Below are 55,566 nucleotides of genomic sequence, written 5' to 3'. Positions count from 1 at the left end.
CCGAACGGGGGTCGACCTTCGGCCGGGAGATACGCGGCGGCTTCGCCACGTTCTTCACGATGGCCTACATCCTTGTCCTGAATCCCATCATCCTGGGAAGCGCCAAGGACAAGTTCGGCGAGTCCCTGGATCCCGTCCAACTCACCACCGCCACCGCCCTGGTGGCCGCCGTCATGACGATCATCATGGGCGTCGGCGGCAACCTGCCCCTCGCGCTCGCCGCGGGCCTCGGCCTGAACGCCGTCGTCGCCTTCCAGATCGCCCCACTGATGAGCTGGGACGACGCGATGGGCCTGATCGTGCTGGAGGGCCTGCTCATCTGCGTGCTCGTGGTCACCGGCCTGCGCGAGGCCGTCATGCACGCCATCCCGCAGCCCCTCAAGCAGGCGATCAGCGTCGGCATCGGCCTGTTCATCGCGTTCATCGGCTTCGTCGACGCCGGTTTCGTCAGCCGGATCCCCGACGCCGCCAACACCACCGTGCCCGTCCAGCTCGGCGGCTCCGGCACCCTCACCGGGTGGCCGATCCTCGTCTTCTGCCTCGGGGTGCTGCTGACCATCGGACTCCTCGCCCGCAAGGTCAAGGGCGCCATCCTCATCAGCATCGTGACGATGACGGTCCTCGCGATCGTCATCAACTCGCTCGCCGACATCGAGTCGTGGGGCCTGACCACGCCCGAGTGGCCCGACAGGATCGTCGACACCCCCGACTTCGGGCTGATCGGTCACTTCAGCCTGTTCGGCGCGTTCGGCGAGACCACCGTCATCACGGTCGTCCTGCTCGTCTTCACGCTGATCCTGTCCGACTTCTTCGACACCATGGGGACGGTCGTCGGCATCAGCGCCGAGGCGAACCTGCTGGACGACGAGGGCAAGGTGCCCAACCTGGGCCGCGTGCTGCTCATCGACGGCGCGGCGGCGGTGGCGGGCGGCGCGGCCTCGTCCTCCTCCGCGACCTCCTACATCGAGTCGGCGGCCGGCGTCGGCGAGGGCTCCCGCACCGGCTTCTCCAACCTGGTCACCGGCGGCCTGTTCGCCCTCGCCCTGTTCTTCACCCCGCTGCTCACCATCGTCCCGCTCCAGGCGGCGGCGCCCGCGCTGGTGGCGGTCGGCTTCCTGATGATGACCCAGGTCAGGAGCATCGACTGGGACAAGTACGAGATCGCCATCCCCGCGTTCCTGACGATCGCCGTCATGCCGTTCACCTACTCCATCACCAACGGCATCGGCGCGGGCTTCCTCGCCTACGTGGTGATCAAGACGGTGCTGGGCAGGGCGAAGGACATCCACTGGCTGCTGTGGGGCGCCTCGGCGCTGTTCGTGGTGTACTTCGCGATCGACCCGATCGAGCAGGTCCTCGGCGTCAGGTGAGCAGCCCGGACAAGGTGCGGGGCCGCATGGGTGTGCGGCCCCGCCCGCGTGGGCGCGATCGGCCGCGGCGGACCGCGGGCCGGTCGCGCGGCCGGCCTCAGCCCTTCAGCGCGGCTTCCATCATCGCCTTCGCGACCGGGGCGGCCAGTCCGTTGCCGCTCACCTCGGAGCGCGCCGCGTCCGACTGCTCCACCACCACCGCCACGGCGACCTTCTTGCCGCCCGCCTCGCCGTACGACGTGAACCAGGCGTACGGCGTCCTGCTGTTGTTCTCGCCGTTCTGGGCGGTACCGGTCTTGCCACCGACGGTGACCCCGTCGATCAGCGCGTTCGTCCCCGTGCCCTTCTCGACGACCGTCTGCATCGCCGACTGCAACTGCTCGGCGGTGCCGGAGCCGACGACCTGCGTGGTCGAGGTCTCGTCGTCGTAGTCCGTCAGGACGTCACCGCCGCTGTCGGTGATCTGCGCGACCATGTGCGGCGAGACCAGCCGGCCACCGTTGGCGATCGCCGCGGAGACCATGGCCATCTGGAGCGGGGTCGCGGTCACGTCGAACTGGCCGATGCCGGTCAGCGCGGTCGACGACTCGTCCATGCCGGACGGGTACACGCTCGGGTAGGCCCGCACCGGCACGTCCTGCGTCGTGTCGTTGAAACCGAACTTCTCCGCCATCGCCCTCACCTTGTCCTGCCCGAGCTGGACGGCCATGTGCGCGAAGACGTTGTTGCAGGAGTACTGCAGGGCGACCCGGATCGAGGCGTTCTCACAGGGCGCGGACGTGTTCTCGTTGCGCAGGACGGTCGTGGTGCCGGGCAGTGTGTAGGGGTCCGGGCTGTCCGTCTTCTCGTCCACCGACGCGTACAGCCCGTCCTCCAGCGCGGCCGCCGCCACCACCAGCTTGAACGTCGACCCCGGCGGCAGCGGCTGCCGCAGCGCGCGGTTGGTGAGCGGCTTGTCCGGATCCGTGGTGAGCTTCTTCCAGGCCGCCCCGGCGGTGTTGGCGTCGGTGAGCGAGGAGGGGTCGTACGACGGCGTCGACACGACCGCGAGGATCCGGCCGGTCGCCGGGTCGATCGCGACGGCCGCGCCCTTCTTCTCGCCGAGCGCGTCATAGGCCGCCTTCTGCACGGCCGGATCGATCGTCGTGATCACGTTGCCCGGGTCGGCCCGCTTGTCGGTGACCGTGTCCATCACGGTCTTCAGCCGCTGGTCCGTGCCGTTGAGCAGGTCCGCGTAGATGCCCTCCAGTTGCGTGGGGGCGTAGCTCTGCGAGGCGTAGCCGGTGACCGCCGCGTACAGCTCACCGTCCGTGTACGTGCGTCTGTACGCGAGGTCGCCGTCCGTGGTGGGCGCCGAGCCGGTGACGGCCCTGCCGGCCACGATGATGTTCCCGAGCGGCTCCGCGTACGTCTCGATCGCGTTGCGCCGGTTGTCCTTGTCGTCCGCCAGCGCCCGGCCCTCGTAGAACTGCACCCAGGTCGCCCGGATCAGCAGGGCGAACACCAGCAGCAGCGCGAAGACCGAGGCGCGCCTGATCGTCTTGTTCATGACGTCCGGAAGACGAGCGGACGGAGGGGAAACGTTCCCGTACGCCCGGTTTTCTCATCGTCCGTTCATCTACGGCCCGTCAGGCCTCCAGGAGCAGGACCACCTCGTCGATCTCCTCCCCGCGCGCGGGCGCGTACCCCGTGGCCAGTGTCGTCGCGCGGAACCCGCACTTCTCCAGCACGCGCAGCGAGCCGGCGTTGTCCGCCGCCGCCCGCGCGTACAGCGGTCGCTCCGGCACCTCGGCCAGCAGCCCGCGCAGCGCCGCCGTCGCCACGCCCCGCCCCCAGTAGGCGCGGTCCACCCAGTACGTGACCTCGCGCTCGCCGGGCTCCCCGTACACCGCCGCGTTGCCGACCACGTCGCCGTCGGCCAGGATCGTGCGGACCAGGGAGGTGGACCGTATGCGTGTCCAGTGGGCCTCGAAGGCGTCCCGGTCGGCCGGGTCCTCCGGGGTGAAGGCGGCCATGCGCAGCGCCTCCGGGTCGTTGAGCTGCCGGAAGAAGACCGGCAGGTCGCTGTCGTGCACCTCGCGGAGTACCACCTGCACCGTTCAAAGCCTCCGGGTCGCCAGGGTCAGCCGGTCGCGCGCGTCGAACAGCGCGTCCTTCACCATCTGCTCGTGCGCGGGGGTGAGTCTGGCCACCGGCACCGAGCAGCTGATCGCGTCGCGCGCGGGAGTACGGTACGGGATCGCCACGCCGAAGCAGCGCAGACCGAGCGTGTTCTCCTCACGGTCCACGGCGAAGCCCTGATCGCGGACCTGGTGCAGCTCCTCGATGAGCTTCTCGCGGTCCGTGATGGTGTGCTCGGTGAGGGCGGGCAGCGTCTCCGGGAGCAGCTTGCGGACCTGCTCGTCGGTGTAGGTGCTCAGCAGCGCCTTGCCGAGGGAGGTCGAGTGGGCCGGGAGCCGGCGGCCGACCCGGGTGAAGGGGCGCAGATAGTGCTGGGACTGGCGGGTGGCGAGATAGACGACGTTGGTGCCGTCCAGGCGGGCCAGGTGGATCGTCTCGGTGGTGTCGTCCGAGAGGCGGTCCAGCGTCGGGCGGGCGGCCGCGACCACCTCGTCGCCGTCGATGTAGGAGGTGCCGACCAGCAGGGCCCGTACGCCGATGCCGTAGCGCGTGCCGGTCGCGTCGGTCTCCACCCAGCCCAGTTCCACGAGCGTGCGCAGCAGCATGTAGAGACTGGACTTGGGATACCCGACGGCCTCCTGGACCGATGCGAGGGAGTGCATGCCGGGGCGGCCGGCGAAGTATTCGAGCAGTTCAACCGTCCGCACGGCGGACTTGACCTGCGCCCCGCCCCCCGTCTCGCCAGCCGACATCGCCCTTGACCCCTTCGTTCGACGGGAAATAGTCTCCAACAGCATATTCACCATCGGAGACGGCGTTCAGTATATCGAACGCCCCTGGTGGTGACGTAAGTACTGCGCGGCATTGCGATGCGGCATGTGGCAACAAACGTGGAGGAACCGCGGTGGCAGCAGCACCAGTCTGGAGTGTCGACCCCCGTACCGGGAAGCAGCGTGAACAGGTTGCGGTGGAGGCCACGGCCCAGGAGGTGGACTCCGTCGTCCGCGCCGCGCACGCCACGCGCGAGGCGCTCGCCGACCGCACCGTGCGCGCGGCCTTCCTGCGCACCGCCGCCGACCGTCTCGAAGGGGCCAGGGACCAGCTCGTCGAGGTCGCCGACGCGGAGACCGCGCTCGGCCCGGTCCGGCTGACCGGCGAGCTCGCCCGCACCTGCTACCAGCTGCGGGCCTTCGCCGGCATCGTCGACGAGGGCGCCTTCCTCGACGTCGTCATCAACCACCCCGACGACACCGCCACGCCGCCCGTCCCGGACCTGCGCCGCTACAAGGTGCCCCTGGGCGTCGTCGCCGTCTACTCGGCCTCCAACTTCCCCTTCGCCTTCTCCGTCGCCGGCGGTGACACCGCGAGCGCGCTGGCCGCGGGCTGCCCGGTCGTGGTCAAGGCCCACCCCGACCACCCGGGCCTGTCCGAGCTGGTCGCCCACGTCCTGCGGTCGGCCGCCGCCGAGCACGGCATCGACCAGGCCGTCGTGGGTCTCGTCCACGGCTTCGAGTCGGGCATCGAGCTGATCAAGCACCCGCTGGTCGCCGCCGCGGGCTTCACCGGGTCCATCCGGGGCGGGCGCGCCCTGTTCGACGCGGCGGCGGCCCGGCCGGTGCCGATCCCCTTCCACGGCGAGCTGGGCTCGCTGAACCCCGTCGTCGTGACCGAGGCGGCCGCCGCCGAGCGCGCCGAGGCGATCGGTGCGGGGCTCGCCGGCTCGATGACCCTGGGGGTCGGGCAGTTCTGCGTGAAGCCCGGACTCGTCCTCGTGCCGTCCGGCGCCGCCGGTGACGGGCTGGTCAAGTCGCTGACGGACGCCGTCAGCGACACCGAGGCGGGCGTGCTGCTCGACCACCGCATGCGGGACAACTTCATCGCGGGTGTCGCCGAGCGGACGCAGCTGCCGGAGGTGGAGTCCCCGGTGACGCCGGGCGCGGGCGGGGAGCACACCGTCAGCGCCGGGTTCCTCACCGTGCCGGCGGCCCGTCTGGCGGAGGAGGGCGAGTACGACCTGCTGCTGGAGGAGTGCTTCGGGCCGGTCACCGTCGTCGCCCGCTACGACTCCGAGGACCAGGTCAAGGGCGTGCTGTCACGGCTGCCGGGCAACCTCACGGCGACGGTCCAGCTCTCCGAGGAGGAGGCGGCCGGAAAGGGACGGGGCGGGGAGATCCTCGCGGACCTCACGCCGCTCGCCGGACGGGTGCTGGTGAACGGGTGGCCGACGGGTGTCGCCGTCGCCCCGGCCCAGCACCACGGCGGTCCGTACCCGGCGACCACCTCCACGTCCACCTCCGTGGGCGGCACCGCCATCGAGCGCTGGCTGCGGCCGGTGGTGTACCAGAACGCCCCCGAGGCGCTGCTGCCGCCCGAGCTGCGGGACGACAACCCGCTCGGCCTGCCCCGGCGCTTCAACAACCACCTCGAGCACTGAACACCCCCTGCCCACCCGGAGAAAGGGAACTGGGAAACTCTGAGCATGGACGTCGAACTTCCCGAACTCCCCTTCCCCCTGCGCACCTACGGGCCCGACGGCAACTGGTCCTACGAGGGCGGTGTCCTCACCGGATGGGCCGGGCCCCGGAAGGACCGGTTCGTACCGCCCACCGGGGAAGCACTGGAGCCCGCCTCCGACGCGCCCCGGCTGCTCGGGGCGCCCGAGGGGGACTTCCAGCTCATCGCCCGGGTCACGGTGGGGTTCAACGGGGCCTTCGACGCGGGGGTGCTGTACGTCCACGTCGGTGAGCGGGCGTGGGCCAAGCTCTGTCTGGAGTACTCCCCGGACGTGCCCACCGTCTGCACGGTGGTCACCCGGGGGCACTCCGACGACGCCAACTCCTTCACCGTGGACGGCAGTTCGGTCTGGCTGCGGGTGAGCCGGACCGGGCGGGCGTTCGCCTTCCACGCCTCCCGGGACGGCGAGCGCTGGACCTTCGTGCGGCTGTTCACGCTGGGCGAGGAGAAGGAGACGGGCGCGGCCCTGGTCGGGTTCCTGGCGCAGGCGCCGATGGGGGAGGGGTGCGTGGTGACGTACGACCACCTGGAGTTCCGGCCGAGCTGGCCGGACGACCTGCGCGACGGAAGCTGAGACGGTCCGGGGCCGCCGCGACCGGGGTCGCCGGACGCCCTGAGCCGCTACCACCTCGGTGGGCTCATCGCCCGGCGCGACGGACCTGACGGCGCGCGGCTGCCGGCCGGGCGACGGGCCGACACCTCCCTGCGCGGGGGCCTCGACGTCCGCCTGGACAGCCGCGCAACGCGGGAGCGGCTGCGGACCGGGCTCCGCGGCGCCCGCCGGTTCCCCGACGGAGACGGCGAATCGTTCCGAGCCGCTCCCGTTCTCCCGGGAGCGATCGCCGGTGACGACTGACGTGGAGATCCGATGGGCTGGTCGGTCGGCCACCGAGGGGCGTCGGCGGGTCGGCCGCGGTCACGGAGGTTGCGGTACTTCGCTGCTGCACCCCCACGGCAATCCGTGGAACCCGTCCACCGGCCGACGACGCCGCGGCGTCATACTGTCATTCGCCTCGCCTGGACAGGTGGGCTCTGTGGTCTGAGCCGAGGGGGAACGGGATGCCGCTGGAGTTCGGCCTGTGGCGCGTGGATGACAAGCCGGTGCGGGTCGCCACGCGGCCGATGCCTTCGGAGTCCCGGCTGGAGGAGCTCATCGAGGCCGATCCCGACATCCTGGGGCATCCGTTGCTGCTGATCGGCCGGCAGGTGCTCACGCAGTACGGCAAGGTCGTCGACCTGCTGGGCATGGACGCCGAAGGAGGCCTGCACGTTCTGGAGCTCAAGCGGGATCGCACGCCCCGTGAGGTGGTGGCTCAGGTCCTCGACTACGGTTCCTGGGTACAGGAGCTCACCAACGAGCAGATACGCGACATCTACACCTCCTACGCCCGCGCCAGAGGGCGGGCGGAGGAGCTGGACGAGGCGTTCGCCCTGCGGTTCGGGGGCAGTCCGCCGGAAGCCCTCAATGCCAGTCACGCTCTCACCATCGTCGCGAGTGAGGTCGACGCGGCGACGGAGCGGATCGTCACCTACCTGGCTTCCGGCTTCCAAGTGCCGGTCAACGTGCTCTTCTTCCGCTACTTCGAGGACGAGGGACGCTCCTACCTGGCCCGTACCTGGTTGATGGACGAGGTCGAGGCCGTGGTGCCGTCGGCCGGAGCCACGGGACGCGGGAAGCAGGAGCCGTGGAACGGGACGGATTGGTACGTGTCGTTCGGCGACGAGCCAGGCGGCCGGAACTGGGACGACGCCCTTCGCTACGGATTCGTGTCGGCCGGCGGCGGGGAGTGGTTCTCCCGGACGATCCGGTCCCTGCCCATCGGGGCGCGGGTGTTCACCCACATCCCCAAAGTGGGCTATGTGGGCGTCGGCACGGTCTGCGGCGAACCGCAGCCGTTCGTGGACGCCACCCTCGACATCGACGGTGAAAGCCGGCGGATGACCGATCTCCCTCTTGCGGGCACCTACCTCCGTGCCGCGGAGACAGCGGCGAAGGACGGGGAGGATCCTCGCGAGTGGATCCTCCCCGTCACCTGGGAACGTGCTGTGCCACGCGAGGAGGCACTGTGGCGCACGGGCTTCTTCGCCAACCAGAACTCCGCCTGCAAGCTCCGTGCCCGCTTCACGATCGAAGAGGTCTCCCGCCACTTCGGCATCGACCGAGGCCTCCCCGACGCCTGACCTGAAGGAGCGTCATGGCCGTCCGGTCCTACGTGCGCAACAGCCGCGACAGTTCGGGGCGGATCTGCCGGGCGAGGTAGGCGTGGCCGGCGTTCGTGGGGTGCACACCGTCGCTTCCGATGAACCGGTGAGCGGATCCGGTGAACCACCCACGGCGCACCGCGGAGACGTACGGCATGCCGAGTTTCTTCGCCGCGGCCGAGACCGCCTCGTCGATCGGGTGTGAGCCGATCCGCTGCGGATACGAGTAGATCGGCCCGATGACCAGGATGCGCGCGTGGGGTAGCCCGGCCCGAAGACGGCGCAGCGTGTCCGTCGCGGCGGCCTGGGTCCTCTTCCGGCCGCCGTCGTTGCGGGAGCCCTCGACGACGACCACGTCGGGCTTCGCCGCAACGGCCTCCTCGACCCGCTGTGGGTAAGGCCGTCCGCCCTTCTGCCGGCCGCCGGTGGTGTAGCCGGTGCCACCGCTTCCGTCGAGACGGAGCGTCAGTCCCAGCTGCTTGGCGACCAGCGAGGGCCAGCCGTACGGTCCCTTACCGCCCTGGGCGGCGCCGCCGGCGATGCTGTCACCCAGGACGTACAGGCTCGACCGTGGGGCGGCGGCGTGGGCTGGAATGGTGGCGCACGTGGCCACGAGGGCGCAGAGCAGGCTCACCAGCATCATGGCGCGGCATGTCGGCCGGACCGCATATGTGACCATGTGTCAGAAGCTAATGCCCCTGCCGGAGGCGTCGCCACAGGGACTGCTCCGAATGCCGCACCGTCGAGCGCCAACCGCCTCCGCGCCGACCGCGTGCGTGAGGACATCCGCGGCCGCGAAGCCGGACTCGCGCTCGCAGCCCGGCGAGGCCGAGGGCGCGGGCGGTCCCGCGAGCGCGGAGCCAGGGGCGGACGGCCGGCGGCCACCCGGCCGGGTGGCCCCGCCCGCCCGTGATCGCGGCCGCCCCCGGCGGGCCCGTGATCACGGTGGCGGGGAATGAACCGAGCTGCTTGAACGTTCACCCACCCGGTGGAGGAAACCTCCACCCGGAGGGCGTCGCCGTACCCGGACATCCGCTGGCCCGGACATCCGCGTACCCGGACGACTCCGCACCCGTACGACCCGGAGAGAGCCGAGACATGCGCGTCGAGATCTGGAGCGACATCGCCTGCCCCTGGTGCTACGTGGGCAAGGCCCGCTTCGAGAAGGCGCTCGAGGCCTTCCCGCACCGCGACGAGGTCGAGGTGGTGCACCGCTCCTTCGAGCTGGACCCGGGACGCGCCAAGGACGACGTCCAGCCCGTGATCACCATGCTGACCAGGAAGTATGGCATGAGCGAGGCCCAGGCTCAGGCCGGCGAGGAGAACCTCGGCGCGCAGGCCGCCGCCGAGGGCCTCGACTACCGCACCCGCGACCGTGACCACGGCAGCACCTTCGACATGCACCGGCTGCTGCACTTCGCCAAGGAGCGGGGCCGGCAGGACGCGCTGCTCCAGATCCTGTACCGGGCGAACTTCGCCGAGGAGCGCTCCGTCTTCACCGAGGGCGACGAGCGGCTCGTGGAGCTGGCCGTTCAGGCCGGTCTCGACGCCGGCGCCGCCCGCGAGGTGCTCGCCGATCCGGCCGCGTACGCCGACGAGGTCCGCGCCGACGAGCGGGAGGCCGCCCAGCTCGGCGCCAACGGCGTGCCGTTCTTCGTCCTCGACCGCACGTACGGCGTCTCCGGCGCCCAGCCCGCCGAGGTCTTCGCGCAGGCGCTGACCCAGGCGTGGGGCGGGCGCTCGCCGCTGAAGCCGGTCGGCCAGGGGGACGCGGAGGTCTGCGGTCCGGACGGGTGCGCGGTCCCGCGGCACTGAGCGCTCCGGCGCGGGCGGGGACGGACGTATAAGCGTTCCTTAGAGGAACCGCGTAAGAATCCGCGATGGACTTCGACTTCTGTGGGCCGCACAGTGGATCCATGGAGACCACGGAGAGCACGGAGACCTTCGAGACCCTCGTCCGCGCCGAGTTCGCCCCGAAGACCACCTACCTCAACACCGCGAGCAACGGCCTGCTCCCGGCCCGTACCGTCGCCGCCCTGCACGAGGCGGCGGTGCTGCGGGCCGAGGGCCGGCCGCTGACCGCGCTGTACGAGGACGTGGAGGCCTGCCGGGCCGCGTACGCCCGGCTCGCCGGCGTCCCGGCCACCCGGGTGGCGGTCGGCGCCTCGGTCGCCGCGCACACGGGGGTCATCGCCGCCTCGCTGCCCGCGGGCGCCGAAGTCCTCACCGCCGAGGACGACTTCACCTCCGTCCTCAACCCCTTCCACGTCCGCGGCGACCTCAAGGTCCGCACGGTCCCGCTGGAGCGGATCGCCGAGTCCGTCCGTCCCGGCACGGCGCTCGTCGCGGTCAGCGCCGCCCAGTCCGCGGACGGGCGGATCGCCGACCTGTCCGCCCTGCGGGAGGCGGCCCGGACGCACGGGGCGCGCACCTACGTCGACTTCTCCCAGGCCGCCGGCTGGCTGCCGATGGACGCCGACGCCGACGACTTCACCGCCTCCGTCTCCTTCAAGTGGCTGCTCGGCCCGCACGGCACCGCCTTCCTCGTGGTCCCGGAGGACTTCGGGGGGCTGACACCGGTGCTCGCGGGCTGGGTCGCCGCCGAGACGCCGTGGGACAGCTGCTACGGGCCGGTGGCCGAACTCGCCCACTCGGCCCGGCGGTTCGACCTCACCCACGCCCTGTTCACCTTCGCGGGGCTGCGCCGCTCCCTCGACCTGATCGAGGAACTCGGCGTCGACGCCGTCCACGCCCACGACCTGGCCCTCGCCGACCGGTTCCGGGCCGGGCTCGCGGCACTCGGCCACGAGCCCGTGCCCGCCCCCGGCTCGGCGATCGTCTCCGTGCCCGGACTCGGCCACCGGCAGCCCGAGCTGGGCGAGGCGGACATCCAGGTCTCCAACCGCGCGGGCAACCTGCGCGCGGCCTTCCACCTGTACAACACGCCCGCGGACGTGGACCGCCTGCTGGACGTGCTGTCGGGCTGAAGCGTCAGCGCACCGGGGTGAAGTCCCTCGCTCCGATGAACTCCGGCCGCCGCACCGGAGCCGCGAACGGCTCGACCGCCGCGTTCTCCACGCTGTTGAACACGATGAAGACGTTGCTGCGCGGGAACGGCGTGATGTTGTCGCCGGACCCGTGCATGCAGTTGCAGTCGAACCAGGTCGCCGAACCGGCCCGGCCCGTGAACAGCTTGATGCCGTGCGCGGAGGCCATCTCGGTCAGCGCCTCGTCGGAGGGCGTGCCCGCGTCCTGCATCTGCAGCGACTTCTTGTAGTTGTCCTTGGGCGTGGCGCCGGCGCAGCCGAGGAACGTCTTGTGCGAGCCCGGCATGATCATGAGCGCGCCGTTGGTGTCGTAGTTCTCGGTCAGCGCGATCGAGACGGACACCGTCCGCATCCGGGGCAGCCCGTCCTCGGCGTGCCAGGTCTCGAAGTCGGAGTGCCAGTAGAAGCCGGAGGCGCCGAAGCCCGGCTTGACGTTGATCCGCGACTGGTGGACGTACACGTCCGAGCCGAGGATCTGCCGGGCCCGGCCGACGACCCGCTCGTCGCGCACCAGGTTCGCGAACACCTCGCTGATCCGGTGCACCTCGAAGACGGACCGGATCTCCCGGGACTTCGGCTCGACGATGGACCGCTCGTCGGCGCGGATCGCCGGGTCGGTCACCAGCCGGTCCAGCTCCTGCCGGTAGACGGCGACCTCGTCGTCCGTGAGGAGCTGGTCGACGGTGGCGAAGCCGTCGCGCTCGAACGACTGGAGGTGCAGCGGCTCGAACGGGCCGGGCGCGTCGGGGGCGCCCCAGACGACCGGGTCCTGGCGGGGGACGGTCACCTCGGTGGCGCCGCGGCTGGGGTACAGGTCGGTGACAGTGGTGTCGGTGACAGTGGCCATGCGGATGTCACACCTCCTCGGGCTCGGTGAGCAGCGGGTAGACGCCGTTCTCGTCGTGGTCCTCCCGTCCCGTCACGGGCGGGTTGAACACGCAGAGGCAGCGGAAGTCCTCCTTGACGCGCAGCGTGTGCCGCTCGTGCCCGTCGAGGAGGTACATGGTCCCGGGCGTGATGGTGTACGTCCGCCCGGTCTCGTGGTCGGTCAGTTCGGCCTCGCCCTCGACGCAGACGACGGCCTCGACGTGGTTCGCGTACCACATCGACGTCTCGGTGCCCGCGTAGAGGACCGTCTCGTGGAGGGAGAAGCCGACCCTCTCCCTGGCGAGGACGATGCGTTTGCTCTCCCAGGTGCCGGACGCCGCCTTCACATGCCGGTCGGTGCCTTCGATGTCCTTGAACGAACGGACGATCACAGTGGGGTACTTCCTCCTGACTAGACGGTTTCCCGGACGGCGCGGGCCAGGACCCGCAGGCCCTCGTCCAGCTCCTCCGGGGTGATGGTGAGAGCCGGCAGCAGCTTCACGACCTCGCTCTCGGGCCCCGACGTCTCGATCAGCAGCCCGAGTTCGAAGGCGCGCCGCGCCACCCGCTCGGCCCGCGCCTTGTCGTGGAACTCCAGGCCCCAGACCAGGCCGCGGCCCCGGTACTCCTTGACGTGGGCGAGGTTCTCCTCGGTGATCGAGATCAGCGCCTGCTCGACCTGTTCACCGCGCTTGCGGGTCTGCTTCTCCATGGCGGAGCCGTCGGCCCAGTACGTCTCCAGCGCGGCGGTGGCGGTGACGAACGCGGGGTTGTTGCCGCGGAAGGTGCCGTTGTGCTCGCCCGGCTCCCACACGTCCAGCTCCGGCTTGAACAGGCACAGCGACATGGGCAGGCCGTAGCCGCTGATCGACTTGGACACGGTGACGATGTCGGGGACGATCCCGGCCTCCTCGAAGGAGAAGAAGGCCCCGGTACGGCCGCAGCCCATCTGGATGTCGTCGACGATCAGCAGCATGTCCTGGCGCTCGCACAGCCCGGCCAGTGCCCGCAGCCACTCCGGGCGGGCGACGTTGATGCCGCCCTCGCCCTGCACGGTCTCGACGATCACGGCGGCGGGCTTGTTCAGCCCGGACCCCTGGTCCTCGAGCAGCCGCTCGAACCAGAGGAAGTCGGGGATCGTGCCGTCGAAGTAGTTGTCGAACGGCATCGGCGTGCCGTGCACGAGCGGGATGCCCGCCCCGGCCCGCTTGAAGGCGTTGCCGGTGACGGCGAGCGAGCCGAGCGACATCCCGTGGAAGGCGTTGGTGAACGACACGATCGCCTCGCGCCCCTTCACCTTCCGCGCCAGCTTCAGCGCCGACTCCACGGCGTTGGTGCCGGTCGGCCCCGGGAACATGACCTTGTACGGCAGGTCGCGCGGCCGCAGCACCAGGTCCTGGAAGGTCTGCAGGAAGGACCGCTTGGCGACGGTGGACATGTCGAGCCCGTGGGTGACGCCGTCGCGCAGCAGGTAGTCGATCAACGCCCGTTTGAGAACGGGGTTGTTGTGGCCGTAGTTGAGTGACCCGGCCCCGGCGAAGAAGTCGAGGTACTGGTGGCCGTCCTCGTCGTGCATACGGCTGCCCCGGGCGCGGTCGAAGACGACGGGCCAGCCCCGGCAGTAGCTGCGCACCTCGGACTCGACGGTCTCGAAGACGCTGAGATCGGGCTGGGTGATGGTCACGGCGAAACGCTCCTCAATGCGACGGTGTGGGGGGCTGGGTCAGGCAGAGGTCAACGGGCCGATGCGGTACAGGACTTCGGGGTCGTGCGGGCCGTCCGGGAACAGGCTCGCGCCGAACAGCACCTCACGGCTGACGTCCGCGCCGTGCCGGGCGGCGTAGGAGGTGAACAGCCGCTCGGAGGCGGTGTTGCCCGGCGTGATCGTGGTCTCGACGGTGGTGATCGGGCGCTCGGCGGTGAGCCGCGCGGTCAGTCCGTCGAGCAGGGCCGCGGCGAGGCCGCGGCCGCGGTACGCGGCGTCGACCGCCACCTGCCAGACCAGCAGGGTGTGCGGGGCTTCCGGCCGGACGTATCCGGTGACGAACCCGACGGCTTCCCCGTCCTGCGCGCGCGCCACCGCCGAGGTGCCGGCGAAGTCACGGCACCACAGCAGATAGCTGTAGGACGAGTTCAGGTCGAGTTTGCCGGATTCCTTCGCGATACGCCAGAGCGCGGCCCCGTCCGCCACCGAAGGGCGGTCGATCCGCAGGTCTGCTTGTGTGGCAGTCATGCGGATTGAATTTACCGAGGGAAATTGAAAAATGCATGGAGGGAGGGGGTTACGCCAAGGCTGTCCCTATGTTATTCGCGCGAGCGTGTGGGTGGGTGTGAGAGTCGGGCGGTATGGGATGTTTTGGCCGCCATGAAAGCCGCAAAACGGGCGCCCTGTGGAACGTGTCACACAATGGAAACCCTCACGAGATCTGCGCGGATCACCCCTCTCGACGTTCGCGAAATCTTTGCGTTTAGCGTCGGAAAAAGCGGGCAGAAGAGTTACGGAAATCCACCCGCTTAAATAGCTCGGCTATTGCCTTGAATTCAGGCTCCGGTAACCCCGTCGATACGCTCTCGCAGAATGTCCGCATGTCCGTTGTGCCGCGCGTACTCCTCGATGAGGTGAATCAGCACCCAGCGCAGACTGACCTCCAGCCCGGCCATCGGGCCGTCGGCCATCCGCCCGGTGTCGTCGAGCGAGCGCCCCGCGGTCAGCTCGCGTCCGCGCGCGATCTCCCGGCGCCAGACGGCGAGCGCCTCGTCGAGCCCCCGGTCCGGGTCCAGGGCGTACCCGGTCTCCTCCGTGTACAGGGGAGGCACGTCGAGTCCCGCGAACACCCGCTGGAACCAGTTCCGTTCGACCACGGCGAGATGCTGGACCAGGCCGAGGAGGGTGAGGGAGGAGGGCTCGGCCGACGCCCGCCGGACCTGGGTGTCGTCCAGGCCGGCGCACTTCAGCTCCAGGGTGGCGCGGTGGAAGTCGAGCCAGCTGTCGAGCATGGGCCGCTCGTCGCCGGTCATCAGCGGGACGGGACGGCCATCGGGAAGAGTGGTCATGCCGGCAGCATCGCAGGACCCACTGACAACGGAGCCGTACCGACTGACAGGGGTGCCGTCGCCGTACTCACTGACAAGGGTGCCGTCGCCGCACCCACGGACAGCGGAGCCGTCGCAGGATCCACCGACAGCGGAGCCGTCGCAGGACCCACCGACAGTGCTGCCGTCGCAGGACCCACCGACAGCGCTGCCGTCACAGATCCACCGACAGCCGCGGTCCCTCCCCCGGGCACTGCTTCCAACACGGATTCCAGCAGCCGGAACACGCCGCGGTGCCGGCGCGCGGGACCCACTGGCAACGGCGCCGGGTTCTTCCCCGCCCCGCCCCCGGAGCCGCTCGGCGAACCGCCCGGGACGCCCTACCGCCAGGCCTCGTCCGCGGCCCGCAGCGCGCCCTCCAGGTCCACGTCCAGCCCGCGCTCGGCGAGGGCCGCGCCCAGCGCCGTCAGGCTGCTGCGGACCGCGCCCGGCGTCGCGTCGGCGCCGTAGTGGTTGACCCGGATCATCTCCTTGGCCAGCGCGCCCCCGCCCGCCGCCAGCGGCAGCGCGGGATCGCTCGCCAGGGCCCGCGCCACCAGCTCCGAGGCGAGGACGCCCGACGGGGAGCGCAGGGTCGTGGCGACCGGCGCCGCCTCCGCCGCCTCGTACACGTACGGCTCCAGACCGCCGCCCAGGGCCGTCGCGCCCGCGCGGGTCGCCGCGGCGGCGGACGCGTGCCGGGCCATCACGTTCTCCAGGCCCTCCGCCTCGATCCGCTCCACGCACGCCTCCAGCGCCAGCATCTCCAGCTGCGCCGGCGCGTGCAGCAGCGCCCTGCGGCCGCCGTCGACCCACCGTTCCTTCCAGTCGAGGAGGGAGAGGTACGAGCGGCGCGGCGCGCGCGGGTTCGCGGCCATCCGCGCCCACGCGCGCTCGCTCACCGACACCGCCGACACACCCGCCGGGCCACCCATCGCCTTCTGGGCGCCGATCACGCACAGGTCCACGCCCCACGCGTCCGGCAGCACCGGCTCGGCCCCCACGGAGGCGACCGCGTCCAGGTAGAACAGCGCGCCGTGCTCCTTCACCACCTCGCCGATCTCCGCGACCGGGTTGGTGTTGCCGGTGGCCGCCTCCGCGTGCACCAGGGACACGAAGTCGATCTCCGGGTGCTCGGCGAGGGCCCGGCGGATCTGCTCGGCGCCGACCGCCGTGTGGAAGGGCACCGCCAGGTCGATCACCGCGGCACCGCAGTCCCGCAGCCAGTCGCCGAAGGTCTGCCCGTACGGGCCGGTGATGACGTTCAGCGCCGTCGTGCCGGGACCGGCCGTCGCCCGGATCGCGCCCTCCAGCGGCAGCAGTGCCTCGCCCTGCATGACCACCACGTCCTGTCCGGTGCTCAGCAGCCGCGCCACGCGGTCCTCGATCGACGCGAAGTGGGCGGCACTCAGCGGGGTCAGGTCCAGGAACGGGTGCGTCACGGCGGTGCTCTCTCTTCACTCACGGGGTAGAGGTGACGAGAGTAACCGGCCTGTGTCCCCGTGCACCGACTGGTGACTTCGCAGGTCGAACAGGTCCACAACCATCGGTTTGTTTTGAGAGACTCAAACTTCTCCTTATAATCGGAACCCACAGTTCCCTTACAGGAAGGCCCGCCGTGAACACGCTCCCCGGGCGCCGGACCCGCATCCTGGCCGCCACCACCGTGACGGCCGGGCTGATGCTCGTGACTGCCTGTACCTCCAGCGACGACGGCGGCAGCGGCTCCAGGACCGCCGCCGGCGGTGTCGAGCTGGTCAAGGCCGGACAGCTCACCACCTGCACCCACCTGCCGTACCCGCCGTTCCAGTCGGAGATCGACGGCAAGGTCCAGGGCTTCGACGTCTCCCTCGTCGACCTGGTCGCCGGGGACCTGGGCGTGAAGCAGGAGATCCTCGACACCCCCTTCGAGAACTTCAAGACGGGCGCCTTCCTCAACTCCGGCGAGTGCGACCTGGCCGCCGCCGGCATGACCATCACCGAGGAGCGCAAGAAGAACGTCGACTTCTCCGACCCGTACTTCGACGCCACCCAGGCCGTCCTGGTCGACAAGAGCGCCGGCGTGAACTCCCTCGCCGACGTGAAGTCCAAGAACGTCAAGCTCGGTGCCCAGGCCCAGACCACCGGCGAGGACTACGCCAAGAAGCAGGGCTTCGACCCGGTCTCCTTCGAGTCCTCCGACGCCGTCCTCAACGGCCTGCGCACCGGCCAGGTCAAGGCCGTCATCATCGACTACCCGGTCGTCCAGGGCTGGCTGAAGGACAAGGCCACCGCGGCCGCCTTCACGGTCGTGGACAACCTCAACACCGGCGAGCAGTACGGCTTCACGGTGAAGAAGGGCAACAGCAAGCTGCTCGCGGCCGTCAACAAGGCGATCGCCGACGCCAAGGCCGACGGCACGTACAAGAAGCTGTACGAGCAGTGGATCGGCCCCTACGACGCGTCCGTCGCCTCCCCGTCCGCCTCATGAGCGGCGACACGGAGCTCGCCGCACCACCCCGCCGCAAGGGGCTGACCCGCCGCCAGAAGCGCGGCGTCTCGCGCGGCGTCCAGTACGCCGTGTTCGTCGCCGCGGTGATCCTCTTCGCGGTCTCGGCGGACTGGGACCGGCTCCAGAACCAGTTCGCGCAGGCCGACATCGCCCAGCGGATGTTCCCCGAGGTCATCACGCTGGCGCTGAAGAACACCGTGCTGTACACCGTGTCCGGCTTCGCCGTCGGGCTGGCCCTCGGCATGGTGATCGCGCTGATGCGGCTGTCGTCCGTCGGCCCCTACCGCTGGGTCGCCGGGATCTACATCGAGATCTTCCGCGGCCTGCCCGCCCTGCTGATCTTCATCTTCATCGGCGTGGCCGTGCCGCTGGCCTTCCCCGGCACGGAGATCATCGGCGGCACGTACGGCAAGGTCGCCCTCGCGCTCGGCCTGGTGGCCGCCGCGTACATGGCGGAGACGATCCGCGCGGGCATCCAGGCCGTGCCCAAGGGCCAGATGGAAGCGGCCCGCTCCCTGGGCTTCTCGCCGGCCAGGGCCATGATCTCGATCATCATCCCGCAGGCCTTCCGCATCATCCTCCCCCCGCTCACCAACGAACTGGTGCTGCTGTTCAAGGACTCCTCCCTGGTGCTGTTCCTCGGCGTCACCCTGGAGGAGCGCGAACTGTCCAAGTACGGCCGGGACCTGGCCAGTACCACCGCCAACTCCACGCCGATCCTCGTCGCCGGCCTGTGCTACCTGCTGGTCACGATCCCGCTCGGCTTCGTCGTACGCCGTATGGAGGCGAAGGCCCAGGAGGCCGTGAAATGAGCCGACCGGAGATCGAAGTACGCGGCCTGCACAAGTCGTTCGGCGACAACGAGGTCCTGCGGGGCATCGACCTGGAGATCGGCCAGGGCGAGGTCGTGTGCGTCATCGGCCCGTCGGGCTCGGGCAAATCCACGCTGCTGAGGTGCGTGAACCTCCTGGAGGAGCCCACGAAGGGCCAGGTCTTCGTCGGCGGCACCGAACTCACCGACCCCGACGTCGACATCGACGCCGCACGCCGCCGGATCGGCATGGTCTTCCAGCAGTTCAACCTCTTCCCGCACCTGACGGTGACCGAGAACCTGACCCTGCCGCAGCGCCGGGTACTCCGGCGGGACAAGGCGCAGGCCGCGAAGGTCGCCGCCGAGAACCTGGAACGCGTCGGCCTGTCCGAGAAGGCGAACGCCTATCCGTCCTCCCTCTCCGGCGGCCAGCAGCAGCGCGTCGCCATCGCCCGCGCGCTCGCGATGGGCCCCGAGGTGATGCTGTTCGACGAGCCGACGTCGGCGCTGGACCCGGAACTGGTGGGCGACGTCCTGGCCGTCATGCGCATGCTCGCCCGGGACGGCATGACGATGATGGTCGTCACCCACGAGATGACCTTCGCCCGCGAGGTCGCCGACCGGGTCGTCTTCATGGACGGCGGGGTGGTCGTCGAGGACGGCACCCCCGAGCAGGTCATCGGCAACCCGCGCCACGAACGCACCCGCCACTTCCTGTCGAGGCTGCTCGACCCGGCGATGGCGGAGGTGGAGGAGGAGACGTCCGACCAGGTGGGCGGTGGCACCTGACTAAGGTGCAGTACATGAGCGATGAGCCGGTGCTGCACGTGAAGGGCCGGGTCCTGGTGGGCCCGGAGGACGTCCGCGACGACCTGTGGATCGTCGACGGCCGGATCACCTACGACCGCCCAGCCGCCGCCCGTGACATCCGCACGGTGGCGGGCTGGGCGCTGCCCGGCCTGGTCGACGCCCACTGCCACGTGGGCCTCGGCGCGCACGGCCCGGTGGACACGGACGTGGCGGAGAAGCAGGCGCTGACCGACCGCGAGGCCGGCACGCTGCTGATCCGCGACGCCGGCTCCCCCTCCGACACCCGCTGGATCGACGACCGCGAGGACCTCCCGAAGATCATCCGGGCCGGCCGGCACATCGCCCGGACCCGCCGCTACATCCGCGGCTACGCCTGGGAGATCGAGCCGGAGGACCTGGTCGCGTACGTCGCCCAGGAGGCCCGGCGCGGCGACGGCTGGGTCAAGCTGGTCGGCGACTGGATCGACCGCGAGGCGGGCGACCTGTCGGCGTGCTGGCCCCGCGAGGCGGCTCGGGCGGCGATCGCGGAGGCCCACCGCCTGGGCGCGCGGGTCACGGCCCACTGTTTCGCGGAGGACTCCCTGAAGGACCTGGTCGAGTCGGGCATCGACTGCATCGAACACGCGACGGGCCTGACGGAGGACCTGATCCCCCTCTTCGCGTCCCGTGGCGTCGCGATCGTCCCGACCCTGGTCAACATCGCCACCTTCCCGAAGCTCGCCGCCGGCGGCGAGTCCCGGTACCCCCGCTGGTCGACCCACATGCGCCGCCTGCACGCCCGCCGCTACGACACGGTCCGCGACGCCTACGACGCCGGAATCCCGGTGTACGTCGGCACGGACGCGGGCGGCACCCTGCCGCACGGCCTGGTGGCGGAGGAGGTGGCGGAACTGGTGACGGCCGGCATCCCGCCGCTCGAGGCCCTGTCGGCGACGACCTGGTCCGCCCGCGAGTGGCTCGGCCGCCCCGGCCTGGAGGAAGGAGCGGCGGCAGACCTGGTGGTGTACGAACGGGACCCCCGCACGGACGTCCGCGTCCTGGGAGCCCCACTGCGGGTGGTGCTGAACGGGCGGGTCGTGGGGTGACGGCGGGCGGAAGCCCCGCGGGGTTCTCCCGGAGACCCCCGGCACATCGTGGTCACGGGCGCCGCGGCTGCCCGCCGACGCGCGCGGGACGGGGGAGCGGTACGCCGGCGCGGTGACACGGCAGCCACCCCGCCAGGGGACTCCGCCCGCCCCCCGACCGGGCCGGACCGGAAGTGGTCCTCAGCGGGAGGCCAGCGCCATCGACTGGTCCAGGGCCTGGAGGAAACGGTTCACCGTCGCCCGGTCCCGCACCGCCAGCCGTAGCCAGTCCTCGTCCAGGCCGGGGAAGGTGTCCCCCCGGCGGACGGCGAAGCCGAGGGTGCGCAGGTGGTGGCGGACAGCCGCCGCTCGTGGCAGTCGAACGAGGACGAAGGGTCCCTCCGCGGGCTCGACGACCCGCAGACCGTCGGAGGCGAACTCGGTGAGTCCCGCCACGAGATGGGCGCGGTCCGCGGCCACCCGGTGCGCCGCGTGGGCGGCCTCGGCCAGCGCGCGCGGCGACACGCACGCCTCCGCCGCGGCCAGCGCCGGCGTGGAGACCGGCCACAGCGGCTGGGCCCGCTCCAGCTCGGCGATCGTGCCGGGGGCGGCGAGGACGTAGCCGATGCGCAGCCCGGCCAGCCCCCACGTCTTGGTCAGGCTGCGCAGGACGACCAGGCCGGGCACGTCCGTCCGGCCGGCCAGCGCCTCGCGCTCACCCGGCACCGCGTCCATGAACGCCTCGTCGACCACCAACGTCCGCCCCGGGCGCGCCAGTCCGGTGAGAACGCCGGCCGGGTGCAGCACCGACGTCGGATTCGTCGGGTTGCCGATCACCACCAGGTCGGCGTCCTCCGGCACGGCCGCCGGAGCCAGCCGGAAGCCGTCCGACTCCCGCAGCAGCACCCGGTCGACCGCGTGCCCCGCGTCCCGCAGCGCCGCCTCCGGCTCCGTGAACTGCGGGTGCACCACCACCGCACGACGGGCCCTCAGGGCACGCGCGACCAGCACGAACGCCTCCGCCGCACCCGCCGTCAGCAGGACCCGCTCGGCCGGCAGCCCGTGCCGCGCCGCCACCGCCGCCCGCGCGGCCCGCCCGTCCGGGTAGGCGGCGAGGCCGGCCAGGGACGCGGCGATGCGCTGGCGCAGCCAGTCCGGGGGCGTGTCCGCGCGGACGTTGACCGCGAGGTCGACCAGCGCCGAGCCGTCGTCGCGTACCTCCGCGTCACCGTGGTGGCGCAGGTCGTGCCCGTCAGTGTGCATGGGAGTGCGCGTGCCCTCCGTGGTGGTGGCCGTGACCGTGGTGGTGGTGGCCGTCGTCGTCGGGGTGGAAGTGCGGCTGCTGCGGCAGCCCCACCTTGTCCTCGAAGCCCGGCAGCGCGATGCGGTAGACGCACGAGTCGCAGTTCATCCGCAGATCACCCTTGACGGCCTCCTCGTACCGCTCCATCACCAGGTCCAGCAGCTCGGGCTCGGGCCCGATGACGTCCGCCGACCGCACCTCGACCTCCGGGTGCGCGGCCGCCCACCCCTCGGTCTGCTGCCGCACCCGGTCCGGCAGGATCCCGGTGAACAGGAAGTACGGGAGTACGACGATCCGCCGCGCGCCCAGCCGTACGCACCGGTCGAGCCCGCTCGGCACGTCCGGTGCCGCCAGCGACACGAACGCCGTCTCCACACCCGCGTACCCGCGCCCCTCCCACAGCAGTCGCGCCGCCTTGTACACCTCGGCGTTGGCGTCCGGATCGGTCGAGCCGCGCCCGACCAGCAGCACCGTCACGTCCGACCGGTCCTCGGGCCTGCGCCCCGCCCCGCCCAGGGCCTCGTCCAGCCGCCGCTCCAGCACGCTCAGCAGTGCCGGGTGCGGGCCGAGCGGACGTCCGTAGGTGTACGAGATCCCCGGGTGCCGCTCCTTCTCCCGGGCCAGCGCCGCCGGGATGTCCCCCTTGGCGTGCCCGGCGGACACCAGCATCAGCGGTACGGCGGCGAACCGCCGTACGCCCCGCTCCACCAGGTCGGTGACGGCCTCGCCCAGCGGCGGCGGGGACAGCTCGATGAAGCCGCCCGCGACGGGCAGTTCGGGGTGGCGGCGCCCCAGCTCCCGTACGAAGTCGCGGAACGCCTCGGCTCCGGCATCGTCCCGGGTGCCATGGCCGGCGATGAGCAGGGCGGGCGGCGGGGTGGTCACGAGGTCTCCTCGGTCTGCGAAAGGGGGTGGTACAGCAGGGCGTTGAGAGCGGCCGCGGCGACCGCCGAACCGCCCTTCTCGGACACGTTGCTCACGGCGGGCAGCCCGCTCTCCCGCAACGCGGCCTTGGACTCGGCCGCCCCGACGAAGCCGACGGGCAGCCCGATGACGAGCGCGGGGGAGGCGTCGAGGGTCAGCAACTCCTCCAGGGCGGTGGGCGCACAGCCGATCACCCACAGGGCGCCGGGCCCGACCTCCTCGTACGCGAGTCGCACCGCGTGCGCCGAACGGGTCAGCCCGGGGCCGGACTCGGCGTCCTTCAGACGGCAGACGGTCCCGCGGCGGGTGATGCCGGCCGCGACCATCTCCACGTCCACGACGACGGGCGCCCCGGCGTGCAGCGCGGCGTGCGCCGCGACCAGGTCCGCCTCGTCCATGACGAGATCGCTCGCGTACTCCAGGTCGGCGGCGGAGTGGATGACCCGCTCCACCACCGCCCGGGTCAGCGGCGGGAAGTGCGAGGTGTCCAGACGGGCCCGCAGCCGCCGGAAGGACTCCTGCTCGATCGGGTGGACGACCCGCGTCGCCTGGGTCACTGCGTCTCCTCCTGCCAGCGGTAGCCGCGCGGCGTCACCATGCGCCCCGCGATGGTCCGGGTCGCGGTGTTGCCCACCGTCACGACCGTCATCATGTCGACCGTCGCCGGGTCCAGGCCGGCCAGCGTCGTCACCCGGCTCGACCCGTCCGGCCGTGAGGCGTTGCGCACGACACCCACCGGTGTCGACGGCTCCCGGTGCTCGGCGAGGATCGCGAGCGCCTTCGGCAGCTGCCAGTCGCGGCCCCGGCTGCGCGGGTTGTAGAAGGTCACCACGATGTCCGCCTCGGCCGCCGCCCGCACCCGCCGCTCGATGACCTCCCACGGCGTGTGCAGGTCGGACAGGCTGATCGACACGTGGTCGTGGCCCAGCGGCGCGCCCAGGAGCGCGGCGGCGGCCAGCGCGGCGGTCACCCCCGGCACCCCGACCACGTCGATGTCGTCGGAGGCCTCGGCGAGCGCGGGGGAGGCCATGGCGTACACGCCCGCGTCCCCGCTGCCGATCAGTGCGACGGCCCGGCCCTTGCGCGCCTCCGCGACGGCCGTCCGGGCCCGCTCCTCCTCGGCCCCGAGCCCCGACTCCAGGATCCGGGTGCCGGGCCGCAGCAGGTCGCGGATCTGGTCGACGTACTGGTCGAGCCCGACCAGCACCGCGGCACGCGCCAGCTCCGCCTTCGCGCGCGGCGTGAGCAGATCGCGGGCACCCGGCCCGAGCCCGACCACCGCGAGCCGTCCGCGCCCCGGACGCCGTACGACGGCACAGGTCGCCATGGCGGGCCGGCCGTCGGGACGTTCCGACTTCCGCTTCGGCACGAGGAGTTCGCCGCCTCCCACCAGCGCCGCGGCCTCCGCCACGGACGGTGTGCCGACGGCGGCGAGGGGCGCGTCGGACGGGTTCGGCACCTCGACGGCGGCCAACTCCTCGGCGGAGTACGTCACCACGGGCACGCCGAGCCGCGAGGCGGCCGCGAGGATGCCGGGCTCGTCCGCCTTCGCGTCGACGGTGGCGAGCTCGGCCACGCAGGCCCCGGACAGCCCCGCCTCCCGCAGGGCGCCCTCGATCACGTCGAGCACCTCCGCGGCCGGGGCACCCTTCGACGCGCCGACCCCCACCACCAGGGTCGGCGGCCGCAGCAGGACCTCGTGGGCGCCGGGCCCGACCGCCCGGTCCGTCACCCGCACGGTGTACGCCCCCCGGTCCCCGTCCTGGCTCCCGTCCCGGTCCGCGAACGGCAGCGGCGGCAACGGCCAGGCCACCTCCGCGTCGAGCACGACCGGCTCCCCGTCCAGCAGGGCCCGCGTCACCCCGGCGACATCACCCTCCACGGGCAGCCCGAGGGTGTCCAGGCCGGGGATCCCGACGGCGTCCGTCGCCGTGGTCACCACGGGCTCGGCGCCCAGCAACCCGCCGACGGCGCGGGCCAGTTCATTGGCGCCGCCCCCGTGCCCGCCGACCAGCGAGACCGCGAACCGCCCGGCCTCGTCGACGCACACCACACCCGGGTCGGACGCCTTGTCGTCCAGCAGCGGCGCGAGAAGCCGTACCACGGCCCCCGTCGCCAGGAAGCACACGAGCTGCTCGCACTCCGCGAACGCCCGCCGTACGGCGTCCCCGACAGGACCGTCGTACACGCGCGTGCGGTCCGGCCACGCCGCGGCCAGCCGGTCGCGTGCCGCCGCCCCCGCCGCGGTGGCGGAAATGAGGCCGATCACTGAGCAACTCCTTCTACGTCGGAAATCCGGGGCCGGACGCCCCACAGCAGGAAAACGGGGTTGGTGGCCGCCAGCCGGGTCACGTCCCCCGGCAGCGGCGCGAGCCGCGAGGACTGCAACAGCACGCCGTCGCAGGCGAACCCGGCGTCGGTGAGCGCGGCCCGCGCCGCCGGCACCCGGTCCAGCGCGGCCATGGCGACGACCACGGACCGCCGGGCCCGCCGCGCGCACACGCCCACGATGTCGGCCAGCTCGCGCCCACCGCCGCCGACGAACACGGCGTCGGGATCGTCGAGTCCGTCCAGCGCCTCCGGCGCCGTCCCGTGCACGACGTGCACGTCGACGCCGTGCGCGGCGGCGTTGGCGCGGATCCGCGCGGCCCCGTCCCCGGCCTTCTCGACCGCGCTGACGGCGGCCCCCAGCCGGGCGCACTCCACGGCCACGGACCCCGACCCCGAGCCGACGTCCCAGACCAGGTCACCGACCCGGGGACCCAGCCGGGCCAGCGCCAGCGCCCGCACCTCGAACTTGGTGATCATCGAGTCGCGGTGGGCGAAGTCGCCCTCGTCCAGCGCCCATCCGGCGGGCCGGCGCGGCGGCCCCGCGAGGGTCCGCACCCGACCGGGCAGCCGCGCCTCCTCCAGGCACAGCACCACGCTCACCGCCGCACCCCAGTCCCGGACCGCCGCCTCGGCCGGGCCGACCCGCTCCACCCGCTCGCGCACGGGATCGCCCAGCGCGGACGCGACGACGAGGACCCGCCCGGGAGCGGTCCGGGCGAGCGCGGCGCCCAGTTCGGCGGGTCCCGCCCCGGGCCCGGTCAGCACGGCGACCTTCGGATGCGCCCGGCACACGTTCACCGCCGTCCGCGGATCCCGCCCGTGCGCGCTGACGACCACGGCGTCGTCCCAGGTCAGGCCGAGCCGGGCGAAGGCGGCGGCGACGGAGGAGACACCGGGCAGCACCTCGAGCCGACGCGGCCCGAACCGCTCGGCGAGCGCCCGCACGATCCCGAAGAACCCGGGGTCCCCGGACGCCAGCACGACCACCCGCCGCTCCTCGGCGACGTACTCCTCGATCGCGTCGAGGGCCGGCGCCAGCGGCCCGAGCACGATCCGCTCGGCGCCCTCGGGCAGCCGTACGGCGTCCAGGTGCCGGCGCCCGCCGACGACGAGGTCCGCGCCCGCGAGGACGTCCTCGCCCGGCGGCGCCCCCGTCCCCGTCCCGACGACGGTGATCGGACCGCTCACGTACTCGCACCCCGCTCGCGCAGCGCCCTGCGGGCAGCCGGGTCGGCCTTGCGGTAGCCGTGGAAGTGGCCGGGGTGGTACAGGTGCGAGCGGGTGCCCTGCGCGTCGAGGGCCGGGCCGACCAGGAACAGCGTGTGCTTCCAGAGCTTGTGCTCCTTGACGGTCTCCTCCAGCGTGCCCACCGTGCACCGCACGACCAGCTCCTCCGGCCAGGTCGCCTGGTAGGCGATGACGACCGGGGTGGCGGTCGGATAGCCGCCCTCCAGCAGCTCCCGCACGAGCTGCCCGCTGCGGGCGGCGGACAGGAAGATCGCCATGGTGGTGCCGTGCCGGGCGAACTCCCGCACCTCCTCCCCGGGCGGCATCGGCGTCTTGCCGCCGCCGAGCCGGGTGAGGATCACGGACTGCGCCACCTCGGGAATCGTCAGCTCCCGCCGGGCCAGCGCGGCGACGGCCGAGAAGGAGGACACACCCGGCACGATCTCCGTCTCGATCCCGATCCCGGCACACCGGTCGAGCTGCTCCTGCGTACCGCCCCACAGCGCGGGGTCACCGGAGTGGATCCGGGCGACACGCAGCCCCTCCTCGCGGGCGCGCTGGTACACGGCGACGACGTCCTCCAGGGACATGGTCGCCGAGTCGAGGATCTCGGCATCCTCGCGGGCGTGCTCGAGGACCTCCGCCTGCACCAGGCTCGCGGCCCAGATCACGACGTCGGCCTCGGCGATGGCACGCGCGGCACGGAACGTCAGCAGGTCGGCGGCGCCGGGGCCGGCACCGACGAAGGTCACCTTGCCGGTGGGGGCGTCGGCCATGGGTTCGGGTCCTCTCATGACGGGATGGGGTACGGAAGCCGGATGCGCACGGCGGCGCCCGGTCCGGGCAGGAGCCGGCGCCGGGTGCGTGCGGCCGGGCGTGGGCCGGGCAGGTGTGCCGGGGTGTGCGTCGCAGCGCGTGGTCCGAAGGTGAGCGGTGGCCGGATGTGCGTCGCCGGGCCCCGTCCGGGCGGGAACGGGTCCCGGATGTGCGGGGCCGGTGCATCGGCTGCGTCGGCAGCCGCCGCGTACGTGCCCCGTGGCCCGGGCAGGTGGGCCGGGGTGTGCGTCGCAGGGCGTGGTCCGGAGGTGAGCGGCGGTTCGAGGTGCGCGACCGGGCCCGGTCCGGGTACGAGCGGGTGCCGGGTGCGTGCGGCCGGGCGTGGGCCGGGCAGGTGTGCCGGGGTGTGCGTCGCAGCGCGTGGTCCGGAGGTGAGCGGTGGCCGGATGTGCGCGGCCGGGCCCCGTCCGGGCAGGAGCGGGTCCTGCCCGAGGCCCATCACGCACACCCGGCCCGCTCGACCCTGCGGTGCACGGTCGCGGGCGTGGTGTTCATCCGGTGGGTGGTGGGCCTGGCGGGCCGAGGCGGGCGGTCTCACAGCTTGCCGCCCCGTCCGCCGTCGCGCCGCGCGGGCGCGATGAGCGTGGAGAGATAGGGGAGCGGCTCCGCACCGAGGTCGGCGGCGGGCCGGATCGACTGCTCGGGCAGCCCGAGCGCCGCCCCCCACACGGCGTCCCCGATCCGCCCGGTCTCCCGCAGCGCCTCGGCGACCTCGGCGGCCTGCCGCCCGAACTTGTAGGCGACGACGGTGCCGGGCCCGGCCAGCGCGTCCTTCAGCACGGCGGAACCGGCGGTCACGGGCACCAGCGTCAACGGCTCGGTCCCCTCCGTCAGCACGGCCCCCGACCGCGCCGCCAGATCCTGCATGGCGGTGATCCCCGGCACGGTCTCGACGACCACACCCGGCACCAACTCCCCGACGGTCTGGGCGAGATAGGTGAACGTCGAGTACACGTTGGGGTCCCCGATGGTCGCGAACGCGACACTCCCGTGCCGCCCCAGCAACTGCGCGACCCGCTCCCCGGCGGCGTCCCAGGCGGCCTCCCGGCGCCCCCGGTCACTGCGCTCGTTGAGCGCGAACACGACCCGGACGACCTTCTCCTCCGGCACGTAGTGCAGGACGGTCGCCTCGGCCCGCCCCCGCTCCCCGGTGTCCATCACGGGTACGACGACCACATCGGCCGCACGCAGCGCGTTGACGCCCTTGACGGTCACCAGCTCCGGATCACCGGGCCCGACCCCGACTCCGACCAGCCTGCTGCTCATGACGTCCGGCACCTCTCCACGAACCGACGGGCCACACCGGGCTCGGCCGCCCAGTGCGTGTGCAGATAACTCGCGTGCACACCCTGCTGTACAAAACCTTCGACCCGTCGCCGGGGCACACGCACACCCCAGGCGGGCTCCGCCCCCGAGCCCGGCTCGACGACGGTCCGGTGGAACTCGTGCCCCCGCATCCGCGTCCCGGCCGCGGCCAGCACACTGTCGCTCACGGCCACCGCGTCCCGGTATCCGAGCGTGAGCCGCTCGGACATCCGCGCGGTGGCGTCGAGCACCCCGCACATCGGCTGCCCGTCGAGCTCCCGGCAGAGGTAGAGCAGCCCGGCGCACTCGGCGGCGACGGGGGCCCCGCTCAGCGCGAGCTCCGCGACGGCCTTGCGGAGCGGCTCGTTGACGGACAGCTCGCGGGCGTAGACCTCGGGGAACCCGCCACCGATGACCAACCCGGCCGTGCCGTCGGGCAGTCGCTCGTCCCGCAACGGGTCGAAGGGGACGACCTCGGCCCCGGCGGCGCCCAGCAACTCGGCATGCTCGGCGTAGGAGAAGGTGAAGGCGGGCCCGGAGGCGACGGCGACGGTCACTCCCGGGCGCACCCGGCCGTCCCGGCCGGGGTCCGGGCGATCCGTCGGGGAACCGAGGGCCTCGGCCGCGTCCCAGGCCGCACCGGGCAGCGCACCCGCGGTACGCGCGAGGGCGGCCAGCCCCTCCAGGTCGCACCCGGCGGCGACCTGCGCGGCCATCGCGGCGACAGCCTCCACGGCGTCCCCCCGCCGCTCCGCCACCGGCACCAACCCCAGGTGCCGCGACGGGGTGTCCACCCGGGCCACCCGCCGAAGCACCCCCAGCACCGGCACCCCCACGGACTCCAGCGCCTCCCGCACGAGCTCCTCGTGCCGGTCCGACGCGACCTTGTTCAGAATCACGCCCCCGATCCGCACCTCCGGGTCCCAGGAGGCGAAGCCGTGCACCAGCGCCGCCACCGACCGCGACTGCGACGACGCGTCCACCACCAGCACCACCGGTGCCCGCAACAGCTTCGCCACCTGCGCGGTGGACGCCAGCTCACCCTCCCCCGCGGCCCCGTCGTACAGCCCCATCACGCCCTCGACGACGGCGATGTCACACCCGCGGGCCCCGTGCAGGAAGAGTGGGGCGACCGACTCCGGCCCGCACAGGTACGCGTCGAGGTTGCGCCCCACGCGCCCGGTGGCGAGCGCGTGGTACCCGGGGTCGATGTAGTCCGGCCCGACCTTGTGCGGGGACACGGCGTGCCCCCGCGCGGCGAACGCGGCCATCAACCCCGTGGCGACGGTGGTCTTGCCGCTGCCCGAGGAGGGCGCGGCGACGACCAGCCGGGGGACGGACGAGGACATCACCACTCGATGCCCCTCTGCCCCTTCTGCCCGACGTCCATGGGGTGCTTGACCTTGGACATGTCGGTCACGAGGTCGGCGAGGTCGACGAGCTTCCCGGGCGCGTTCCGCCCGGTGATCACGACATGCTGGGTGCCCGGCCGGTTCCGCAGCACGTCGATCACCTCGTCGGTGTCGACCCACCCCCAGTGCATCGGGTACGCGAACTCGTCGAGCACGTACAGCTGGTACGTCTCCGCGGCCAGGTCCCGCTTGACCTGCTCCCAGCCCTCGCGGGCCTTCTCCTCGTTGTCCATCTGCCGGTCGCGCTGGACCCAGGACCAGCCCTCGCCCATCTTGTGCCAGGCGACGGTCCCACCCTCCCCGGAGTCCCCGAGGACCCGCAGCGCCCGCTCCTCGCCGACCTTCCACTTGGCCGACTTGACGAACTGGAACACCCCGATCGGCCACCCCTGGTTCCAGGCGCGCAGCGCGAGCCCGAAGGCGGCGGTCGACTTGCCCTTGCCGATCCCGGTGTGCACGACCACGAGCGGACGATTACGCCGCTGACGAGTCGTCAGCCCGTCCTCCGGCACCACACTCGGCTGTCCCTGCGGCATTACGCGGCCCTCCTCGAAGTCCCCTGAACATCTCGCACCAGCCCGGCGATGGAGTCCGCCCGCAGCTCGTCCAACGTCACCGCCGTACCGCCCAGTTCACCCGCGAGCTGCCCCGCGAGCCCCAGCCGCACGGGCCCCGACTCGCAGTCCACGACCACCGAGGCGACCCCGTCGGCGGCGAACAGCCGGGCCGCCCGCCCCGCCGTCGCGACCGGCTCGGGCCCCCCGGTGGCCCGCCCGTCCGTCACCACGACGACCAGCGCCCGCCGGGCGGGGTCCCGCAGCCGCTCCACCCGCAGCACGTCGTGCGCCCTGAGCAGCCCGGCGGCGAGCGGCGTGCGCCCACCGGTGGGCAACGACTCCAGCCGGACGGCCGCGGCGTCGACGGACGACGTGGGCGGCAACGCCACCTCGGCGACCGCCCCGCGAAACGTCACGAGCCCCACCTTGTCCCGCCGCTGGTAGGCGTCCAGCAGCAGCGACAGCACGGCCCCCTTCACGGCACTCATCCGCTGCCGGGCCGCCATGGACCCGGAGGCGTCGACCACGAACAGCACGAGGTTCCCCTCACGCCCCTCCCGGGTCGCCTGCCGCAGATCGTCCCGCCGCACGACCAGCCCCGGCCCCGACCGGCCCCGGGCCCGCTGATGCGGCGCCGCCGCCTGCACGGTCGCCGCCAGGTGCAGCTTGGTCAGCGTCCCCCTGGGCCGCCGGGCGCCCGTCGTCCGACCGTGCTCGGTCCGTGCCCGCGAACGCCGCCCGGCGGCACCCTCGCCGATCCCGGGCACGCTCAGCACCTTGGTGCGGAAGGGCTCGGAAGCACGCGCCGCGGCCTGCTCCCGGGAACCCGGGGCCTGGTGCTCCCCGCCCTCACCGGCCTCACCGGCCTCGGGCCGCGCGCCCGCGTCACCGCCCTGCGGCCCCTCGTCGGGCGACGGCTGCCCACCGCCCCCGCCGCCCCCGCCGGGCCCGTCGGGCCCGTCGGGATCGGGATCGGCATCCGGGTCGGTTCCGGGGTCGGTTTCGGGATCGTCGTCCCCGGAGAACTGCTCCAGCGTCTCGTCGAGCCTGTCCTCGTCGAGCCCCGGCGCGTCGAAGGGGTTCCGACGCCGCCGGTGCGGCAGCGCCAGCAGCGCGGCCTGCCGCACGTCCTCGGCCAGCACCTCGGTCCGCCCGGCCCAGGCGGCCAGCGCCGTCGCCGTCCGCGCCATCACGATGTCGGCCCGCATGCCGTCCACCTCGAAGGCCGCACAGGTCGCCGCGATCTGCCGCAGCGCCCCGTCACCCAGCCGCACCCGCGGCAGCAGTGCCCGCGCCGCCACGATCCGCGCCCGCACGGCGGCCTCCTCGTCCGCCCACCGCGCGGCGAAGCCGGCCGGGTCGTCGTCGTAGGCCAGCCGCCGCCGTACGACCTCCACCCGCTGGTCGGGCTCCCGGGAGGCCGCGACCTCGACGGTCAGCCCGAACCGGTCGAGCAGCTGCGGCCGCAGCTCGCCCTCCTCGGGGTTCATGGTGCCGACGAGCAGGAAACGCGCCGCGTGCCGTACGGAGACACCCTCCCGCTCGACGTAGGAGGCGCCCATCGCCGCCGCGTCCAGCAGCAGGTCGACCAGGTGGTCGTGGAGGAGGTTGACCTCGTCGACGTAGAGGATCCCGCGGTGCGCGTCGGCGAGCAGGCCGGGTTCGAAGGCCTTCACGCCCTCGGCGAGCGCCCGCTCGATGTCCAGTGCGCCCACCAGCCGGTCCTCGGAGGCACCGACGGGCAGCTCGACCATCCGCGCGGGCCGCCGGACGCCGGGAGCCGCCTCGTGCGGCCCGTCCGGGCAGGCCGGGTCCGGGGCGGCGGGGTCGCACGAGAAGCGGCACCCGGCGACGACGCCGACCTCCGGCAGCAGCGCGGACAGGGCGCGCACGGCGGTGCTCTTCGCGGTCCCCTTCTCACCGCGGACGAGCACGCCGCCCACGGCCGGGCTCACCGCGTTCAGCAGCAGGGCCAGGCGCAGGTCGTCCTGCCCGACGACGGCCGTGAACGGGAACGGGATGGTCACTGGTCGTCCTCCAAGTCGCCTTCCAGCTCCAGGTAGGTGGCGCGCAGCCGCTCGATCGTGTCGGCGTCCGGCTCGGCCCACAGCCCCCGGTCGGCGGCCTCCAGGAGCCGCTCGGTGATACCCCGCAGTGCCCACGGGTTGGACTTCTTCATGAAGTCCCGGTTCTCCGCGTCGAAGACGTACTCCGCGCTGAGCTTCTCGTACATCCAGTCGTCGACGACGCCGGCCGTGGCGTCGTAGCCGAAGAGGTAGTCGACGGTCGCCGCCATCTCGAAGGCACCCTTGTAGCCGTGCCGCCGCATGGCCGCCATCCAGCGCGGGTTGACCACCCGGGCGCGGAACACCCGGTGGGTCTCCTCGCCGAGCGTGCGGGTCCTCACCTGGTCCGGTACGGCGCTGTCGCCCACGTACGCCTCGGGGTTGGCCCCGGTCAGGTGCCGCACCATGGCGACCATGCCGCCGTGGTACTGGAAGTAGTCGTCGGCGTCGACGAGGTCGTGCTCACGCGTGTCGACGTTCTTCGCGGCCACGGCGATCCGCCGGAACGCGGTCTCCATGTCCCCGCGGGCCGCCCGCCCGTCCAGCCCGCGCCCGTAGGCGTACCCGCCCCACACCGCGTACACCTCGGCGAGGTCGGCGTCCGACCGCCAGTTCCGCGCGTCGATCAACGGCAGCAGCCCGGCGCCGTACGCCCCCGGCTTGGAGCCGAAGATGCGGGCGGTCGCCCGCCGCCGGTCGCCGTGCCCGGCCGCGTCCTCGTCCACGTGCGCCCGGACGAAGTTGAACTCGGCGGGCTCGTCCAGCTCGGCCACCGCCCGCACCGCGTCGTCGATCAGGCCGACGACATGCGGGAACGCGTCCCGGAAGAAGCCGGAGATACGGACCGTGACGTCGACGCGCGGCCGGCCGAGCTCGGCCGGCGGCACGATCTCGAAGCCGGTCACCCGGCGCGAGGCGTCGTCCCACACCGGGCGGCAGCCGAGGAGCGCGAGGATCTCGGCGATGTCGTCGCCCTGCGTCCGCATCGCGGACGTGCCCCACACCGTCAGACCGACGGACTTCGGGTACTCACCGGTGTCCTGGAGGTACCGCTGCACCAGCGAGTCCGCGAGCGACTGCCCGACCTCCCAGCTCAGCCGGGAGGGGATGGCCTTGGGGTCGACGGAGTAGAAGTTCCGTCCGGTCGGGAGCACGTTGACCAGCCCGCGCGTCGGGGAGCCCGACGGGCCGGCCGGGACGTAACCGCCGTCCAGCGCCTTGAGGATGTGCCCGACCTCGTCGGTGGTCCTGGCCAGACGGGGCACGACCTCGGCGCAGGCGAACTCCAGCACCGCTTCGGCGTCCGGGAGTTCCGCGCCGAGGACCTCGCGGACCAGCGGCGTCGCGGACGTGACGTCCCACGCCCGCGCCTCCATCCCCTCCGCGAGCCGCCGGCACAACTGCTCCAGCAGGTCGATCGCGTCGGCGGCCGTACGCGACGGCCCCTCCACCAGATCCGTCAGCTCGACCGGCATCTTCACCGGGGCCCCTGGCTCGGCCAGCAACTCCTTCTCCACCAGCCCGAAATGAGCGGCCAGCGAGGCCCGCAGCCCCGGCAGCGCGTTCGCCTGCCCGCCCCACACCTGCGAGGCCCGCAGCACGGCGAGCACGAGGTTGACCCGGGGCTCACCGACCGGACCGCCGCCCAGGACGTGCAGGCCGTCCCGGATCTGCACGTCCTTGATCTCGCACAGATAGCCGTCGATGTGCATGACGAACTCGTCGAACTCGTCGTCGTCCGGCTGGTCGTCGACATGCAGGTCGTGGTGGAGCTCGGCCGCCTTGACGAGGGTCCAGATCTGCGCCCGCACGGCCGGCGCCTTGGCCGGGTCGAGGTCGGAGACCAGGGCGTACTCGTCGAGCAGCTGCTCCAGCTTGGCCAGGTCGCCGTAGGTGTCCGCGCGCGCCATCGGCGGCACCAGGTGGTCGACGACGGTGGCGTGTCCGCGCCGCTTGGCCTGCGTGCCCTCGCCGGGGTCGTTCACGATGAACGGGTAGACCAGCGGCAGGTCCCCGAGGACGGCGTCCGGGGCGCACCCGCCGCTCAGCCCCAGCCCCTTGCCGGGCAGCCACTCCATCGTGCCGTGCTTGCCCATGTGCACGACGGCGTCCGCGCCGAACGAGTTCTCCAGCCAGCGGTAGGCCGCCAGGTAGTGGTGCGACGGCGGCATGTCCGGGTCGTGGTAGATCGCGATCGGGTTCTCGCCGAAGCCGCGCGGCGGCTGGATCATCACCACGACGTTCCCGAACCGCAGGGATGCGAGCACGATGTCGTCCCCGTCGACGTACAGCGAGCCCGGCGGCTCGCCCCACGCCTCCAGCATGGCCTCCCGCAGCCCGGGATCGAGCGTGTCGAACCAGGCCCGGTAGTCGGCCAGCGGCACCCGCGCCGGCGCGGCGGCCAGCTGGTCCTCCGTCAGCCACTCCACGTCGTGCCCGCCGGCCTCGATGAGCCGGTGGATCAGCTCGTCGCCGTTGTCGGGATACCCCTCGACGAGGTACCCGGCGTCCCGCAGCGCGTCCAGCACCCGCACCGCCGACGCGGGCGTGTCCAGACCCACCGCGTTGCCGACCCGCGAGTGCTTGGTCGGGTACGCGGTGAAGACGAGCGCCACCTTCTTGTCGGCGTTCGCCCGGTGCCTCAGCCGAGCGTGCCGTACGGCGATGCCGGCGACCCGCGCCGCCCGCCCGGGGTCGGCGACGTACACGGGAACGTCGTCCGGTCCCTGCTCCTTGAAGGAGAAGGGGACCGTGATCAGGCGTCCGTCGAACTCCGGGATCGCGACCTGCATCGCCGCGTCCATGGGGGAGAGGGCGGCGTCGGACTCGTCCCAGGCGGCCCGCGACGAGGTCAGGCACAGTCCTTGCAGCACCGGCACGTCGAGGTCGGCGAGCGCCCCGATGTCCCAGGCCTCCTCGTCGCCGCCCGCCGAGGCCTGCGAGGCGTGCGTGCCGCCGGCGGCGAGGACGGTGGCGACGAGCGTGTCGGCGCGCCCGAGGATCTCGTACAGTCCGGGCTCCGCACCCCGCAGCGAACCGCAGAAGACGGGAAGGGCGTTGGCGCCCTGCGCCTCGACGGCGTCGCACAGCGTGTCCACGAAGGCGGTGTTGCCGCTCAGCTCGTGCGCCCGGTAGAAGAGCACCCCGACGGTCGGCCGGCCCTCGACGTGGTCGCGCTCCCCGTGCACCCCGTACTCGGGCATCTTCCGCGGCTCGACGAACCCCTCGCCCGTCAGCAGCACGGTGTCCGACAGGAACCGCGCCAGCTCGGTCAGGTTGGCCGGCCCGCCCTCCACGAGGTACTTCAGGGCCTCCGCCACGACACCGGCCGGCACCGACGACTCGGCCATCAACTCCGCGTCCGGGACGGCCTCCCCGCCCAGCAGCACGGTCGGCACACCGGACGCCCTGAGCGCGGCGAGCCCGTCCTCCCAGGCCCGCTTGCCGCCCAGCAGCCGTACGACGGCGATGTCGGCGCCCTCGATCAGACCGGGGAGGTCCCGCTCCACGTCCACCCGGGTCGGGTTGCCGATCCGGTAGGAGGCACCGGAGGCGGCCCGGGCCGCCAGCAGATCGGTGTCGGCGGTCGACAACAACAACACTGTGCTCATGCGGGTGCTCCCGGTGGGATGAAAGGCAGTCCTTGCGGCGCGCCCGACTCGATGAGCCGCCAGAGCGCGTCCGTGTCCGCGTGCTGTTCGATCAGGTCGCCGAGCCGGTCGAGCTGCTCCTCGCGCAGCGCGGCGAACGAGGTGTCGGGCGCCGGCACGAAACGACGGCCCGCGGCGGCCGCCACCTCGCGCAGGAACGCCCGCCGGAAACCGTCCGACTCCAGCGAACCGTGCCAGTGCGTGCCCCAGGTCTGCCCGACCCGGCAGCCGTCCAGGCTCCGTCCCCCGCCATCGGAGATGAACGCCTCTCCGCCGGTCACCTCGGCGACCCCGTGGTGGATCTCGTACCCCTCGACGCGCTCCCCGAGGGCCTCGCCCACCGGACGCGTCAGGGTCTTCTCCCGCGCGAACCGCACCCGCACGGGCAGGATCCCGAGCCCGTCGACATGCCCGCGACGGCTCTCGACCTCGTCCTCGATGTGCTCACCCAGCATCTGGAAGCCCCCGCAGACGCCGAGCACGGGCCGCCCCTCGGCAGCCCTGCGGACGATCGCCCCGGCCAGTCCGCGCTCCCGCAGCCACTCCAGCGCCCGCACGGTCCCCCGGGTCCCCGGGACGACGACGAGGTCGGCGTCGGCCAGTTCCTCCGGCCGGTCCACGAACCGCACCACGACACCCGGTTCGGCGGCCAGCGCGTCGACGTCGGTGAAGTTGGACATGAGCGGGACCGCGCACACGGCGACCCGCAGCACGTCCTCGCCCACGGGCGGCGCGACGGTGGACTCCCGCACCGTGCCCCGCAAGGACACGCGCAGCCCGTCCTCCTCGTCGATCCCGAGCCCGTGCCGGAACGGCAGCACGCCATACGTCCGCCGCCCGGTGAGCCCGTGCAGCATGTCGAGCCCGGGCTCCAGGAGGGAGACGTCACCCCGGAACTTGTTGACGAGATACCCGGCGACGAGCGCCTGGTCCTCGGGCGAGAGCAGGGCGACGGTCCCGAAGAAGGAGGCGAAGACGCCGCCGCGGTCGATGTCGCCGACCACCAGCACGGGCAGCCCGGCGTTCCGGGCGATCCCCATGTTCACGATGTCGGTCCGCCGCAGGTTGATCTCGGCCGGACTGCCCGCCCCCTCACAGATCACCGCGTCATACGTGCCCCGCAACTCGGCGAGACACTCCAGCACGGTCCCCAGCAGTTTCTGCTGCCGCCCTCCGTGATACCCCCGCGCACTGAGCTCCCCCACGGGCTTGCCGAGCAGCACGACCTGACTGCTCTGCTCGCCACCGGGCTTGAGCAGCACGGGATTCATCAGCGCGGTCGGCTCCACCCGGCACGCCTGGGCCTGCATGGCCTGGGCCCGCCCGATCTCCGCCCCCTCCCGCGTCACGAAGGAGTTCAGCGACATGTTCTGCGCCTTGAAGGGCGCGACCTTGACCCCCTGCCGCACCAGCCACCGGCAGATCCCGGCGGTGACGACACTCTTGCCGGCATCGGAGGTGGTGCCGGCGACGAGGAGACCCCCGCTCATGACGTACGCCCCTTCGCTTTCGTGGCGATGGCGCGCGCGGCGACCGTGACGCCGAGCGCGAGCAGGCCGACGCGGCGGGACAGCCGCGCGGCGCGTTCGATGTCGTGGGGGACGACGGGCCGTCCCGCCGCCCCGTTGAGCACGGGCCGGTGCTCGACCCGGCCGCCGTAGGAGAGCGTCCCGCCCAGCCGTACCCCGAGGGCGCCCGCGAAGGAAGCCTCGACCGGACCGGCGTTGGGACTGGGATGCTCGCGCGCGTCGGCCCGCCAGGCCCGTACGGCCCCCCGCGGATCGTCCCCCGCCACGGCGGCGAGTACGGCCGTCAGCCGCGCCCCCGGCCATCCGGCGAGGTCGTCGAGCCGCGCCGACGCCCACCCGTACCGCCGGTGACGCGGCGACCTGTGCCCGACCATGGCGTCGAGGGTGTTGACGGCCCGGAACCCGAGCAGCCCCGGCACACCGCCCACGGCCCCCCACACCAGCGCCCCCACGACGGCGTCGGACGTGTTCTCGGCCACGGACTCGACCACGGCCCGGGCGATCCCGTCCGCGTCGAGCGCCTGCGGATCCCGCCCGCACAGATGCGGCAGCCGCGCCCGCGCGCCCTCGACGTCCCCCGCTTCGAGGGCCCGCCCGATGGCCCGGGCCTCCCGCCCGAGGGAGGTCCCCCCGACGACGGCCCAGGTGGCGGCGGCGGTGAGGGCGACGGAGCCGGCGGTGGAGGACCGTACGGCGCGCGCGGCGACGGCTCCCAGAGCGACGGCCCCGCCGGCGCACACGACGGTGTGCAGCGCGCCCCACCCGCGGTGGTCCCGCCACAGCACCCGCTCGACGCCGGCCGCGGCCCGCCCGAACACGGCGACCGGATGTCCCCGGCGGGGATCGCCGAGGAGCAGGTCTGCCAGGAGGCCGGCGGCGGCACCGTACGCGTGAACGCGATCGGCACCCATCGGCTCAGCCGACCGCGGAGTCGGACGACGACAGGGTGCTGAACCTCGAACGGCAGCCGAGCATGGCGAATATGTCCTCACTCAGGGTGTCCACGCCCTGGTTCGACGAGACCGACGACGAGAGTTCCTGGCTCCCGGGGCTACCTACCCCGGTGACAGTGGCGGGACCGCGCCGGACTCACACCGGCTTCCTCTCCTGTCGCCGTACATGGCTCCGGCAGTCCACCACGGGCCCGGAAGGGCCGTCAACTTGCTGTTGACCTGCACGGGGAGAGTGTGCACAACCCCACACCGCCGGCACGGCGGGTGGACCGGTGGGAGCCGGTCGGCCGGTTTCCTCTTCACCCGGGTGGTCTTGACGAACCCGGCTTGCGACGGTCCGCCGCGAACACCCGCGATACCCGGTAAGCCCCGTACGGGGCGGGACGGGTGGAGAGGGGAGTCCCTGTGGCGTACGTGGGCGACGTGCTGCTGGACGACGGGCAGATCGTGCTGCTGGGGGTGGCCGGGGACGGCCCGGCGGGCGTCGTCGAGGGGCGCCGGCCGGCCGGGTGGGGCCACCGACCGACCTGACCGGCCGTTACGTCACGTCGGACGGCAGCGAATCCTGCCGCTGTCGGACATCGACTGCGCGCGGCAGCGTCGGGGATCCGCACGCGTGTGTCACGGCGGTGGGCGGTCTCGGCCGTGCGGATCAGGTGTTCGTGCCGCCTTCGCGGACCCCACCCGCCGGACGTACGGGAGTTCCTGGCCGCCGAGTCGCTCGACATCCCCCCGGGCGCGGACATGACTCCGCCCTGCCCGAGACCCCGTGAGGGGCCGGACAGGGCGGATCGAGCGGGCCGAACGTCAGACCACGATCAGCGAGATCCCGTACGCCACCGCCGCCGCGCACGCCGCGAAGCACACGTACGCGCCGGTGACCGCGAGCGCGGCGGAGTCGCCCTGGGCCGCGGCTCGTTCGCGGCGGGAGAGGCCGGTGATGCCGAGGGTGAACAGGCCCACCAGGGCCACCGTGACCACGAGGCTGACGCCGAAGACGGAGCCGAGAGCCGCCCAGTCGATCTTCATGATGCTTCTCTTCCTTCGTACCGGGGGGCGGGGCTCAGACGGTGGTGGTGGCGGCCGACGGAGCCGACTCGCTCGTGGGGGCCGGGATCGTGGCCGTCAGGTCCTCGGTCACCGTGCCCGTGGGGGGCGGGGTCACCGCGGCGATCGCCGCGGTCACCACGCCGGCCGGCTCCTCGGAGTGGTTGACGTTGGTGTGGTCGATGACCTCACGGCGGGAGATCTTCCAGATCGCGGCGCTGGAGGCGACGAGGAAGACCGCGACGACCGCCGTGCCCCAGTCGCCGAAGCCGGTCACGTACTCGGCGATCGCGCCGACCAGGGCCGCGGCCGGCAGGGTCAGGCCCCACGCCACGAACATCCGGGTCGCCGTCGACCAGCGGACCACGCCGCCCTTGCGGCCGAGACCCGCGCCCATCACCGCACCGGAGACCGAGTGCGTGGTGGAGAGGGAGAAGCCGAGGTGGGAGGAGGCGAGGATGACGGTGGCCGCGCTGGTCTGGGCGGCGAAGCCCTGCTGCGGCTGGAGGTCGGTCAGGCCCTTGCCCATGGTGCGGATGATGCGCCAGCCACCGAGGTAGGTGCCGAGCGCGATCGCGACGCCCGCGGAGAGGATGACCCACATGGGCGGGTCGGAGTCGGGGGCGACGGCGCCGCCGGCGACCAGGGCGAGGGTGATGATGCCCATCGTCTTCTGCGCGTCGTTCGTGCCGTGGGCGAGGGAGACCAGGCCGGCCGAGGCGATCTGGCCCGCGCGGTAGCCCTTCTCCGACGCCTTGCCGTCGGCCTTCTTGCCGAGCGTGTACGTCAGGCGCGCCGCGAGCATCGCGGCGATGCCGGCGACCAGCGGGGCCGCGATCGCCGGGATGAGGACCTTGGTGACGAGCACGTCGCCGTGGACCGCGCCGACGCCCGCCGAGGCGATGGTGGCACCGATCAGACCGCCCATGAGGGCGTGCGAGGAGCTGGACGGCAGGCCCACGAGCCAGGTCAACAGGTTCCAGAGGATCGCGCCGACCAGAGCGGCGAAGATGACCTCGGGACGTATGCCGGTCTCGTCGACGAGACCCTTGGAGATCGTGTTCGCGACCTCCACGGAGAGGAAGGCACCCACAAGGTTCAGCACGGCGGACATGGCCACCGCGACCTTGGGCTTGAGCGCACCGGTCGAGATGGTCGTGGCCATCGCGTTGGCGGTGTCGTGGAAACCGTTCGTGAAATCGAACGCGAGTGCGGTTACCACCACAATCGCGAGGATCAGCGAGAAGCTTTCCATTTACCCAGGCAATCGTTCGAGGTCATTGGTTGATTGAACGTAGGTAACCTGAGTGAACGGAAGGTGAACTGGGGCAGGCTTCGCGGTGACCGTGAGGGCTGCTTTCCACCGGGCCCGGCCCCACGGCCCGTGCGCCGCACGGCTAGGAGCCCCTGGCGAACCTCTCCAGCCGGTCCGCGGAGCCGTTGAAGAGATTCTGGTCACCCGGCAGGCTGCCCCCGTTGTCGTACTGCCAGAACGTCCACGACGACCACCCGGCCGGCAGTGGCCCCACGTCCGGCGCCCCGTAGCGGGCGATCCACAGCGGGTGGTCCGCGGCGAAGGCGCGGCTGCCGCCCGTGCAGGTGCTCCACCAGTGGGTGGTCGTGTAGATCACCGGACGCCGGCCCGTGAGCCGCCGCACCTCGTCGCTGAACGCACGGATCCAGGCGACCATCGCCGCCTTGCTCAGGCCGTAGCACTTCCGCTCCCCGTCGTACGGGTTGTATTCGATGTCCAGCGCGGGCGGCAGCGTCCGGCCGTCCGGGCTCCAGTCGCCTCCGTTGCGCACGAAGTGCGCGGCCTGCGCCGTGCCCGAGCCCCTGTCCGGCAGGGCGAAGTGGTACGCGCCGCGGATCAGTCCGACGGACCGGGCGCCGTCGTACTGCCGGCGGAAGTAGGGGTTGCGGTAGGTGGTGGACTCGGTCGCCTTGACGTACACGAATCCGGCCCCCTCCGCCTTCGCCCGCGGCCAGTCGACGTGCTTCTGGTGCGACGAGACGTCGTGCCCCTTCGGCGGTCCCGCCGCCGCGGCGGGCGGCGCGACGAGCGCGATCACGCAGGCCGACAGGGCCGCGGCCACGAGGGCGCGACGACGACGGGACGGTGGCTGAACGCGGGCCATGGTTTCCCCCGATGACGGCGGTGTGCGGCAAACCCTCCAGAGGCTAGAAGAAGATCCCCTCATACCGGTGGATATCGGACCGATCGCCGAGGGGTGGCGATACGGGCGTCACATCACTCCTCGCAGCACCGGCTGCCGGCCCGAATACCGGCGGACCGCAGCGGCGCCCGCCACCTCCTGGCAGGATCACCGCATGGCTGAGCAGCGACGCGACCAGCGAGACCCCGGCGAGGACCGCACACCGAGCGCGGAGGAGACGAGGGCCTGGGAGGCCCTCGTGGTGACGGCCCGCCGCACCGTCGCCGACGGACTGGTCGTCGGCACCTCCGGCAACGTCTCGGTCCGGGTCGGCGACACCGTCCTGGTCACACCGTCCGGCGTGCCCTACGACCGCCTCGCACCGCACGACATCACCGGCGTCGGCCTCGACGGCCGGCAGGTGCTCGGCACCCTCGTCCCGACCAGCGAACTGCCCATGCACCTCGCCGTCTACCGCGCCACCGACGCCCGCGCCGTCGTCCACACCCACGCCGTGCACGCCACGGCCGTCTCCACCCTCGTGACCGAGCTCCCGTCCGTCCACTACATGACCAGCGCCCTCGGCGGCCCCGTCCGGGTCGCCCCCTACGCGACCTACGGCACCCAGGAGCTGGCCGAGAACACGCTCCACGCCCTCACCGACCGCACCGGCTGCCTCCTCCAGAACCACGGCACCCTCACCTACGGCACCACCCTCGACCAGGCCTACGACCGCACCGCGCAACTGGAGTGGATGTGCCGGCTGTGGCTGACGGCGTCGTCGGTACCGGGCCGCACACCGACCCTCCTGACGGACGACCAGGTGGCGGAGGCGGGCGAGCGGATGCGCGGCTACGGCCAGAAGGGATGAGCCACCACTGGCCGGTGACAGGATCGGCCAGGACACTGGACGGGTGCGCACTGTCACCGCGACGGCCGCCGCCGTCACCGCAGCCCTGGCCGCCGGCGCCGCCAGTGTCGCCGTCGGCCGGTTCGCCAGCGACGCCGCGCTCAAGGCGCCGCCCGGCCGGCCCCTGCCCACCGAACCCCGGCTCACCGTGCACGGCACCGCCGCCGGCCAGATCACCCTCACCCGCGACCTGGCGGCCCTGCGCCCCGGCACCTACGGCCTCTCCGGCAACGGCTCGCACGCGGTCGTCGGCCCCGTCCTGGCCACCGCGCCCCACGCCGTCGACACCGTCGTACGCCGCCTGGAACGCGTCACCCACGGCACGCTGAGTCCCGGCGACGAGGTGTGGTTCACCCCGAACCTGCACGTCGGCGACCCGACCAGTGCCCTCGGCCTCGACCACACCGACGTCGACATCCCCGGCGAGCTCGGCCCGCTGCCCGCCTGGGTCGTCCCCGGCGCCCGCCGCACCTGGGTGATCGCCGTGCACGGCCTGGGCACCACCCGCGAACACGCCCTGAACCTCGTCGGCTTCCTGCACCGCCGCCGCTTCCCGGTGCTCGCCCCCGCCTACCGCGGCGACCTCGGCGCGCCCCGCCCCCCGGACGGTCTGAGCCATCTCGGCGAGAGCGAGTGGCGCGACGTGGACGCGGCGATGCGGTACGCCGTCCGCAACGGCGCCGAACGCCTGGTCCTGCTCGGCTGGTCCACCGGCGCCACCATGGCCCTGCGCGCCGCCGCCCGCTCGGGGCTGCGCGACCTCGTCTCCGGGCTCGTCCTGGACTCCCCGGTCCTCGACTGGCAGGCGACCCTGCGCGCCCTCGCCGCCGCCCGCCACACCCCGGGCGTGCTGCTGCCCCTGGCCGTCCGCGCCGCCCAGGGCCGCACGGGCCTGCGCACCGGTCGCCCCGACGAGGCCACGGACCCGTCCCGCCTGCGCGTCCCGACCCTGGTCTTCCACGGCCCCGACGACACGGTCGCCCCCTGGTCGGCCACCCGCCACTTCGCCGACCAACGCCCCGACCTGATCACCCTCCGCCCCGTCCCCCAAGCCCCCCACGCAGCCATGTGGAACGCCGACCCCGCCGTCTACGAGGAAGCCCTGCGCCGCTTCCTGATCCCGCTGATGTGAGCCAAGCCAACGCCACGCTCCCACCCCCACCGCACCCCGAGCGGTCCGCACCCACGCGCACCCGCACCCGGGCAGTCGGGACCACCGCGCTCCCGCGCTCGCCCGACGGCGGGAGTGGGTCGTGGCGGTGCGGCGCAGCCCCACGCACCCGCCACCCGGGGCGGTCGGGACCCCCGTGCTCCCGCGCTCGCCCGACGGCGGGAGTGGGTGGCGGCGATGTGGCGTAGCCCGACGCACCCGCCACCCGGGGCGGTCGGGGCCGCCACGCTCCCGCGCTCGCCCGACGGCGGGAGTGGGTGGCGGCGGTGCGGCGCAGCCCGTCGCTCAGCGCTGCACAGCCAAGCTCCACTGTCACCAACAGGCAGCCGTACGCCCAACCGGCGACGGGCTCGCCGCACCGCCACGATCCCGACCCACCCACCACCCGCAGGCGCCACCCCGGGCCACGTGCCCCGAGAGACCCGGATGGTTCCGTTTAAGCCCGTACCACTGGCCGGATCACACCTCCCCACCCCTTTCCGCCCCCCATGCCTTGGCCAGTCCCTCAGCCCGTCGTGACGTTCCGTTTGGGTTTTCGGACCGTCAACCGGAAGACTGCACCCGTGACGTCCCGTATCCCGCGCGACTCCAGGCTTCGACTCGTCCGCCCGCGACCCCTGGCCGCCGCCCCCTCAGCTGTGAACCAGCGGCGCCCGCGCCGCCCCGCGCCCCGCCCACCGGAGGGCACCCCGGCCCCGGCAGAGCTGGCCAGAATGGCGCGCTCAGGTCTCGCCGACGCCGCCCGCCTCGCCCGCTGGGCCGACGCCGCCCTCGGCCCCGGCCGCAACGGGGCGACCGACGACGGCAAGGCCACCCTCTCGGACGCGACCGCCGAACGGGCGGCGGGCGACCTCGGTCTGACCCCGGCTCAGGTTCGCGCCGACTGGGACACCGCGCGCCTCGCCGGCCTCGTCGAGGTGCACGGCGACAGTGCCCGCCCCGGCTGGCGCCTGCGCGCCTGGGACCGCGACGACAGCGCCGTACTGCGCGGCTGGGTCGCCCTCTTCGACGCCTGGTCGCTCGCCACCCCGGAACCCGCCGACCAGGAGGCCGCCGCCGTCGCCGAGGTCGTCTCGGCCATGCCGCAGGTGCTCTCCTTCCTCCAGCTGTCCGCCGGCCCCGTCCCCGTGGACCAGCTCCTGGACCTCCTGCGCCAGCGCGTCATCGAACTGCGCACCGAGCGCTGCGAGGTCTCCTACGGCCCCGAGCCCGTACCCACGAACCCCGAGGCCGTCACCACGAGCCCCGAGACCCCGGCCACCGCCCCGCCCCCGCCCCTCCCCCCGCGCCCGGCCCCCTCCGCCGACGCCGATCCGGCGGAGCCCGCCCAGGCCTCCGAACTCGCCCCCCTCCTCGACTGGGCCCTGCACGCCCTCGCCTCCGTGGGCGCCCTCACCTACGGCGACGGCCAGGCGACGCTCACCCCGCTCGGCAACTGGGCGGTCTGGGTCAAGCTGGAACAGATCTGCGTCGCCGCGCAGAGTCCCGCCGGCAACATCGAGGTCGCCGCCGAGGAGATGCTCCGCGGCTGCGCCCAGCTCCGTCCGAACGCCGCCCGCGCCGAGTACCGGGCCTGGCTCGCCGCCCGCCCCGTCGGCAGCGCCGTCACCGAGCTGCTGTCGGCCGCCCGCGGCGAGGACGCCCTGCTGCGCGGCCTGGCCTTCGAGGCGCTGCGCGTCGTCGGCGCCCCCGCCGAGCCCGACGTCCGCGCCGTCGTCGAGGAGCCGGCCCTGAGGCCGTACGCGCTGCTGTGGCTGGCCGAGCACGACGGTGTGGACCCCGAGGACGCGCACGAGGTGCTGACCCGGGAGGAGGCCACCTGGCTGTGGGTCGACACCGCCGCGGCCGTCGCCGACCACGGCGAGGCGCCGATGCTGGTGCGGCACCTGGAGTCCGCGCTGCAGCCGACCGTCCCCGCGCTGCTGAACGAGGTGCGTGCCGTCGGACATCCGCGCACGGTGCAGGTCCTGGTCGCGCTCGCCGCCGCACACCCCGACCCGGCCCTGGCCAAGGCCGTCCGCCGGGCCGCCTTCCAGGTCCACACCGGGGGCAACTGACCCCCGGGCAGCCGTCAGCCCTGTATCTCGGGCGCGTAGGTGCCGAAGCTCCAGATGTTGCCCTCGGCGTCCCGGGCCATGTAGTCCCGGGAACCGTAGTCCTGGTCCGTCGGGGGCATCAGGATCTCCGCGCCGTGCTCCACGGCCCGCCGGTGGTGGGCGTCGACGTCGTCCACCACGACGTACACCCCGGTCGGGCCCGCGTCCTTCATGACGGTGTCGAAGACACCGCCGCGGCCCTTCGAGCCCAGCATCACCGCGCCGTTGCCCTGCACCAGCTCGGCGTGCAGCACGGAGCCGTTCTCCCCCTCGTACACGGACAGCTCGGTGAACCCGAAGGCCTCCGTGAGCTGCCGGATCGCCGCCTTCGCGTCCCGGTACAGCACCGTCGGGTAGATGCTCGGACGCCCACCGCTCGTCCCCGCCATGCCGATCACTCCCTTGTGATCCCCGCCGGAACCCTGGTGATTCCCGCCGGAAATGTCATCCGCTGCCCAGTCTGGCAGCCACCACTGACAACGCCCCTCGCGCAGAGTCACGACGGGGCACGGGAAGATCGAACACCCGAACGCAGAAAAAGTGGTTGCACGGCACCGTTAGACTGGCCCCCATGGCCATTCTCCTCGCGCATTAGACGGCGGGAACGTCCTCAGCCGCCCTTCCCGCCACCCACCCGCTCTGGAGTCTGTCCGTGATCTCCGCCTCCGGCATCGAGCTGCGCGCCGGTGCCCGCATCCTCATCGAGAACGCCTCCTTCCGTGTCGCCAAGGGCGACCGCATCGGCCTGGTCGGCCGCAACGGCGCCGGCAAGACGACGCTGACCAAGGTCCTGGCCGGCGAGGGCATCCCGGCCGGCGGCACCGTCACCCGTTCCGGCGAGGTCGGCTACCTCCCGCAGGACCCCCGTACCGGCGACCTCGACGTCCTCGCCCGCGACCGCATCCTCTCCGCGCGCGGCCTGGACACCCTGATCCGCAAGATGCGCGACAACGAACAGCGGATCGCCAACGGCCAGGGCGCCACCCGCGAGAAGGCCCTCAAGCAGTACGAGCGCCAGGAGACGGAGTTCCTCACCAAGGGCGGGTACGCCGCCGAGGCCGAGGCCGCCACCATCGCCGCCGCGCTCAACCTGCCCGACCGCGTCCTCGGCCAGCCGCTGCACACGCTCTCCGGCGGTCAGCGCCGCCGTGTCGAGCTGGCCCGCATCCTGTTCTCGGACGCGGACACCCTGCTGCTGGACGAGCCGACGAACCACCTCGACGCCGACTCGATCATCTGGCTGCGGGACTACCTCAAGACCTACCGCGGCGGCTTCATCGTCATCTCCCACGACGTCGACCTGGTCGAGACGGTCGTCAACAAGGTGTTCTACCTGGACGCCAACCGCTCCCAGATCGACGTCTACAACATGGGCTGGAAGCTGTACCAGCAGCAGCGCGAGGCCGACGAGAAGCGCCGCAAGCGCGAGCGCGCCAACGCCGAGAAGAAGGCCGCGGCCCTGCATTCGCAGGCCGACAAGATGCGCGCCAAGGCCACCAAGACGGTCGCCGCGCAGAACATGGCCCGCCGCGCCGACAAGCTGCTCTCCGGCCTGGAGGCGGTCCGCCAGTCCGACAAGGTGGCCAAGCTCCGCTTCCCCGAGCCCGCGCCCTGCGGCAAGACCCCGCTGATGGCCGAGGGCCTGTCGAAGTCGTACGGCTCGCTGGAGATCTTCACCGACGTCGACCTGGCCATCGACAAGGGCTCCCGGGTCGTCATCCTCGGCCTCAACGGCGCCGGCAAGACCACCCTGCTGCGGCTGCTCGGCGGGGTGGAGAAGCCCGACACCGGCCGGGTCGTCCCCGGCCACGGCCTCAAGCTCGGCTACTACGCCCAGGAGCACGAGACCCTCGACCCGGACCGCACGGTCCTGGAGAACATGCGCTCCGCGGCCCCCGACATGGACCTCGTGGAGGTCCGCAAGGTGCTCGGCTCGTTCCTGTTCTCCGGCGACGACGTCGACAAGCCCGCCGGTGTCCTGTCCGGCGGCGAGAAGACCCGTCTCGCCCTGGCCACCCTGGTCGTCTCCTCGGCCAACGTGCTGCTGCTCGACGAGCCCACCAACAACCTCGACCCCGCCAGCCGTGAGGAGATCCTCGGCGCGCTGCGCACCTACAAGGGCGCGGTGGTCCTCGTCACCCACGACGAGGGAGCCGTCGAGGCGCTCCAGCCCGAGCGGATCATCCTGCTCCCCGACGGCGTCGAGGACCTGTGGGGCTCCGACTACGCGGATCTCGTCGCCCTGGCTTGATCGAATGAGTGATCCACGGCGTATGGATCATTCGGCCTACTGGTGATCCATCATCTGTGTGAGATCTCCTCGTATCGAGGTGTGTCCTACATCGATTTCGCGGCCGATCCCTTTGTCGACAAGGGGTCGGCCGTTGTGCGTCCCTGACCTGGCACTTCACGAAAGAACCCGTTCGGCCGTACGAACGCCACCGCATGGAATGACAGGTTCCGTTTGTGGGGGCGCGCTCCTGTCGTCAAAACCCTGTCGCACGGACCTTGCCGAATGGGTGGCCATCACGCCCCGGAGGGGTGATCATGAGGAGACCAGAGCGCACTTCCCATGAGGAGGCACGGGTGGCCGAGACTCTGAAGAAGGGCAGCCGGGTGACCGGCGCCGCGCGCGACAAGCTCGCGGCAGACCTGAAGAAGAAGTACGACTCCGGTGCGAGCATCCGGGCACTGGCCGAGGAAACCGGCCGCTCGTATGGCTTCGTACACCGGATGCTCAGCGAGTCGGGCGTCACGCTCCGTGGGCGTGGTGGCGCGACGCGGGGCAAGAAGGCCGCCTCGTCCTGATTCCGGGCGGCTCACCGGCTTCGATGGTGGCCACCCGGTTGATCTCCCCCCGGGGCCCTTGAAGGGGCCCGGGGGATCCCCAGATCGGCCGGGTGGTTACTGTGCAGTCACTTAGCAACGCTCCCAGCATCGCTCTGCTGACCGCACTCATCGGAGGCGCCCCATGGCTTCGCCCGACCGGGAACTCGCTCCCCTGCTCGACAAGGACGGCGTACGGCTCACCGTCGACGACACGCTCGCCACGGTGACGTTGACCAACCCGGCCAAGCGCAACGCGCAGAGCCCCGCCATGTGGCGCGCGCTCGCCGAAGCCGGGCGGCAACTGCCGGGCTCCGTCCGTGTGGTCGTGCTGCGCGGCGAGGGCAAGTCCTTCTCCGCCGGCCTCGACCGGCAGATGTTCACGCCCGAGGGGATCGAGGGCGAACCCTCCTTCATCGACCTCGCGCGCAGTGGCGACGCCGAACTCGACGCCGCCATCGCCGAGTTCCAGGAGGGCTTCACCTGGTGGCGACGGAACGACCTCGTGTCCATCGCCGCCGTCCAGGGCCACGCCATCGGTGCGGGCTTCCAGCTCGCGCTCGCCTGTGACCTGCGCGTCGTCGCCGACGATGTGCAGTTCGCCATGCGCGAGACCGGCCTCGGCCTCGTACCGGACCTCACCGGCACGCACCCCCTCGTCTCCCTGGTCGGCTACGGCCGCGCCGTCGAGATCTGCCTGACCGGCCGTTTCGTGCACGCCGAGGAGGCGGTGAGCTGCGGGCTCGCCAACGTCGCCGTGCCCGCGGCCGAGTTGGACGCCACGGTCCGTGAACTGGCCGCGGCGATCCTCGCCGCGCCCCGGGACGCCGTCGTCGAGACCAAGGCGCTGCTGCGCGGCGCGGGCGACCGTGCCTACGACGAGCAGCGGGCCGCCGAGCGCGCCGCCCAGGCCCGACGCCTGCGCGACCTCGCCGGCATGGGCGAATGACAGCGCTGACCGAGGCTCGCCCGAACACGGCGCATGAAGCGCGGCGTCCGAGGCACGGCGCATCCACACGCGGCGCATGACACGCGGTGCCTGAGACGGCGGTGCCTGGGCGCTCAGCCCGCCGCCGTCACCAGCACCGCCACCGTCGGCTGATCCCGCAACGCCTCCGACACCACGGCGCGGACCGCCCGGGCCACGTCCAGCGCCCGGTGGCCCGCGCCCACCGCGATCTCGACGCGCACGTGCCGACGCGGCAGGGCGGCGCTCCCGTCCTGCCGCTCCTCGACACGGACCGCCCGCCCGAGCACATCGGTCAGCCCCGTGACCCCCGGCACGGAGAGAGCCGCCGAGGCCACCCGCCCCTCGTCCCCCTCCGGCACCACCCCGGACGACCGCGGAGCCCGCACCTCCTGCGGCGCCTCTTCCTCGGCGCCTTCCTCCAGGAGCGAGGTCACCCGCAGATCCACCTCCGCCACCACCAGCCCCAGCCGCTCCGCGGCGGCCGTCGCCAGGGCCGTCCGCAGCCGCGCCGCCGTCGTCGGCAGCGGTTCGGACGCCCCCGCCGCGAAGTCCGCCGTCACCCGGAGGGGCCCCGGCGGCAGAGCGCTCGGCGGAGGCGGTACGACCGGCTCGTACCCGCCGCCGGGATCGGCCACCGCGATCCGCAGCGGGCCCAGGCGCACGTCCGGTAGCCCCCGCGCCGCCCGCCGCAGCACCGCCTCCGCCGCATCCTCCGCGATCCACGCGCCGTCCCGCGGCCCGCCCAGCGGCAGCAGCCTGCCCAGACCCAGTTGCTCCCGCACCGTACGCGTCCATCTCTCCGCCGTCATTCCTCCAGCCTGCCGCATCCCAGAGCGAGGATGCGCCTCGGCGCTTACGGTGGTCGAAGGAGGACGACCGAAAAGGACGTACGGCGATGAGCGAGACAACGGAGCAGAACCGGACGCAGACCCCCGACAGCGGCTCCGAGGCCGTGCAGACCCGCAAGGCCACCCGGCGTGGCGGCGGAGACCCTGCATCCCGCGGGCGCACCACGATCGCCGACGGAGTCGTGGAGAAGATCGCCGGACTGGCGGCACGGGACGTCATGGGCGTCCATGCGATGGGCAGCGGCATCAGCCGCACGTTCGGCGCCGTGCGGGACCGGGTGCCCGGCGGGGCCAAGTCGGTGACACGTGGCGTCAAGGCAGAGGTCGGCGAGGTGCAGACCGCGCTCGACCTCGAGATCGTCGTCGACTACGGAGTGTCGATCATCGACGTCTCGCGGGAGGTGCGCGAGAACGTCATCGCGGCCGTGGAGCGGATGACCGGCCTCGAGGTGGTCGAGGTCAACATCGCGGTGAGCGACGTCAAGCTGCCCGAGGAAGAGGACGAGGAGCCGGAGTCCCGGCTCCAGTGACGCGTCGGCAACCGGGCGACCGGACCGCTGAGGGGAGTACACCTTGAACATGGCCGTGGTCGGCATGATCGCCGGCATGGCACTGGGATTCGCCGGATACTTCGGCGGGTTCGGGGCCTTCGTGCTGGTGGCGGCCCTGGGCGCCATCGGCTTCGTCGTCGGCCGGTTCCTCGAGGGGGACCTGGATCTCGGCGACTTCTTCCGTACGCGTGACAACCGGCGCCGGTGACGTCCGTGAGCGAGGGGACCGGCGCGCCAGGCACCCGCCCGACCGCGGTCCCGGCGGGCGAGCGGGGCGCGACCCGGATCGCCGACCGGGTCGTGGCGAAGATCGCCGCGCAGGCGGCACGCGAGGCGGTCGGGCCGCTGCCGCCCGCCGCCGCCCACCCGCACGCCACCGTCGTCGTCCACCCCCACGCCCGGCTTCCCTCGAGCGGCGGGACCCCCGTCGAAGCCGCCCACATCAGCGTGCATCTGGAACTCGACTACCCGACCGACATCGGCCCGCGCTGCCACGCGGTGCGTCGTCATGTCACCGAGCGGGTAGGCGCGTTGGTGGGAATGGAGGTGCCGGAAGTCGCGGTCCGGGTCGAACGGCTGCACCTGACGGCGGCACACGGCGTGGCACACGGGAGGACGCGATGAGCGAGCCCCGGAGCTCCGAGGGCACCACACAGCACCTGCCGGTCCTGGAGAAGATCCCCGAGGACGTACCGGAGACCCCGGCCGCCCCCGTGGCGAGGAGCGGCCGGTTCTGGTCGGCGCGCCGCGTCCCGGCGACCGTCGTCGCGCTCCCGCTGCTGGGCCTGGCGGGCGCCTTCCTCTACGACATCGCCGCGGTCCGCCTCGACCGGCCGGCCCTGCACGTGCGCCGCGAGCTGGCCCGGCAGCTCGCCGAACGGCCTCTGGACGACATCTGGGTGCTCGTCGGCGCGGGCGTCACCGCCGCCCTCGGCCTGTGGCTGCTGGCCCTCGCCGTCACTCCCGGTCTGCGCGACCTCCTGCCCATGCACCGCACCCACCCCGACGTCCGCGCCGGTCTGCACCGGGGTGCCGCCGCGCTGGTGCTGCGCGACCGGGCCATGGAGATCGCCGGCGTGCAGTCGGTACGGGTGCGCGCGGGCCGCCGCAGGGCGGACGTCCGCGCGGTCTCCCACTTCCGCGACGTGGACGAGGTACGCGCCGACCTGGACGCCGTGCTCGGTGACGCGGTCCGCGGCCTGGGCCTCGCCCACCCGCCCAAGTTGTCGGTGCACGTGCGCCGGCCCGGAAGGAAGGGGTGAGGACGATGCTCCGGACGGTCAACCGTGCGGCACTGGGGCTCGTGGGGCTCGTCCTGGTCGTCGTCGGCGGCGCGGTGCTGGCCGTGGGCCTGGGCGCCTCCCCGCCCTCCTGGTGGATCCACGACGGCCCGCACGACGTCCTGCTCAGCACCGCCGAACGCACCGGCCGGCGGGACGAGCCCTGGTGGTGGCCGGCCGTCTTCGCCGTCCTCACGCTGCTCGTCCTGCTCGCCCTGTGGTGGCTGGTCGTGAACCTGCGCCGGCACCGGCTCCACGAGGTCCTCGTCGACACCGGCGACGGCGCGGGAGCCCTGCTCCGAGGCCGGGCCCTGGAAGGCGTACTGACCGCCGACGCGGCCCGCCTGGACGGCGTGGCGCACGCCCACACCCACCTGACGGGCCGCAGGCACGCCCCCGAGGCTCATGTGCGGCTCGTGCTGGAACCCCATGTGGACCCGGCGGACGCCCTCACCCATCTGACGACCGAGTCCCTGGTCCACGCGCGGGACTCGGCGGCCCTGACGTCCCTCCCGGCGAAGGTCCGCCTGCGGACGGCCCGGCACCGCGCGGAAAGGGTGAGTTGACGGCGGTCGGGGCCGCCCGTGCCGGCGGCGGGACCGTCAGAACCCGTGCCGCATCCCGCCGTCGACGGGCAGCATGATCCCGGTCAGATAGGAGGCGGCCGGCGACAGGAGGAAGGCCGCCGTGCGGCCGAACTCCTCCGGCGTCCCGTACCGCCGCAACGGGATCCGCGCCTCGTTCGCGGCCCGGGTGGCCTCCGGATCGGCCGACAGCCCGTCCAGCTCGCGCACACGGTCGGTGTCGATCCGCGCCGGCAGCACCCCCACGACGCGGATCCCCCGCGGCCCCAGCTCGTCCGCGAGCGACTTCGCGAAGCCGGCGAGTCCGGGCCGCAGCCCGTTCGAGATCATCAGCCCCGGAATCGGCTCGTGCACCGACCCGGACAGCACGAACCCGATGACACCCCCGGCCTCCAGCTCGCCCGCCGCCGCCCGCGCGAGCCGCACCGCGCCCAGGAACACCGACTCGAACGCCGACTGCCACTGCTCGTCGGTGTTGTCGGCGACGAACCCCGGCGGCGGCCCGCCGACGCTGACGAGGATGCCGTCGAACCCGCCGAAGTGCTCGCGCGCGGCCGTGATCAGCCGCGCGGGCGCCTCGGGGTCGGAGTTGTCCACGGCGACCCCGACGGCGTTCGGCCCCAGTTCCTTCGCCGCCTCGGCGGCACGCTGCGCGTCCCGTCCGGTGACGACCACCTTCGCGCCGTCCGCGACGAGCTCGCGCGCGGCGGCGTTGCCGAGACCGCGCGTGGCCCCGGTGACGACGTACACCCGGTCTTTCAGTCCAAGATCCATGGCTCCTATCCTGCCTGCTCGCCGTCGAACAGGGTGAGGGCGGTGTTGACCAGGCCGATGTGGCTGAACGCCTGGGGGAAGTTGCCGAGGTGGCGGCCGGTCAGCGGGTCGTACTCCTCCGCCAGCAGACCCACGTCGTTGGTGAGCCCGCACAGCCGCTCGAACAGCTCGTGGGCCTCCTTGGTGCGGCCCGTCATGTGCAGCGCGTCGGCGAGCCAGAACGAGCACGCCAGGAAGGTGCCCTCGCCGCCCGGCAGGCCGTCGACCATCATGCCGTCGGTGCTGTAGCGGCGTACCAGACCGCCGTGGCCGAGCTCTGCGCGGACCGCGTCGACGGTGCCGACCACGCGCGGGTCGTCGGGCGGCAGGAAGCCGACGCGGGGGATCAGCAGCAAGGAGGCGTCCAGCTCGCGCGAGCCGTAGTACTGGGTGAAGGTGTTCCGCTCCGGGTCGTAGCCCTTCTCGCACACCTCGCGGTGCACCTCGTCGCGGAGCGCCCGCCACTTCTCCAGGTCGCCGTGCAGCTTGGGGTACCGCTCCACGGCGCGGACGGCCCGGTCGGCGGCCACCCACACCATCACCTTGGAGTGCACGAACTGGCGGCGGCCGCCGCGCACCTCCCACAGCCCCTCGTCGGGCTGGCGCCAGTGCTCGCTCAGCCACTTCATCAGCGCGCACTGCAACGACCACATGTGCGGCCTGGGGGACAGGCCGGCGGTGCGGGCCAGCGACAGCGAGTCCATGACCTCGCCGTAGACGTCCAGTTGCAGCTGGTTCACGGCGCCGTTGCCGATGCGCACCGGTGTGGAGCCCAGGTAGCCGGGGAGCCAGGGCAGTTCGCACTCGGGCAGCCGCCGCTCACCCGCAAGCCCGTACATGATCTGAAGGTCCGCCGGGTCGCCCGCGACGGCGCGCAGCAGCCAGTTGCGCCAGGCCTCGGCCTCCTCCTGGTAGCCGGCCGCCAGCAGCGCGCCCAGGGTGAGGGTGGAGTCCCGCAGCCAGCAGTAGCGGTAGTCCCAGTTGCGGATGCCGCCGATCTCCTCGGGCAGGGAGGTGGTGAGCGCGGCGACGATGCCGCCGGTCGGCACGTAGGTGAGGGCCTTCAGGGTGATCAGGGAGCGCAGGACGGCGTCCCGGTGGGGTCCGTGGTAGCAGCAGCGGGCCGACCACGCCTGCCAGTCCTCGACGCTGGCCCGCAGCGCCTCGTACGGGTCGACGAGCGGTGGACGCGGGTGGTGCGAGGGGTGCCAGGTCAGCACGAACGCGACCGACTCGCCCGCGGCGACGGTGAACTCCGCGTGCGTGCCGAAGTCCTCGCCCCAGGTGCGCACGGCCGGCTCGCTGCGGAACCAGACCGCGTCCGGTCCGGCGATCGCCACGCGGTGCCCGTCGACCCGGCGCATCCAGGGCACGACCCAGCCGTAGTCGAAGCGCAGCCGCAGTGTGCTGCGGACGGTGACCCGGCCGCGCAGGCCCTCCACGACGCGTACGACGTCCGGGGCCCGGTCGCGCTGTGGCATCAGGTCGGTGACGCGGATCGCGCCCTCGTCCGTCTCCCACTCGGTGTCCAGGACGAGGGTGCCGGGGCGGTAGGCGCGGTGCGTGCAGGGGCCGCGGACGTCCTTGGGCGCGATGCGCCAGTGGCCGTTGTCCTCGCCGCCGAGGAGACGCGCGAAGCAGGCGGCGGAGTCGAAGCGGGGCAGGCACAGCCAGTCGATGGAGCCGTCCTTGCCGACCAGGGCGGCGGTCTGTTCGTCGCCGATGAGGGCGTAGTCCTCGATACGGGGATGCACGGGGTGCGGGTTCCCGGCGGAAGGGGGGAGCAATCAGGGCTGCGGCCGGGGGAGTGAGGCGTGGCCCACCGTGCCGTCGGCGCCCGAGAAGATCACG

At 72.8% G+C, this 55,566-nt stretch carries 53 protein-coding genes, 1 pseudogene and 1 riboswitch (2 of these 55 only partly in view); of the genes and pseudogenes, 23 read left to right on the top strand and 31 right to left on the bottom strand.

The genetic code is table 11. The features are described from left to right. Nucleotides 1-1,370, top strand: partial view of an NCS2 family permease gene (locus tag ACF1A1_RS00510; protein ID WP_391643888.1) — the 3' portion only. Its footprint begins 82 nt before the window's first position; 1,370 of the gene's 1,452 nt are visible here — the last part of the coding sequence; its start codon lies off the left edge, out of view; its stop codon occupies nucleotides 1,368-1,370. 97 nt (nucleotides 1,371-1,467) lie between these two features. Here ACF1A1_RS00510 and ACF1A1_RS00505 read toward each other — a convergent pair whose 3' ends face one another. The 3 genes from ACF1A1_RS00505 to ACF1A1_RS00495 all read right to left on the bottom strand — a co-directional run bounded on the left by ACF1A1_RS00505 (nucleotide 1,468) and on the right by ACF1A1_RS00495 (nucleotide 4,243). Continuing rightward, complete coding sequence (locus ACF1A1_RS00505; protein WP_391643886.1) at nucleotides 1,468-2,919, bottom strand: peptidoglycan D,D-transpeptidase FtsI family protein; 1,452 nt, start codon at nucleotides 2,917-2,919, stop codon at nucleotides 1,468-1,470. A 79-nt stretch (nucleotides 2,920-2,998) separates the two neighbouring features. After that, a complete protein-coding gene (locus ACF1A1_RS00500) occupies nucleotides 2,999-3,466 on the bottom strand; it encodes a GNAT family N-acetyltransferase (protein WP_391643884.1) in 468 nt (155 codons plus the stop codon). A gap of 3 nt (nucleotides 3,467-3,469) precedes the next feature. After that, entirely contained in the window at nucleotides 3,470-4,243 is a 774-nt protein-coding gene (locus tag ACF1A1_RS00495; protein ID WP_391643882.1) for an IclR family transcriptional regulator, read from the bottom strand. A gap of 152 nt (nucleotides 4,244-4,395) precedes the next feature. Between ACF1A1_RS00495 and ACF1A1_RS00490 the strand changes: the two genes are divergently transcribed. The 3 genes from ACF1A1_RS00490 to ACF1A1_RS00480 all read left to right on the top strand — a co-directional run bounded on the left by ACF1A1_RS00490 (nucleotide 4,396) and on the right by ACF1A1_RS00480 (nucleotide 8,186). Continuing rightward, entirely contained in the window at nucleotides 4,396-5,925 is a 1,530-nt protein-coding gene (locus ACF1A1_RS00490) for an aldehyde dehydrogenase (NADP(+)) (RefSeq protein ID WP_391643880.1), read from the top strand. Nucleotides 5,926-5,970: 45 nt separating this feature from the next. Beyond that, a complete protein-coding gene (locus ACF1A1_RS00485; protein ID WP_391643878.1) occupies nucleotides 5,971-6,579 on the top strand; it encodes a DUF1349 domain-containing protein in 609 nt (202 codons plus the stop codon). A 485-nt stretch (nucleotides 6,580-7,064) separates the two neighbouring features. After that, on the top strand, nucleotides 7,065-8,186 hold the full coding sequence (locus ACF1A1_RS00480) for an endonuclease NucS domain-containing protein (protein ID WP_391643876.1): 1,122 nt from the start codon (nucleotides 7,065-7,067) through the stop codon (nucleotides 8,184-8,186). A 28-nt stretch (nucleotides 8,187-8,214) separates the two neighbouring features. Here ACF1A1_RS00480 and ACF1A1_RS00475 read toward each other — a convergent pair whose 3' ends face one another. Then, nucleotides 8,215-8,886 carry an SGNH/GDSL hydrolase family protein gene (locus tag ACF1A1_RS00475; protein ID WP_391643874.1) on the bottom strand — a complete coding sequence of 224 codons (672 nt, stop codon included), beginning with the start codon at nucleotides 8,884-8,886 and terminating at the stop codon, nucleotides 8,215-8,217. Nucleotides 8,887-9,305: 419 nt separating this feature from the next. Between ACF1A1_RS00475 and ACF1A1_RS00470 the strand changes: the two genes are divergently transcribed. Both ACF1A1_RS00470 and ACF1A1_RS00465 read left to right on the top strand, forming a co-directional pair. Next, a complete protein-coding gene (locus ACF1A1_RS00470) occupies nucleotides 9,306-10,022 on the top strand; it encodes a DsbA family oxidoreductase (RefSeq protein ID WP_391643872.1) in 717 nt (238 codons plus the stop codon). 101 nt (nucleotides 10,023-10,123) lie between these two features. Next, nucleotides 10,124-11,194 (top strand): aminotransferase class V-fold PLP-dependent enzyme, encoded by a 1,071-nt coding sequence (locus ACF1A1_RS00465; protein WP_391643870.1) that lies wholly within the window; start codon nucleotides 10,124-10,126, stop codon nucleotides 11,192-11,194. Between the two features lie 4 nt (nucleotides 11,195-11,198). Here the strand turns inward: ACF1A1_RS00465 and thpD are convergent, their stop codons facing one another. The 6 genes from thpD to ACF1A1_RS00435 all read right to left on the bottom strand — a co-directional run bounded on the left by thpD (nucleotide 11,199) and on the right by ACF1A1_RS00435 (nucleotide 16,635). Next, nucleotides 11,199-12,101, bottom strand: a complete 903-nt coding sequence (gene thpD, locus ACF1A1_RS00460; RefSeq protein ID WP_391643868.1) for an ectoine hydroxylase — start codon at nucleotides 12,099-12,101, stop codon at nucleotides 11,199-11,201. A 7-nt stretch (nucleotides 12,102-12,108) separates the two neighbouring features. Beyond that, nucleotides 12,109-12,513 (bottom strand): ectoine synthase, encoded by a 405-nt coding sequence (locus ACF1A1_RS00455; protein WP_391643866.1) that lies wholly within the window; start codon nucleotides 12,511-12,513, stop codon nucleotides 12,109-12,111. 20 nt (nucleotides 12,514-12,533) lie between these two features. Beyond that, the gene (gene ectB / locus ACF1A1_RS00450; protein ID WP_391643865.1) at nucleotides 12,534-13,805 is read right to left on the bottom strand and encodes a diaminobutyrate--2-oxoglutarate transaminase; all 1,272 of its coding nucleotides are present in this window, start codon (nucleotides 13,803-13,805) and stop codon (nucleotides 12,534-12,536) included. 39 nt (nucleotides 13,806-13,844) lie between these two features. Further along, the gene (ectA, locus tag ACF1A1_RS00445) at nucleotides 13,845-14,354 is read right to left on the bottom strand and encodes a diaminobutyrate acetyltransferase (protein WP_391643863.1); all 510 of its coding nucleotides are present in this window, start codon (nucleotides 14,352-14,354) and stop codon (nucleotides 13,845-13,847) included. Between the two features lie 308 nt (nucleotides 14,355-14,662). Continuing rightward, entirely contained in the window at nucleotides 14,663-15,175 is a 513-nt protein-coding gene (locus tag ACF1A1_RS00440; RefSeq protein ID WP_391643861.1) for a DinB family protein, read from the bottom strand. 359 nt (nucleotides 15,176-15,534) lie between these two features. Then, nucleotides 15,535-16,635: a pyridoxal-phosphate-dependent aminotransferase family protein gene (locus ACF1A1_RS00435; protein ID WP_391643860.1), complete on the bottom strand. Its 1,101-nt coding sequence runs from the start codon at nucleotides 16,633-16,635 to the stop codon at nucleotides 15,535-15,537. Nucleotides 16,636-16,811: 176 nt separating this feature from the next. On the opposite strand from ACF1A1_RS00435, the gene ACF1A1_RS00430 reads away from it, so the two are divergent. Genes ACF1A1_RS00430 through ACF1A1_RS00415 form a run of 4 tightly spaced genes read left to right on the top strand, consistent with a single transcriptional unit; the run spans nucleotide 16,812 to nucleotide 20,390 of the window. Next, entirely contained in the window at nucleotides 16,812-17,663 is an 852-nt protein-coding gene (locus tag ACF1A1_RS00430) for a transporter substrate-binding domain-containing protein (RefSeq protein ID WP_391643858.1), read from the top strand. After that, nucleotides 17,660-18,496, top strand: coding sequence for an amino acid ABC transporter permease (locus tag ACF1A1_RS00425; protein ID WP_391643856.1), 837 nt, complete (start codon nucleotides 17,660-17,662; stop codon nucleotides 18,494-18,496). The genes ACF1A1_RS00430 and ACF1A1_RS00425 overlap by 4 nt, the downstream gene beginning before the upstream one ends. Continuing rightward, nucleotides 18,493-19,284 carry an amino acid ABC transporter ATP-binding protein gene (locus ACF1A1_RS00420; RefSeq protein ID WP_391643854.1) on the top strand — a complete coding sequence of 264 codons (792 nt, stop codon included), beginning with the start codon at nucleotides 18,493-18,495 and terminating at the stop codon, nucleotides 19,282-19,284. Before ACF1A1_RS00425 ends, ACF1A1_RS00420 begins: the two co-directional genes overlap by 4 nt. A 14-nt stretch (nucleotides 19,285-19,298) precedes the next feature. Beyond that, nucleotides 19,299-20,390 (top strand): amidohydrolase family protein, encoded by a 1,092-nt coding sequence (locus ACF1A1_RS00415; RefSeq protein WP_391643852.1) that lies wholly within the window; start codon nucleotides 19,299-19,301, stop codon nucleotides 20,388-20,390. Nucleotides 20,391-20,570: 180 nt separating this feature from the next. Here the strand turns inward: ACF1A1_RS00415 and cobC are convergent, their stop codons facing one another. The 6 genes from cobC to cobM are packed head-to-tail and all read right to left on the bottom strand — an operon-like array spanning nucleotide 20,571 to nucleotide 26,930. Then, nucleotides 20,571-21,632, bottom strand: coding sequence for an Rv2231c family pyridoxal phosphate-dependent protein CobC (gene cobC / locus ACF1A1_RS00410; RefSeq protein ID WP_391643850.1), 1,062 nt, complete (start codon nucleotides 21,630-21,632; stop codon nucleotides 20,571-20,573). Next, nucleotides 21,622-22,557: a sirohydrochlorin chelatase gene (locus tag ACF1A1_RS00405; RefSeq protein ID WP_391643848.1), complete on the bottom strand. Its 936-nt coding sequence runs from the start codon at nucleotides 22,555-22,557 to the stop codon at nucleotides 21,622-21,624. Before ACF1A1_RS00405 ends, cobC begins: the two co-directional genes overlap by 11 nt. Continuing rightward, nucleotides 22,554-23,153, bottom strand: coding sequence for a precorrin-8X methylmutase (locus tag ACF1A1_RS00400; protein WP_391643846.1), 600 nt, complete (start codon nucleotides 23,151-23,153; stop codon nucleotides 22,554-22,556). The genes ACF1A1_RS00405 and ACF1A1_RS00400 overlap by 4 nt, the downstream gene beginning before the upstream one ends. After that, complete coding sequence (cobJ, locus tag ACF1A1_RS00395; RefSeq protein ID WP_391643844.1) at nucleotides 23,150-24,865, bottom strand: precorrin-3B C(17)-methyltransferase; 1,716 nt, start codon at nucleotides 24,863-24,865, stop codon at nucleotides 23,150-23,152. The genes ACF1A1_RS00400 and cobJ overlap by 4 nt, the downstream gene beginning before the upstream one ends. Continuing rightward, nucleotides 24,862-26,115 (bottom strand): precorrin-6y C5,15-methyltransferase (decarboxylating) subunit CbiE, encoded by a 1,254-nt coding sequence (cbiE, locus tag ACF1A1_RS00390; protein ID WP_391643843.1) that lies wholly within the window; start codon nucleotides 26,113-26,115, stop codon nucleotides 24,862-24,864. Before cbiE ends, cobJ begins: the two co-directional genes overlap by 4 nt. Further along, entirely contained in the window at nucleotides 26,112-26,930 is an 819-nt protein-coding gene (cobM, locus tag ACF1A1_RS00385; protein WP_391643841.1) for a precorrin-4 C(11)-methyltransferase, read from the bottom strand. Before cobM ends, cbiE begins: the two co-directional genes overlap by 4 nt. 482 nt (nucleotides 26,931-27,412) lie before the next feature. Between cobM and ACF1A1_RS00380 the strand changes: the two are divergent. After that, a pseudogene (locus ACF1A1_RS00380) lies at nucleotides 27,413-27,511 on the top strand (permease); the annotation flags it as partial. A 14-nt stretch (nucleotides 27,512-27,525) separates the two neighbouring features. Here the strand turns inward: ACF1A1_RS00380 and cobI are convergent. The 7 genes from cobI to ACF1A1_RS00345 are packed head-to-tail and all read right to left on the bottom strand — an operon-like array spanning nucleotide 27,526 to nucleotide 38,421. Then, entirely contained in the window at nucleotides 27,526-28,257 is a 732-nt protein-coding gene (cobI, locus tag ACF1A1_RS00375) for a precorrin-2 C(20)-methyltransferase (RefSeq protein WP_391643839.1), read from the bottom strand. Then, nucleotides 28,254-29,645, bottom strand: coding sequence for a cobyrinate a,c-diamide synthase (locus ACF1A1_RS00370; RefSeq protein WP_391643837.1), 1,392 nt, complete (start codon nucleotides 29,643-29,645; stop codon nucleotides 28,254-28,256). Before ACF1A1_RS00370 ends, cobI begins: the two co-directional genes overlap by 4 nt. Then, on the bottom strand, nucleotides 29,645-30,244 hold the full coding sequence (gene cobO, locus ACF1A1_RS00365) for a cob(I)yrinic acid a,c-diamide adenosyltransferase (protein ID WP_391643835.1): 600 nt from the start codon (nucleotides 30,242-30,244) through the stop codon (nucleotides 29,645-29,647). Before cobO ends, ACF1A1_RS00370 begins: the two co-directional genes overlap by 1 nt. Next, nucleotides 30,244-32,292, bottom strand: coding sequence for a putative cobaltochelatase (locus tag ACF1A1_RS00360; protein WP_391643833.1), 2,049 nt, complete (start codon nucleotides 32,290-32,292; stop codon nucleotides 30,244-30,246). Before ACF1A1_RS00360 ends, cobO begins: the two co-directional genes overlap by 1 nt. Continuing rightward, the gene (gene cobN / locus ACF1A1_RS00355; protein ID WP_391643831.1) at nucleotides 32,289-35,942 is read right to left on the bottom strand and encodes a cobaltochelatase subunit CobN; all 3,654 of its coding nucleotides are present in this window, start codon (nucleotides 35,940-35,942) and stop codon (nucleotides 32,289-32,291) included. Before cobN ends, ACF1A1_RS00360 begins: the two co-directional genes overlap by 4 nt. Beyond that, on the bottom strand, nucleotides 35,939-37,471 hold the full coding sequence (locus tag ACF1A1_RS00350; protein ID WP_391643829.1) for a cobyric acid synthase: 1,533 nt from the start codon (nucleotides 37,469-37,471) through the stop codon (nucleotides 35,939-35,941). The genes cobN and ACF1A1_RS00350 overlap by 4 nt, the downstream gene beginning before the upstream one ends. Continuing rightward, nucleotides 37,468-38,421, bottom strand: coding sequence for a cobalamin biosynthesis protein (locus tag ACF1A1_RS00345; RefSeq protein WP_391643827.1), 954 nt, complete (start codon nucleotides 38,419-38,421; stop codon nucleotides 37,468-37,470). Before ACF1A1_RS00345 ends, ACF1A1_RS00350 begins: the two co-directional genes overlap by 4 nt. Nucleotides 38,422-38,542: 121 nt before the next feature. Further along, nucleotides 38,543-38,616, bottom strand: a riboswitch (cobalamin riboswitch). Nucleotides 38,617-38,868: 252 nt separating this feature from the next. Between ACF1A1_RS00345 and ACF1A1_RS00340 the strand changes: the two genes are divergently transcribed. Then, entirely contained in the window at nucleotides 38,869-38,994 is a 126-nt protein-coding gene (locus tag ACF1A1_RS00340; RefSeq protein WP_391643825.1) for a hypothetical protein, read from the top strand. A gap of 276 nt (nucleotides 38,995-39,270) precedes the next feature. On the opposite strand, the gene ACF1A1_RS00335 is transcribed toward ACF1A1_RS00340, so the two are convergent. From ACF1A1_RS00335 to ACF1A1_RS00325, 3 genes are all read right to left on the bottom strand, one after another. Then, nucleotides 39,271-39,492, bottom strand: coding sequence for a hypothetical protein (locus ACF1A1_RS00335; RefSeq protein ID WP_391643823.1), 222 nt, complete (start codon nucleotides 39,490-39,492; stop codon nucleotides 39,271-39,273). A 34-nt stretch (nucleotides 39,493-39,526) separates the two neighbouring features. Then, nucleotides 39,527-40,765, bottom strand: coding sequence for an anion permease (locus tag ACF1A1_RS00330; protein ID WP_391643821.1), 1,239 nt, complete (start codon nucleotides 40,763-40,765; stop codon nucleotides 39,527-39,529). A 142-nt stretch (nucleotides 40,766-40,907) separates the two neighbouring features. Beyond that, complete coding sequence (locus ACF1A1_RS00325; protein ID WP_391643819.1) at nucleotides 40,908-41,648, bottom strand: lysozyme; 741 nt, start codon at nucleotides 41,646-41,648, stop codon at nucleotides 40,908-40,910. A 193-nt stretch (nucleotides 41,649-41,841) separates the two neighbouring features. Between ACF1A1_RS00325 and ACF1A1_RS00320 the strand changes: the two genes are divergently transcribed. The 3 genes from ACF1A1_RS00320 to ACF1A1_RS00310 all read left to right on the top strand — a co-directional run bounded on the left by ACF1A1_RS00320 (nucleotide 41,842) and on the right by ACF1A1_RS00310 (nucleotide 45,804). Then, entirely contained in the window at nucleotides 41,842-42,537 is a 696-nt protein-coding gene (locus ACF1A1_RS00320; protein ID WP_391643817.1) for a class II aldolase/adducin family protein, read from the top strand. Between the two features lie 43 nt (nucleotides 42,538-42,580). After that, the gene (locus tag ACF1A1_RS00315; protein ID WP_391643815.1) at nucleotides 42,581-43,708 is read left to right on the top strand and encodes an alpha/beta hydrolase; all 1,128 of its coding nucleotides are present in this window, start codon (nucleotides 42,581-42,583) and stop codon (nucleotides 43,706-43,708) included. Between the two features lie 602 nt (nucleotides 43,709-44,310). Continuing rightward, nucleotides 44,311-45,804 (top strand): hypothetical protein, encoded by a 1,494-nt coding sequence (locus ACF1A1_RS00310; protein ID WP_391643813.1) that lies wholly within the window; start codon nucleotides 44,311-44,313, stop codon nucleotides 45,802-45,804. A gap of 14 nt (nucleotides 45,805-45,818) precedes the next feature. Here ACF1A1_RS00310 and ACF1A1_RS00305 read toward each other — a convergent pair whose 3' ends face one another. Next, complete coding sequence (locus ACF1A1_RS00305; protein WP_391643811.1) at nucleotides 45,819-46,232, bottom strand: VOC family protein; 414 nt, start codon at nucleotides 46,230-46,232, stop codon at nucleotides 45,819-45,821. Nucleotides 46,233-46,495: 263 nt separating this feature from the next. On the opposite strand from ACF1A1_RS00305, the gene ACF1A1_RS00300 reads away from it, so the two are divergent. From ACF1A1_RS00300 to ACF1A1_RS00290, 3 genes are all read left to right on the top strand, one after another. Next, nucleotides 46,496-48,094, top strand: a complete 1,599-nt coding sequence (locus ACF1A1_RS00300) for an ABC-F family ATP-binding cassette domain-containing protein (protein ID WP_391643810.1) — start codon at nucleotides 46,496-46,498, stop codon at nucleotides 48,092-48,094. 335 nt (nucleotides 48,095-48,429) lie between these two features. Then, nucleotides 48,430-48,651 (top strand): helix-turn-helix domain-containing protein, encoded by a 222-nt coding sequence (locus ACF1A1_RS00295; protein ID WP_004002281.1) that lies wholly within the window; start codon nucleotides 48,430-48,432, stop codon nucleotides 48,649-48,651. A gap of 163 nt (nucleotides 48,652-48,814) precedes the next feature. Then, nucleotides 48,815-49,618, top strand: a complete 804-nt coding sequence (locus ACF1A1_RS00290; RefSeq protein WP_391643808.1) for an enoyl-CoA hydratase/isomerase family protein — start codon at nucleotides 48,815-48,817, stop codon at nucleotides 49,616-49,618. Nucleotides 49,619-49,731: 113 nt separating this feature from the next. Here ACF1A1_RS00290 and ACF1A1_RS00285 read toward each other — a convergent pair whose 3' ends face one another. After that, nucleotides 49,732-50,448, bottom strand: a complete 717-nt coding sequence (locus ACF1A1_RS00285) for a nucleopolyhedrovirus P10 family protein (RefSeq protein WP_391643806.1) — start codon at nucleotides 50,446-50,448, stop codon at nucleotides 49,732-49,734. Between the two features lie 86 nt (nucleotides 50,449-50,534). Between ACF1A1_RS00285 and ACF1A1_RS00280 the strand changes: the two genes are divergently transcribed. The 5 genes from ACF1A1_RS00280 to amaP are packed head-to-tail and all read left to right on the top strand — an operon-like array spanning nucleotide 50,535 to nucleotide 52,884. Continuing rightward, complete coding sequence (locus tag ACF1A1_RS00280) at nucleotides 50,535-51,017, top strand: Asp23/Gls24 family envelope stress response protein (RefSeq protein WP_391643804.1); 483 nt, start codon at nucleotides 50,535-50,537, stop codon at nucleotides 51,015-51,017. Nucleotides 51,018-51,060: 43 nt separating this feature from the next. After that, nucleotides 51,061-51,246, top strand: a complete 186-nt coding sequence (locus tag ACF1A1_RS00275) for a hypothetical protein (protein WP_391643802.1) — start codon at nucleotides 51,061-51,063, stop codon at nucleotides 51,244-51,246. After that, nucleotides 51,243-51,662 (top strand): Asp23/Gls24 family envelope stress response protein, encoded by a 420-nt coding sequence (locus ACF1A1_RS00270; RefSeq protein ID WP_391643800.1) that lies wholly within the window; start codon nucleotides 51,243-51,245, stop codon nucleotides 51,660-51,662. The genes ACF1A1_RS00275 and ACF1A1_RS00270 overlap by 4 nt, the downstream gene beginning before the upstream one ends. Further along, nucleotides 51,659-52,300 (top strand): DUF6286 domain-containing protein, encoded by a 642-nt coding sequence (locus ACF1A1_RS00265; RefSeq protein ID WP_391643798.1) that lies wholly within the window; start codon nucleotides 51,659-51,661, stop codon nucleotides 52,298-52,300. The genes ACF1A1_RS00270 and ACF1A1_RS00265 overlap by 4 nt, the downstream gene beginning before the upstream one ends. 5 nt (nucleotides 52,301-52,305) lie before the next feature. Further along, nucleotides 52,306-52,884, top strand: coding sequence for an alkaline shock response membrane anchor protein AmaP (amaP, locus tag ACF1A1_RS00260; protein ID WP_391645288.1), 579 nt, complete (start codon nucleotides 52,306-52,308; stop codon nucleotides 52,882-52,884). A 36-nt stretch (nucleotides 52,885-52,920) separates the two neighbouring features. Here amaP and ACF1A1_RS00255 read toward each other — a convergent pair whose 3' ends face one another. The 3 genes in view from ACF1A1_RS00255 to ACF1A1_RS00245 are tightly spaced (at most 33 nt apart) and all read right to left on the bottom strand, a layout consistent with a single transcriptional unit that may run on beyond the window. Then, a complete protein-coding gene (locus ACF1A1_RS00255) occupies nucleotides 52,921-53,676 on the bottom strand; it encodes an SDR family oxidoreductase (RefSeq protein WP_391643796.1) in 756 nt (251 codons plus the stop codon). A 5-nt stretch (nucleotides 53,677-53,681) separates the two neighbouring features. Beyond that, nucleotides 53,682-55,469: a glycoside hydrolase family 15 protein gene (locus ACF1A1_RS00250; protein WP_391643794.1), complete on the bottom strand. Its 1,788-nt coding sequence runs from the start codon at nucleotides 55,467-55,469 to the stop codon at nucleotides 53,682-53,684. Between the two features lie 33 nt (nucleotides 55,470-55,502). Next, nucleotides 55,503-55,566, bottom strand: partial view of a hypothetical protein gene (locus ACF1A1_RS00245; RefSeq protein ID WP_391643792.1) — the 3' end only. It continues 227 nt past the right edge of the window; only the last 64 of its 291 coding nucleotides appear in the window; its start codon lies beyond the right edge, outside the window; it ends in the stop codon at nucleotides 55,503-55,505.

Source organism: Streptomyces sp. NPDC014995, assembly GCF_043080745.1.
Taxonomy (GTDB): Bacteria; Actinomycetota; Actinomycetes; order Streptomycetales; family Streptomycetaceae; genus Streptomyces.
Note: the sequence above shows the minus strand (reverse complement) of the source record. Positions and strands in the feature narration are given on the sequence as shown.

Coding starts and splice junctions, on each gene's coding strand:
- ACF1A1_RS00505 (WP_391643886.1), bottom strand. CDS start 2,919: ATGAACAAGACGATCAGGCGCGCCTCGGTCTTCGCGCTGCTGCTGGTG.
- ACF1A1_RS00495 (WP_391643882.1), bottom strand. CDS start 4,243: ATGTCGGCTGGCGAGACGGGGGGCGGGGCGCAGGTCAAGTCCGCCGTG.
- ACF1A1_RS00485 (WP_391643878.1), top strand. CDS start 5,971: ATGGACGTCGAACTTCCCGAACTCCCCTTCCCCCTGCGCACCTACGGG.
- ACF1A1_RS00480 (WP_391643876.1), top strand. CDS start 7,065: ATGCCGCTGGAGTTCGGCCTGTGGCGCGTGGATGACAAGCCGGTGCGG.
- ACF1A1_RS00475 (WP_391643874.1), bottom strand. CDS start 8,886: ATGGTCACATATGCGGTCCGGCCGACATGCCGCGCCATGATGCTGGTG.
- ACF1A1_RS00470 (WP_391643872.1), top strand. CDS start 9,306: ATGCGCGTCGAGATCTGGAGCGACATCGCCTGCCCCTGGTGCTACGTG.
- ACF1A1_RS00465 (WP_391643870.1), top strand. CDS start 10,124: ATGGAGACCACGGAGAGCACGGAGACCTTCGAGACCCTCGTCCGCGCC.
- thpD (WP_391643868.1), bottom strand. CDS start 12,101: ATGGCCACTGTCACCGACACCACTGTCACCGACCTGTACCCCAGCCGC.
- ectA (WP_391643863.1), bottom strand. CDS start 14,354: ATGACTGCCACACAAGCAGACCTGCGGATCGACCGCCCTTCGGTGGCG.
- ACF1A1_RS00440 (WP_391643861.1), bottom strand. CDS start 15,175: ATGACCACTCTTCCCGATGGCCGTCCCGTCCCGCTGATGACCGGCGAC.
- ACF1A1_RS00425 (WP_391643856.1), top strand. CDS start 17,660: ATGAGCGGCGACACGGAGCTCGCCGCACCACCCCGCCGCAAGGGGCTG.
- ACF1A1_RS00420 (WP_391643854.1), top strand. CDS start 18,493: ATGAGCCGACCGGAGATCGAAGTACGCGGCCTGCACAAGTCGTTCGGC.
- ACF1A1_RS00415 (WP_391643852.1), top strand. CDS start 19,299: ATGAGCGATGAGCCGGTGCTGCACGTGAAGGGCCGGGTCCTGGTGGGC.
- cobC (WP_391643850.1), bottom strand. CDS start 21,632: ATGCACACTGACGGGCACGACCTGCGCCACCACGGTGACGCGGAGGTA.
- cobM (WP_391643841.1), bottom strand. CDS start 26,930: ATGGCCGACGCCCCCACCGGCAAGGTGACCTTCGTCGGTGCCGGCCCC.
- cobI (WP_391643839.1), bottom strand. CDS start 28,257: ATGAGCAGCAGGCTGGTCGGAGTCGGGGTCGGGCCCGGTGATCCGGAG.
- ACF1A1_RS00370 (WP_391643837.1), bottom strand. CDS start 29,645: ATGTCCTCGTCCGTCCCCCGGCTGGTCGTCGCCGCGCCCTCCTCGGGC.
- cobO (WP_391643835.1), bottom strand. CDS start 30,244: ATGCCGCAGGGACAGCCGAGTGTGGTGCCGGAGGACGGGCTGACGACT.
- cobN (WP_391643831.1), bottom strand. CDS start 35,942: ATGAGCACAGTGTTGTTGTTGTCGACCGCCGACACCGATCTGCTGGCG.
- ACF1A1_RS00350 (WP_391643829.1), bottom strand. CDS start 37,471: ATGAGCGGGGGTCTCCTCGTCGCCGGCACCACCTCCGATGCCGGCAAG.
- ACF1A1_RS00345 (WP_391643827.1), bottom strand. CDS start 38,421: ATGGGTGCCGATCGCGTTCACGCGTACGGTGCCGCCGCCGGCCTCCTG.
- ACF1A1_RS00335 (WP_391643823.1), bottom strand. CDS start 39,492: ATGAAGATCGACTGGGCGGCTCTCGGCTCCGTCTTCGGCGTCAGCCTC.
- ACF1A1_RS00330 (WP_391643821.1), bottom strand. CDS start 40,765: ATGGAAAGCTTCTCGCTGATCCTCGCGATTGTGGTGGTAACCGCACTC.
- ACF1A1_RS00325 (WP_391643819.1), bottom strand. CDS start 41,648: ATGGCCCGCGTTCAGCCACCGTCCCGTCGTCGTCGCGCCCTCGTGGCC.
- ACF1A1_RS00320 (WP_391643817.1), top strand. CDS start 41,842: ATGGCTGAGCAGCGACGCGACCAGCGAGACCCCGGCGAGGACCGCACA.
- ACF1A1_RS00305 (WP_391643811.1), bottom strand. CDS start 46,232: ATGGCGGGGACGAGCGGTGGGCGTCCGAGCATCTACCCGACGGTGCTG.
- ACF1A1_RS00290 (WP_391643808.1), top strand. CDS start 48,815: ATGGCTTCGCCCGACCGGGAACTCGCTCCCCTGCTCGACAAGGACGGC.
- ACF1A1_RS00285 (WP_391643806.1), bottom strand. CDS start 50,448: ATGACGGCGGAGAGATGGACGCGTACGGTGCGGGAGCAACTGGGTCTG.
- ACF1A1_RS00280 (WP_391643804.1), top strand. CDS start 50,535: ATGAGCGAGACAACGGAGCAGAACCGGACGCAGACCCCCGACAGCGGC.
- ACF1A1_RS00265 (WP_391643798.1), top strand. CDS start 51,659: ATGAGCGAGCCCCGGAGCTCCGAGGGCACCACACAGCACCTGCCGGTC.
- amaP (WP_391645288.1), top strand. CDS start 52,306: ATGCTCCGGACGGTCAACCGTGCGGCACTGGGGCTCGTGGGGCTCGTC.
- ACF1A1_RS00255 (WP_391643796.1), bottom strand. CDS start 53,676: ATGGATCTTGGACTGAAAGACCGGGTGTACGTCGTCACCGGGGCCACG.